This is a genomic window from Tateyamaria sp. LSS28, from assembly GCF_059611725.1.
In genome coordinates this window covers 1-54,908 of the sequence record NZ_JCAPFI010000009.1, presented here as the reverse complement: position 1 = coordinate 54,908, position 54,908 = coordinate 1, and the positions used below count along the sequence as shown (strand labels likewise).

Here is a 54,908-nt window from a genome sequence, read left to right as displayed (position 1 = left end):
CGTATGGTCGCGTACATCCGTCATCGCGGTGGTATCGTTCATGCGCTCCAGGTTGATGGCGAGTTGAAATTTCATGATTTCACCTTGGCTTGAAAGGATTTGCGATGGGTGCGTCCGACAGGTTCATCCAAACCGTTTTGGGGCGGGTGTAGTCATAGACGGCTTGCAAGCCCGCCTCGCGCCCATAGCCGCTGGATTTCAGGCCACCGAAAGCTGCAATCGGACTGATGGCGCGGTAGGTGTTGACCCAGATGATGCCCGCCTTGACGCGCTTGGACATGCGTAAGGATCGCGCAGCGTCACGGGTGAAAATGCCCGCGGCAAGGCCGTGTTTGGTGTCGTTGGCAAGCGCGACAACTTCGTCCTCGGTTCGGAAGTGTTGCACGGCGAGGACGGGGCCAAAAAGCTCTGTATCGACAATTGTCATGTCCTGACGCGGGCATTCGATAATGGTGGGCTGGTAATACAGCCCGTCCAGGTCCGCCCGCTTGCCACCGGCCAGCACTGTGCCGCCTTCTTCTGTTGCGAGGGCGACTTGCGCTTCGATGTGTTGCAATTGTCCCGGGGTGCAGAGGGGGCCCATTTCGGTCTCGTCTGCTTGCGGGTCACCAATGCGAATATTCTTGGCAATCGCGACCATCCTTTCCAGAAAGGCGTCTGCGATGTCCTCGTGCAGATAGAGCCGCGAGCCTGCGACGCAGCTTTGCCCGGTGGCGGCGAAAATCCCGGCAACAGAACCATTGACCGCGCTTTCGAGATCCGCGTCGTCAAAGACGATGAACGGGGACTTCCCGCCAAGTTCAAGCGAGACCTCGGCGAAGTTTTCAGCCGAGTTGCGCACGATGTGGCGGGCTGCGTCTGGGCCACCGGTGAAGGCGATCTTGGCAACCAGGGGATGCGTGGTGAGTGCGGTGCCACACACCGGGCCGCCGGTGACGATGTTGACGACGCCGTCGGGGATACCGGCCTGTGCCACCAGCTTGCCGAATTCCAGCAGGGGGGCTGGTGCGTGTTCAGACGCCTTGAGCACGATGGTGTTGCCTGCGGCGAGGGCCGGGCCGATCTTGACCGCGCTCAGGAACATCTGGCTGTTCCAGGGGACAACGGCGGCCACCACGCCAATCGGTTCACGGTCGGTGAAGACAAACATGTCCGGTTTGTCGATGGGCAGGGTTTCCCCTTGTATCTTGTCCGCAGCCCCTGCGTAGAAATGCAGGTATTCGGCGATATATGTCGCCTGCCACGCGGTTTCCTTGAACATCTTGCCTGTGTCCGTGGTTTCGATCCGGCCAATGGCTTCTGAATTCGCAGCCAGTAGATCAGCGAGCTTTGTCAGACACTTACCGCGCGCTGTTGGCGTCATCTGCCCCCATGGACCTGACATGGCATCCGCTGCTGCCCGTACCGCGCGATCCACGTCCTGCGGGGTGGCCTCTGGCACCGTGGCCCAGACATGGCCCGTTGCCGGGCAGAGGCTGTCAAACCGGGCGCCGTCCGATGCATCGACCCAGGCACCATTGATCAGCATCTGATACCGTTCTGCAGTCATCGGCATATCCTCCCTTGCGGCAGGCTAGCGCGAAGCTTAAAAGCAGGATATTGAATAATATTGCATGTTAAATTCGAGATAGTCGAACTTATCCATGAACCTTCAAGCGCTCCGTACATTCCTTGCAATTGTCGAAACAGGCAGCCTTGTGCGGGCCTCGGAGAGGCTGAACGTCACGCAGTCCACCGTGACCGCCCGTTTGAAAACGCTGGAGGATGACCTTGGGCAGACCCTGCTTATCCGCAACAAGTCTGGCGCGACGCTGACGGCGGCAGGGCTCAGTCTGCATCGCTATGCCGACACCATCGTGAAGCTTTGGCAGCAGGTGCGGCAAGAGACGGCGCTGCCCGACGGGATGTCGGGTGTGTGCAACCTGGCCTGCGAATTCGATCTGTGGCTTGGGTTGGGGGATCGCCGCGCCCAGACCTTGATGGATCAGTTTCCGGATCTGGGCATTTCAGTCTGGCTGGGCAGCCAGTCGGATGTGATGAAATGGCTTGATGAGGGGAAGTCTGACCTTGCGTTTACCTACAGGTCGGCGTGCCCGTCGGCGCATGAGCAGATGACCCTGAAGCCTGACGAATTGGTGTTGGTGTCAACTGATCCGAATGGTCCTGTCCGGTTTGATCCCAAATACGTCCTTGTTGATGCCGGGGAGGCCTTTGGCCGGGAGCATGCAATCCACTATGCTGATGCGGACACTGCACGCATCAGCTTCGGCAACGCGTCGATTGCGCAAGAGCACATTTTGCGAAATGGCGGCAGTGCATATTTGCCGTGGAGATCGGTTGAGGGGCTGGTGGAGGAGGGGCGTCTTTTCCGATTGCCGGACGCTCCGGCGTTCAGCCGTGCCGTGTTTCTGACCTACAACAGACGATTGAAGGACAGTACAACATGGTTTGATCTGGCATTGGGAGCGTTGCTGGGCCTCTCATCTTAACCACCTGCACTGCCGTATCACGTGTCTGGAATGGCTGAGGGACCCCGAGAAAAACCTTGCCGGTGAAAAAGTGGCTGTCTACCATGAAAGGGCTTTTGGGAAAGCGTCCAGGTCCGCGGAAAGCTGTCATCGGCACCCCAGTACAGAGCCGACACATTCATCTCGGTATGTCTCATGCTCGTGCCCAGCGGACCGTCGAGCCAAAAGTGAGAACTCCGATGACAAAATCCCTTGAACAATTGCGCCGTGATGCCAAGGCGCTTCGCACAGCTCACGAGGCCGGTGAGATACGCGCCGGTCAGCGCATTGCAAACTATCCTCCGCGCCCCGAAGGTGTTGCCCTCAAACATGCGGACTACCTGCATGTGATTGCCCGCGAAAACGGCTTTCTGTCATGGCCCGCACTCAAATTTGCCGCCGATATGGTTGGGATGGAGACAGCGGCCAAGCGGCAGCGTCTGAAGGCGGCGCTTTACAATGGTCAGTTCAGCGTGGCGGACCAGTTGCTTGCGGATACGCCAACCCTTGCGGAAGGCGATTTTAGCCTTTGCCTGGGCCTGTATCGCAAGGCGGATGTGCTGGCGTTTTTGCAAGAAAGCCCGGACCTGGCGACGCAGTTGATTGGCAACATCGCGCCCCCTTTGACCGTTTTGGCGCGGTCGAAATGGATTCATCATGCGCCCGAACTGGCGGATGACATGCTGGACATCGCGCGCGCACTTCTTGCCAATGGCGCGGACATTGATCTTGGGTCGCCGATGTATGACGGCAATCCCCATAAGCTGTCGCCGCTCTATTTTGCGATTGGGCATGCAAATAACATGCCGCTTGGCCGCTGGTTGCTTGAAAATGGTGCCAACCCCAACGATGACGAGAGCCTGTATCATGCGACCGAGCTGGGCCATCACGAAGGTTTGCGGATGCTGCTTGAGCATGGGGCCGATCCGAAGGGGACCAATGCGCTGCTGCGCGCGATGGATTTTCACGACACGACGGCTGTTCAAATGCTGCTTGATCATGGTGCAAAGGTGGATGAGTTCAACGGCGCACATGTTGGCGGCGAAGCGCCCTGGGTCGTGCCAGCCCTGCACCAGGCCGCGCGACGGATGGCAGATCCGGACATGATCGACCTGATCGTGAGGAATGGTGCCGATCTGAACCGCCGCTTTGAGGGCGCGACACCGTATGCCTATGCCCGTGTGTTCGGGAATGAGCGATTGGCCCACTTGCTTGCCGACCGCGGTGCCGATACGAGGTTGAGCGCGATTGAGCGAGGTCTGGCGGCAGCTGCGGATGCAGCGCCAAATGCCGGCGTTCTGGACCCGGATGAGGTTCCGGTCGCCTACCGCAACATCATTCGCATGATCATCCATATCCCGGGCAAGCTGGATCATGTCAAAAGGCTGGTTTCGGTTGGTGTTGCCTATGACCTTCCTGACACGGAGGGGTTGACCCCGGTTCATGTCGCGGGATGGGAGGGATTGCCGGACGTGTTGGAGTACCTGCTGTCCTTGAAACCGGACCTGACCCATGTGAACGGCTATGGCGGCACGCTTCTGTCCACGATCCTGCATGGATCGGAAAACTGCCCGCAGCGGGAAGAACGTGATTACGTGACCTGCTTGCGCCTCGCGTTGAACGAGGGCGTGGCGTTGCCCCGCCGCGCCATCGAGTTGGCGGGGCCGGATGAGATCGTGGAGTTCCTGCTGGACTGGTCAGAGCAGCACCCTGAACAGGTGGTTGACGGTGGTGTCGGATAGTCCGGTTTGAAGGCTGTGCCGGGTCAGGTCAGGCCGCGTGTTCTGGGCGGCCTGACCACAGGTTCAGCGCTTCAGGCGCATTTTGGCGTTTTCAAATGGCATGCCCTCGTCATCCGTTGCGCGCCTTGAAAGCTCTTTGAACCCAAGGGCTTCGTAGAAGGTCAGTGCTTGAACGTTTTGAGTATACACCTCTAGCGACAGTTCCCCTTTCAGGTCCAAGGCATGCGCAATCAATTGGCGACCGACCCCTTGCCCCTGATGATGTGGGGCGACAAACAGCCCGCCGATGAACGTGTCGAGCAAGCTGATGAAGCCAACCGGCAGTTCGTCTTGCCCGGCCACCCAGGTTTCCGCATTGGGCAGGTATTGCGTTTCGATCAGGGTGCGCTGTGCGTGCAGATGCTCGCGGCCGACAAAGTCATGAGCGAGACTGGATGCGTCAAACCAGATGGTCGACAGCGTGCTGAGGTCCGTTGCCGCTTGGTAGGCACGGATGCGTGTGTCCATGTTTTTCATGATGGTTCCAGAGATATTTATGCATAGAAAGACAGCGCCAGATTGACGCTGCGGTTTACCGCGTCATGCGGTTCAACTGAGGCTTCTGTGCATAAATCTCCTTCTGCAGTGCGTTCTTGGGTATCGGGTCGTACCGACGACCACAAGAGCGGGCATGGGCACAGATATGTGCGTGATTGTCTTCGGCGTGCAAACCTTCAATTTGATCGAGCGGGTCTTAAGTATTTCGCTATGGCGGCCAGATCCAGGATACTCCTTTTCACTTACGGAACGCGCGGAGACGTTGAGCCCTTTCTCGCTCTTGCACATGGCCTGATGGCGCGCGGGTATACCGTGACCCTGTGCACAGCACGGCGCTTTGAAGACTGGATCAAGGAATTTGGCATTCCGTTTGCGCCTATTTCGGATGTCTCCCTTGACCAGATGGACACGAAAGACGGCAAGACCTTGCTGGAGGGAAGCTCTGGCAGGTTGGCGCGTATCGTGGCTGGGATGCGGTTGGCGCGCAAATCGGGTTCGATCAATGCGCTGCTATGCCGTGACGCGTGGGAGGCGGCAAAGGCCGCCAAACCGGACCTTGTTGTCTACCATCCCAAAGTCATGGCCGCGCCACACATCGCCGAAGCCCTTGGCGTTCCTGCGATCATGGGGTTGTTGCAGCCCATGATCGTTCCAACCAAGGCTTTCCCGCCGACCGGCCTGCCCAAGCTGCCGATACCGGGCTACACTAGGATTGCCTATTGGTTGATCACTGTTTCCTATGGTGCGTTCAGACGATCCATCAACCGTTTTCGAGTTGATCAGCTTGGCTTGAGACCGGTGCGAGGCGGCCGCGAGGTGCTGACGCCACCCGGCGCAAGGATCGTCCGTATCCTTCATGCAATCAGCCCAACGGTTTTGCCGCGACCGGAGGACTGGCCGCCGGAAGCCAGTGTGACCGGCTATTGGTTCCTTCCGCCAAGGGATGACTACGAGCCACCGGACCGTCTTGCGCGGTTTCTTGATGCCGGTCCGGCGCCCATATACATCGGCTTTGGCAGCATGATGTCAGAAGATCCCGCTTTGCTGTTGCGTATCATCAGCGGGGCTTTGGACGACACTGGTCTGCGCTGTGTTGTTGGGTCGGGCTGGGCAGGTCTGGAAGCGGCGGAGTCTGACGCGCTTATCACTATCCCGCCGGTGCCGCATGAATGGTTGTTCCCAAGGATGGCGGCTGTGGTCCATCACGGAGGGGCAGGGACCACGGCGCAAGGGTTTCGTGCGGGCGTGCCTTGCGTGATTTGCCCATTCTTCGGGGATCAGCCCGGTTGGGCGGAAAAAAGCGTCGCGCTGGGCGTTGGCGCGCCGCCTGTTCCGAGACGAAAACTGACCTCTGATGCGCTCGCGTCTTCGTTGCGTTTGGCCGTCGGTGATCCCACCTTGCGGGAGAATGCCCGTGCTCTGGGTCAAACGCTCAGGGGGGAGGATGGCGTTTCCGTTGCGGTTGCCGCGATTGAAGACGTTTTGCAATCCAGCGCAGCGGAGGCTGACTGAAACAGGCGAATTGGACAATCGGCATCGCCTGTCCGGTATGACTTGGATCGCCGCCATACCGCTGCGGGCCGCATCAGGAGTGTTGAGAAACGCGTGCGGGTTCCATACCTTCGGCCCGGTATGATGCATCCGGAAACAACAGACAGACCGCCCAAGGACGTCGCCCTGTGGTGGCGCGCCATAACCCATGTGGCACGGTTGAACGATGAAAAGCATCTGGGCCTGATCGCGGCGGGCGTTGCGTTCTATGCCATCCTTGCGGTGTTTCCGGGCATTGCGGCGACCATTGCCTTGTGGGGGATGATCGGCGATCCGGCCCTTGCGCTGGAGCAGATTGAAGAATTTCGGGCGCTGATTCCGTCGGATGTTTATGTCCTGCTCACGGCCCAATTGACCAAACTGGCAACGACGGATGGTCTGACCCTTGGGTGGGCGTCGCTGTTGTCCTTTGGGTTTGCCCTGTGGTCGGCGCGTGCAGGGGTTGCCGCGCTCATGCAGGGATTGAACGCTATTTACGATGCGCCGAACCGGTCGGGGCTGTCGCAGTATCTACGGGCTTTTCTGCTGACGCTGAGCCTGATCGGCGTTGTCCTTATCGCGATGGCATGCATCGTGGTGGTGCCGGTTGTCCTTGCGTTTCTGCCCTTGGGGCCTTGGGCCAACCTTGGGGTTGAGCTGTTGCGCTGGGGCGTGGGTATCGGGGTTCTTCTGGTGGGGTTTGCCGTGATCTATCGGCTGGGTCCGAACTTGGAGGGGAGGCGCCCGCGCCTGATTTCACCCGGTGTTGTCTTTGCCGTCATCTGTTGGATTGCCGCGTCGAGCGGATTTTCCATCTATTTGCAGAACTTTGGCCGGTACAATGAAATCTATGGTTCGATCGGGGCGGTGATCGTGATGCTGATGTGGTTGTTCATCAGCGCCTATCTGGTGCTGCTCGGGGGGGCTTTGAATGCAGAGCTGGCCCGGGCGCGTCGTGCCAAGCTGGCTATCCCAGAGCCACCAGCCACATCCACGCTGTCAGGATCGTGAGCGCCGTTGCCACCAGAACGGAGGTGGCGGCCACGCGCTTGGCCCGTCCGTACATATTGGCGAAGATATAGCCGTTGACCCCCGGGGCCATCGCGGCTGTGAGGACGGCAGCCTTGTAGGCGTCTGTCGGCACTGAAAGGGCGCTGCCCAGCGTGAAGGTGATGGCGGGATGGATGAGCAGTGAGATCGCGCAGACCATCGCGATCACCCGTGCGTCGCCCTCGGGCTTGTACTGGATCAGCACTCCGCCAAGGGCAAAGAGCGCGGTGGGCAGGGCTGCCCGGATCACGAGGTCTAGCCCGTCGCTGAGCACGCTGGGCAGGGTGATCCCGCTGAGGTTCACGATGAACCCTGCCATGATCGCCAGCACCAGCACATTGCGGAACATTGCACGGACCACGCCGCGTGCCATGATCAGCGGGCTTTGACCGCGGTTGCGCGCAATCTCCATCGCGGTGATGCCCAGCCCGTAGCAAAAGGGTGAGTGGAAGGCGATGATCGCGTAGGCTCCGGCGAGGGCATCCGCACCATAGGCCCGTTCGTTGATGGCCAGCCCCAAGAGGACCGAGTTGGAGAAAAGGCAGCAGAAGCCAATGGCGATGCTGTCCTCGATATCTCGTTTGAAGATAAAGTACGCCCCGGCTGTGCCGAGCGCAAAGCCTGTCGCTGCACCGGCGTAGAAACTGCCGAGCAGGCGGATGTCGAGGCTGGTGGACAGGTCGAGCGTGGCGATGGCCGAGAAGAGCAGGCAGGGGATGGCGAAGTTCTGGCTGAACTTCATCAGCGCGTCGACGCCTTGCGGGCTGAACACCCCGCGCCAGACCGCGACATAGCCGAACCCGATCACCAGGAAGACTGGCAGGATGACGTCGAGAAGCGCTTGCATGTTCGGGCCTTTGCGGCGGTGTCAGAGGGCGGGAGCCTCCGGCGGGGATTTTTTGAAACAGGGAAGGTCAGGACACGGGGCGCGTCACCGTCAGCCCGTCATAGGCGGGTTCGATGTGGTGGGGCGTTTCGGACAGGACCGTGTCGTAATCGAGGTCAATATGCATGTTCGTGAGGATGGCGCGGCGGGGTTTGACCCGGTCGATCCATTCAAGCGTGTTCGCGAGGTGGCTGTGTGTCGGGTGCGGGTCGCGGCGCAGCGCGTCGACAATCCAGGTGTCGAGGTCGTCGAGCTGGTCCCATACCGCATCCGGGATCTGTGCCACGTCGGGCAGATAGGCCACGTCGCCGATGCGGAAGCCAAGCGCGTCGATGCTGCCGTGGTTCACCTTGAACGGGGTAAAGGTGATCGGCCCGCCGGCGCCGTCGATCACCGTGTCGCCATTGATCGTGTTGAGTTCGAGGATCGGGGGGTAGGGTGAGCCTTTGGGCTGTACGAAGGCGTATCCGAAGCGGCTGATCAGGTCATGTTGCGTGTCGCCATCCGCCCAGACCTGCAGCCGTTCGCGCATGTTGAAAACGATCATGCGCAGGTCGTCTATCCCGTGGACATGGTCCGCATGGGCGTGGGTGTAGATCACGCCATCGAGCCTGCCGGTGTTGGTGTTCAGCAGTTGGTTGCGCAGGTCAGGGGATGTGTCGACGAGGACGGTTGTGGTGCCTGCATCGCTTTTTCGTTCGACGAGCAGCGAGCAGCGCTGCCTTCTGTTCTTGGGGTTTTCGGGGTCGCAGGCTCCCCAGTGGCCGCCCAGCCGGGGCACGCCGCCGGAGGAGCCGCAGCCCAGGATCGTGAAGGTTATAGTGTCGCTCATGCGGGCACTGTGTAGGCCGCCGCCTTGGAGAACAAGCGGTCGAAGTTCTTTTGTGTTTGCGCGGCGAAGTCGGCGTAGTCGAGGCCCATGGTTTCAGCCCCTTTGCGCGCGGTATGCGCGGTGTAGGCCGGTTCATTGCGCTTGCCGCGGTGGGGTGGCGGCGCGAGGTATGGGGCGTCTGTTTCCACCAGGATGCGGTCCATCGGCGCTTCGGCAAAGATGTCCCGCAGCTCTTGCGATTTGGGGAAGGCCGTGATGCCGGACATGCTGAGATAAAAGCCCAGATCGAGTGCTGCGTGGGCCAGTGTCTTCGATGATGAAAAGCAGTGCATGACGCAGGTATAGGCGCCTTGCCTGTATTCCTCGGTCAGGATTTGGGCCATGTCGTCATCCGCTGCGCGGGCGTGGATGATCAGGGGTAGGCCGGTTTGCCGTGCGGCATCGATATGGACGCGCAGGGAGGTTTTCTGGATGTCGGCGGATTCAGATGTGTAGTGATAGTCGAGGCCAGATTCACCGATGCCGACGAATTTGGGGTGGTCTGCCAGCGCGATCAGCTGATCTGTGGTGGCCAGCGGCTCGTCCGCTGCGCTCATCGGGTGGGTGCCTGCCGCGTAGAAGACCGGCGCATGTGCTTCGGCAATGGCGCGCACCTGCGGTTCAAGCCGCAGCTTGGTGCAGATCGTGACCATGCGGGTGACGCCCGCGTCGGCGGCGTTCTGGATGATCTGGGGCAGCTGTCCGTCGAAATCAGGGAAGTCGAGGTGGCAGTGGCTGTCGGTGATTTCTGGCGTCATCGGGCAGGGGCCGTGTCGGTAAGCTTGAACAGCGTATCTAGGACGAGCGCGGCAGGGTCAAGGTTGACCGCCCGACCATGGCGTGCGCGGGCGAGAGCCTGTTGCGCGGTGTCGGCCCAGGCGCGGGCTTGGGCCGCGTTCGGGGCCAGCCGGGTGAGGATCGCCGCCTCGTCCGGGGCGGCCTCGACCTGCGGGGGCTGGCCGAGGGCGCCGGTGCGGGCGAGGCGGCCAAGGGCCACGTCGATCAGTGTGTAGAGCAGGTCGAGCTTTTCTTCGGCCCCACGGCCTGCCGCGGCTTCGGCAAGGGCCAGCGCGCGGGCGCGGTCGAGATTTGGAAGGGTGCCCAGCAGGTGGATGACTTCGCGGTAGAGCTTGAGCCCGTCGAGCAGGGACAGGCGCAGCGCGTCGCCCACCGATCCGGCGCTGAGTTCGGCAAGTGCGGCGGCATCAGCGCCCGGGTCAATGCCCGCTTGCGCCATCGCCTGTTCCATCTGGGTGGAGCTGAGCGTGCCGAGCCTGAGTGTACGGCAGCGCGACCGGATTGTCGGCAAAAGGCGGCTGGGTTGGTGGCAGATCAGCAGGAGCGTGGTGCGGGCTGGCGGCTCTTCCAGCATCTTCAGGAGCGCGTTGGCTGCGTTCACGTTCATGTCGTCAGCGGCGTCGATGATGACCACCCGGCGTCCGCCATCGGTCGAGGACAGTTGGAAGAACGAGCCGAGTGCGCGGATATCGTCGATGGTGATCTGGTCGCGCAGCCGCTTGGTCTTTTCGTTTTCGGTCCGGTGTACGGATTTGAGGCCCGGGTCTGCGCCTGCCGCGATGCGGTGTGCGACAGGGTGATCAGGAGAGACGTCGAGCGTTGCGGGCACGGGGGCGCCGAACATGTCGTCGGGGTCCGGGTCGGGTGTGGCGAGCAGAAAGCGGGCGATGCGCCATGCCAGTGTGGCCTTGCCCACGCCGCGCGGGCCGGTGAGCAGCCACGCATGGTGCAGGCGGCCGGTGTTGAACGCGTCCAGGAATGCCTGTTGTGCCGCGTCCTGGCCAATCAGCGTCTGCGTCTCGCGCGGGTGCGGTGCGCCGGGAACGCGGGTTGGGTCTTGGGTCTCGTCAGCCATGGGATTGCTCTAGCATCGGAGCGGGGAGGGGGGCCAGCCCCCCGGCGCATCCGCGCCGTCCCCCGTCGTGTTTTCAGTCAGAAGAAGCCAGATAGGTCATGGTCGTGGCATGCACGTCGGTGGCCACGTTGTTGATGGCGCGCGCGCCATCAATGGTGCGGAAGCGATCCGAAAACTCGGTGGCGAGGGCGAGAAAGCCAGCGCGCATTTTCTTTTGCAGGTCGGCGCCGAAATCCTCGAACCGTTCCTCTACTCCCTGACGCCCCTTTGCGCGGGCCAGCCCCTGTGCGGGGTCCATGTCGATCAGGATGGTCAGGTCGGGTTCGCGCGCAATCATCAGGTCGTGCAGCACATCGACTTTTGAGCGCAGATCGCCCCGGCTGAGGCCTTGATACATGCGTGTGCTGTCGGCAAAGCGGTCGCAGATGACGATCTGACCGGCGTCGATCGCAGGTTGGATCAACCGTTCCATGTGGTCCCGGCGGGCTGCCGTGAACAGCAAAAGCTCGGTTTCGGCGGACCAGCGGTCGGGGTCCCCTTGCAGGACAAGCGCGCGGATTTCCTCTGCCCCTGGGCTGCCGCCGGGTTCGCGTGTCAGAACAACATCGTGGCCTTCGTCTCGCAAACGATCCGCCAGCATCCGCGCTTGCGTGGATTTGCCGGAACCATCAATGCCTTCGAAGGTGATAAAGTGCCCTTTGGACGTCACACGTCACCTTCGGCTGTGTTGCCTGAATTCATCCGTTCAATCAGCGACAGGGCTGCGGTAGAAAGCTTGGCCAGGAAGCCGCCATGGGCGATGTCGGCTTCGGCCACCAAGGGAATACGTACTTCGGGCAAACCTTCGGGTTGGATGACCAGCTCGGCCAGTTCTGTCCCTTCGGAAATGGGGGCCTGGATCGGGCCGGTATAGACCACTTCAGCATCCACGGTTTTGCCAGCAAGAATGGGCAGGAGGATGGTCACGTCCTCTTGCGGGACAAGCCCGACTTCGGGTTCAGCCCCTTCCCAGACCCGTGCGGTGGCAACGCGGGACTCGCTTTCGACGACGGTGCGTTCGGCAAATTGACGGAAGGCCCAGTTTACGATGGCTTCGGATTCCTGGGCCCGTCCTGCGGCCGTATCGAGGCCCGAGATCACGAACACAACGCGGCGGTCCCCTTGCTTGGCCGAGCCGGTGAGGCCGTAGCCAGCCTCTTGCGTATGGCCGGTTTTCAGGCCGTCCGCGCCGATGCCAAGCGTGAGCAGTGGGTTCCGGTTGTACCGGTTCGAGCTTTCTTCTTCGTCAAACAGGAACTCGGTTTCCGAAAACATAGGGTAGTATTCGGGATAGTCCGCAATCAGACGCTGCGACAGAAGGCCCAGGTCCCGCATGGACATAAGGTGGCCTGCGGCAGGCCAGCCGCTTGAATTGGCGAAGGTCGAGTTCGTCATCCCCATCTCTTGCGCGCGGCGGGTCATCAGGCGGGCAAAGCCCGCTTCGGTCCCGTCCGGGCTGAGGGCTTCGGCGATCACGACGCAGGCATCATTGCCCGACAGGACGATGATGCCGCGGATCAAATCCTCGACCGTGACCCGTTCGCCCTGTTTCAAAAACAGGGTTGAGCCGCCAAAGCTGTTGGCATGTGCCGACACGACCAATTCGTCCGTCATGGACATTTGCCCACGTTCGATCGCCTCGAATGCCATATAGAGCGTCATCAGCTTGGACATGGACGCAGGCGGCAGCGGATCATCCGCGTTCTTGTTCAGCAGCACCGTGCCGGTCGTATGATCGATGACATAGGCCGCTGACGCTCGCGTCTCAAACGCGGTGACAGGCAGCGCGGTGGTTGCAATCAAAAGGGCGGCGGCAGCAAGAGGGCGGATCACGGGGGGTATGCTCCTGGTCAGTTGGTGACGGCGTATGCGTCCGTGAACCCTTCGTCCTTGATCTTGGTCAGCAGCTGGCTGCGTTCCGAGGATGTGCCGGCGGGGCCAACAACAACGCGCCAGAACGATTTGCCGTCGCGCTCAAAGGTTTTCACGGTGGGGATGACCCCTGCATTGCGCATTTGCGTGGCGGTCCGGTCGGCATTGGCCTGAACCGAGAAGATGCCGATCTGGATGAGCGGCTTGTCCAGTTTGGAAGCGGTGGGCCGCGTTGTTGCAGCCGCAGGGATCGCGGTGGGTGTCGGAGCGGGCTGGATGCCCTGCGCGGCTGTGGGCGCCGCAGCAGGTGTGACTTCGGCCTGGGCAGGCGCATCAAGGACAGCAGCCGCACTTTCGATTGGGTCGAGGGTCGTTTCGGTGATATCCGCAGGGGCCGCCACGGTGGCTTCGGCTTCGGTCAATTCGGGTTCTACTGCAACTTCTTCCTTGCGCAGGGCTGTCACGTTCAGCTGTGAGGGGGCACCGGCCAGCATGCTCAGCGCTTCGGCCGCGTCCGAGCTGATCTGCAGGCGCGGGCCGGGAATATCGCGTTCCCGGCGGAACAGTGCGCCGACGACAAACTTGTCGTTTTCGGTGTTGCGGATGATGACGCGCTCAGGCTCGGTCACGTCCGGGTGTGCGACCCAGACACCGCCCAGTGACGGGCGTCCGTCCCACAGGCCGGCCTCAGTTGCAGAGAAGACGTCGGGCGCTTCCACGTCCCGTTCGACGGTCTTGATCGACGTGGCGTCCTGTGCCGTGCCCTCGACCGAGGTGTTGGAGCGTTTGAACGCGTCCATCGCCACAAACTGACCGCTTTCGTCGCATCCGGCCAACAGGCCAATGGCGAGGAGGAGGGCGGTGCTGCTGCGAAATGTGAAACGGGAAGAATATCTGCTCATGGACCAAGTCCTTGCCTGCTGTTGCCTGTATGCCCATTTTTGGGCTCTATTGGTGTCGCGTCCGACACAGCGATTTGCCCCACTATGGCAGGGTTCTGACGCAACCATAGCCTGATCCGCCCGATCTGAAAAGCATGTGATTCGTTTGTCGGCGATTTTTCCCTTGGATGTGGGGTTTGCCGAATCACGTGTGCCCGCATAAAGCGGGTCCACCGGAGGTTTGGCAGAGTGGTCGAATGCGGCGGTCTTGAAAACCGTTGGGCGTGAGAGCGTCCCGTGGGTTCGAATCCCACAGCCTCCGCCACTGGTCCCACTGCAAGAGTTCAGACGCGTTTGCCGCTTGCGTCAGTGACTGACCGAGAGGGCCTGTGGCGCGATGGGCACCAATGACCCGTTTGAAGCCAAGGCAGCCACAAGCCTTGAAAAGTGTTGTTTTGGACTGCTGCGGACTAGGTTGCGGTTTCGTCGTGTAGGCCGGCTGCATCGTTCAACAAAAAGTCGGCAACGCATGAACCGAGTTCGTCCCAGTCCGTGAACTCGTAATCACGTGCCGAGGGATCGAACGTCTGATCCGACAAAACAACGTGGTGCAAGACCTGCGACGCGTAAAAGTCGTAGCTGTCCGAGCGAATGGCTCCGGCCACCAAAAGTTCACGGGTGGTGGTGAGACCGGTGCGAAGCTTCATTTCATCCACGTAGTCCTGCGCTTCTTCCCGACCGTCCGGGAATGCGGCTTTCAAGCTAATAGACAAAAGCAGTGTTGGTCGTTTGGCCAGATCCTGGCGACTGCTCGCGACGAAGATCTCAAACGGCTTTGGATGGCGTCTCTCATGGACTGATGCCGCAAGTATGACCTTGTCGACGCCATCAAACGCCAACCCTTCGGTCCTTTCGTCCGTATCAAACAGGACCGTTTCCTGTCCGGCTTTGCGAAGCCGTTCGTCCACAAATTGCGCGATTTTGCGCGTTTGTCCTTCGACAGTTCCAAATGCGATCAAAATGGTCATGGCTTTACCTCTCGTTGGAGATACTAGGCCACTCGACGCCACGTTGACTTGTCCCATGTCAAATAGGGCGGGCTTTATCAGCGCGAGTGCCTTTGGGCTGTGAATACTGGGTGGTTGGACTTCAACGGCGTGGCTGCTGATGGGGCCGGATGTTGAAAACCGGTTGCATCACATCGGTCGCGTTCGGGGCTTTCCGTCATGTGCTGCTATGGACATCGCCGCGTGCCTGAACATTATCGTGCGGGGGAGACACGCAATGACCGGCAATGACGAACACCATGGTGCCAAGCTCGATTTCAAAGGCGACATGTCTTACGGCGATTATCTTGAGCTGGATGCGCTGCTGACTGCCCAGCATCCGCGTTCGGACGCCCATGACGAGATGCTGTTCATCATCCAGCACCAGACATCCGAGCTGTGGATGCGGTTGGCCATCCATGAGTTGAACTCGGCCCGGGACGCAATTGCGGGCGGTGAACTGGCCCCGGCCTTCAAGATGCTGACGCGGGTGGCGCGCATATTTGAGCAACTCAATGGGGCGTGGGACGTGCTGCGCACCATGACTCCCAGTGAATACACGACTTTTCGACCCAGCCTTGGCAATTCATCGGGCTTTCAGTCGCATCAGTATCGGTTGATCGAGTACGTGTTAGGCAACCGGCAGCTTGCCGTGTCCAAGGTGCATGAACATCGGCCCGAGGCGTTCGCCATCTTGTCCGCGGAGTTGGCGCGCCCGAGCCTGTATCAGGTGGCATTGGCCCGATTGGGCAGTCATTTTGACGCGACCGATCTGGCGGGGGAGGCGCACACCGGGCCGTGGGCTGCGAGCGATCTCGTGCAGGATTTGTGGCGAAAAGTTTATGAAGATCCAGCAACCCATTGGGAGCTTTATGAACTTGCTGAGAAGCTGGTGGATCTTGAGGACTATTTCCGTCGCTGGCGATTCAACCATGTCACCACGGTCGAGCGCATTATCGGTTTCAAGCGGGGCACTGGCGGAACCGCCGGGGTCAGCTATTTGCGCAAGATGCTGGACGTTGTTCTGTTTCCTGAGCTTTGGAATGTGAGAGGGGCCCTGTAGATGGTTCTGAGAAAAGAGTTTTTCGATCTGCCTGAGGGTGTCATCTATCTTGATGGCAACTCTCTTGGCCCGCTGCCGCGGAATGCCAAGGCGCGCGTGGCCGAGATGATGCAGGATGAATGGGGCGCGCAGCTGATCAAGGGGTGGAACAGTGCCGGTTGGATGGCACAACCGAGCCGGGTCGGAGATATGGTGGGTCGGTTGATCGGTGCGCCCGCAGGCTCGGTCGTGATGGGCGATACGCTGTCGATCAAGGTTTATCAGGCACTGGCTGCCGCTCTTAAGATGCGGCCGGATCGCAAGGTTATTCTGAGTGATTCCGGTAACTTCCCTACCGATCTTTACATGGCGCAAGGCCTGATCCAGATGCTGGATGGTGGGTACGAGCTGCGCGTGGTCGAGCCCGAGGCGGTTGCGGAAGCTATTGACGACACTATTGCGGCGGTGATGCTGACACACGTCGATTATCGTACAGGTCGGGTACATGACATGGGGGCCATTACCGAACTGGCGCACAGTTCGGGGGCCGTGATGATCTGGGATCTGGCGCACAGCGCGGGTGCGCTGCCCGTTGATCTGGCTGCCTGTGCTTGCGAATTCGCGGTGGGCTGTACCTACAAGTATCTGAACGGTGGGCCGGGCGCGCCTGCATTTATCTATGTGCGGCCTGACTTGGCTGACAGCGTTGATCCGGCGCTGGCCGGGTGGCTGGGGCATGACGCGCCCTTTGCTTTCGACCTCGATTATCGCCCGGCGCCGGGTATCGAGCGGATGCGGGTCGGCACACCGCCGGTGATCCAATTGACCGCGTTGGAGGCGGCCCTGGAGGTGTGGGAAGGCATCGACATGCAGGATTTACGCGTCGCATCAGTGGCTTTGCAGGAGGTGTTCATTCGCGAGGTTGAGGCGCGCGTGCCCGAGCTGACTCTTGCCAGCCCGCGCGATGCAGCGCAGCGCGGCAGCCAGGTATCGTTCGGCTTCGAGAATGGCTATGCGGCGATGCAGGCACTGATTGCGCGGGGCGTGATCGGGGATTTCCGCGCGCCGGACATCATGCGGTTCGGCTTCACTCCGCTGTATCTGGATGAGGCAGATGTTTTGGCGGCTGTGGACCACATCGAAACCGTCATGAGAGACCGGTTGTGGGACGATCCGACCTTTATGACCCGCCAAAGGGTGACCTAGGGCTTGACAGAACGGGTGCGTATAAGCGCCTGATAGTTGCGAAAGACGGGCCGTCAGAGCCCGGCAAACAAGGGAGAGATTTCAATGACATTCAAACAGCTTCTGGCTGCGACCTGCGTCGCGGCCCTGGGTGCGGGCGCGCAAGCCGATGGGGTGAAGGTTGGCATGATCACAACGCTTTCGGGCGGTGGCGCGGGCCTTGGCATCGACGTACGCGACGGGTTCCTGCTGGCAGTGAAGGGCAATGACGACATCGAGCTGGTGATCGAGGATGACCAACGCAAACCGGACATTGCGGTGCAACTGGCTGACAAGATGATCCAGTCCGAAAAGGTCGACGTGATGACCGGGATCATCTGGTCGAACCTGGCCATGGCGGTGGTGCCTGCCGCGACGGCGCAGGGCAAGTTCTACCTGTCGCCCAACGCTGGCCCGTCCGCATTGGCGGGCAAGGGATGCCACCAGAACTATTTCAATGTCAGCTGGCAGAACGACGCGTTCTCCGAAGCCGCGGGCACGGCGCTGAGTGGTGAGGCAGGCAAAGTGTTCCTGATGGCCCCGAATTATCCTGCGGGGCAGGACATCATGGCCGGTTTCAAGCGCACCTTCCAAGGCGAGATTGCGGCCGAGGTCTATACCAAGCTGGGTCAGACCGACTATGCCGCCGAGATTGCGCAGATGCGGGCGAGCGATGCCGACCAGATCTATTTCTTCCTGCCGGGAGGCATGGGGATTTCGTTCATGAAGCAGTATGCGGGATCGGGCGTGGACAAGCCCGTGTCCGGCCCTGCCTTCAGCTTTGATCAGGGCATTCTGGGCGCCATTGGCGATGCCGCCGTGGGGGCCAAGAACACGGCGCACTGGTCCAAGGATCTGGATGTCCCCGGCAACGCCGAGTTTGTTGCGGCATTCGAGGCAGAGTATGGCCGTCTGCCGTCGATCTACGCGGCGCAGGGCTTTGATACCGGTCTGTTGCTGGCCTCGGCTGCGGCCAAGGCAGATGTGGATGATGCCGATGCCTTCCGTGCTTCGTTGAAAGAGGCGGATTTTCAGTCTGTGCGCGGCAAATTCTCGTTCGGGGCAAACAACCACCCCGTACAGGACATCTACATGCGCGAAGTGATCAAGGAAGGTGATCTGGTCACCAACCGGATCGTCGGCACGGCTGCGACGGATCACAGCGATCCTTATGCGGTGGATTGCAAGCTTTGATCTGATTGGCCTCGGTTATACCCGAGGCCATACCTTCCATAAAAATGAGAGGCTTGCGAGGCAAAGGTGATCTCGCAAGACGGGGCGAATGACGACGCTTCTGTTGATCGAGCAGGTGCTGAACGGGCTGCAATCGGGGATCATGCTGTTCCTGATGGCGGCTGGTTTGACTCTGATTTTTGGCGTCATGGGACTGATCAATCTGGCGCACGGCTCGCTGTACATGATCGGGGCCTTTGCGGCGGCTGCGGTTGCTGGGGCCACCGGGTCCTTTGTGCTGGCCTTGGGCGCAAGCCTGATTGCAGCTGCTGCGGCGGGGGCGATCATTGAAATCGGAGTGATCCGCCGCCTCTATGATCGCGATCATCTGGATCAGGTATTGGCCACCTTTGCGCTGATCCTGATCTTGTCCGAAGGGACACGTTGGGCGTTTGGGTCCTTTCCGCTCTATCTGGACGTACCTGCGGCACTGGCGGGGCCGGTTACATTGCCCGGCGGGATTCAATACCCCGCATACCGATTGCTGATCATCGGTGTCGGACTGGCGATTGCGGTAGGGTTATTCCTGTTGATCGCACGGACCCGCATCGGCATCCAAATCCGCGCGGGTGAGAGTGATCGTGAGATGATCGCGGCCCTTGGTGTCGATATTTCAAAGCTTTACACGTTGATCTTCGCTTTGGGCGCGGCGCTGGCTGGGCTGGCCGGAGCCTTGGTTGGAGCGATTCAATCGGTACAGGTCGGCATGGGGGAGCCTGTCCTGATCCTTGCCTTTGTCGTGATCGTCATTGGTGGCATCGGGTCGATCAAGGGCGCATTGGTTGGCGCGCTTCTGGTCGGTTTGACCGATACGTTGGGCGGCGTTCTGTTGCCCCTTGCACTGAGTGGCGTGATGAACGCGTCCGCTGCAACCTCTGTCGGGTCGGCGTTGGCGTCGATGTCGATTTACATCCTGATGGCGTTGGTTCTGATCTTTCGCCCAACTGGCCTGTACGGGACGGCATGATGCAGCGCGAGGCGGTTCTGAACACCCTTGTCTTTCTGGCGCTGCCTGCGGTCGCTGTCATTGCGCTTGTGTTGGACGAGCCGTTTACGATCACGCTTGCGACGCGTGCGGCGATCCTTGCCCTTGCGGCTGTGGGTCTGAACCTTGCCCTTGGTCTGGGCGGGCTGGTGAGCCTTGGACACGCGGTGTTCTTCGGGCTGGGCGGCTATGCCATGGGCATTCTGGCGAGCCACGCGCAAAGCTATGCGCCGCTGGACCTTGGATTGTTCGTGATTGAGGGCACCAAGTCCATGCCGGTGATCTGGCTGACGGCTGTTTTTGTCAGTGCGTTGGCGGCGTTGCTGATTGGTTTGCTGGCGCTGCGCACGGCGGGTGTTTACTTTATCATGATCACGCTCGCCTTCGGGCAGATGTTTTACTACTTCACTATTTCATGGCCCGCTTATGGGGGCGAGGACGGGTTGAGCATCTATGTGCGCAACAGCTTTCCCGGTCTCAATACGCTTGATCCCATCCAGTTCTTTGGCCTCGTGTTCGCGGTTCTGGCCGTTGTGCTGTTCATCATGGGGCGCATCGAACGGTCCCCTTTTGGTCTGGCACTTGGCACCGCGCGGCAGAATGCGGCGCGGGTTGAGACCGTGGGCCTCAGCCCGTTCCACCTGCGCCTTGTGGCCTTTGTCATCTCGGGTGCCGTCACGGGCCTCGCAGGGGCGCTGTTTGCAGACCTCAACCGTTTTGTGTCGCCAACCATGTTCAGCTGGCAGATGTCGGGCGAGTTCATTGTCTTCATTGTGCTGGGAGGTATTGGCCGCCTGTTTGGGCCGGTGGTGGGGGCATGCCTGTTTGTGCTGCTGGAGCATCTGCTGAGCGGTGTCAGTGAGTTCTGGTTGATCTATCTTGGCGCGATCCTGTTATTTGTGGTGCTCTTTGCACGGGGCGGCGTCATTGGCGCCTTGGCTGGGCGAGGGGGGCTGCATGGCTGATCCACTTCTGGATATTCAGGCGGTGTCCAAATCCTTTGGCGCGCTGCGTGCGACGGATGATGTATCGTTGACCCTTTTGCCGGGAGAGATTCACGCGCTGATCGGGCCAAATGGCGCAGGCAAGTCCACCTTGATCCAGCAGGTTGCTGGTGGCCTTGTCCCTGACGCGGGCCGCATCCTGTTTGATGGGCGTGACATGACCGTCCTTGGCACGGCAGAGCGCGCCCGCGCGGGTCTTGGTCGCACCTTTCAGATCAGTGCGCTCGCCATGGAGAACACGGTGTTGCAGAACACTGTTCTGGGTGCCGTTGGAGCGTCGCGCAGCGTCTGGCGCTTTGTGCGGTCGGTGATGCGGGATGGCAATGCGCGCGCGCAGGCCGAGGCAGCGCTGGAGCGTGTTGGCCTGTCCGACGTGGCACACATGCGCGTGGGGGAGTTGAGCCACGGGCAGCGCCGCCTGCTTGAAGTGGCTGTCGCGCTGACGCTGCGCCCCAGGGTGTTCCTGATGGATGAACCGATGGCGGGGCTGGGGTCGGAGGGATCCGCACGCATGACGGGGTTCCTGGATGGTTTGCGCAGTGAAGCGCCCATTCTGCTGGTTGAGCACGACATGGACGCGGTCTTTGCTCTCGCGGATCGTATTTCGGTGTTGGTGTCCGGCAAGGTGATCGCAACCGGAACACCGGCTGACATCCGCAGCAACGCGGACGTGCGCACCGCCTATCTGGGCGAGGAACACGTGCCATGAGCCTGTTGCGTCTGGAGGGGATCGAAGCGGCCTATGGCGCGGCGCAAGCGCTGTTTGGCGTTGATCTGGCCGTGGAGGAGGGCGAGGTGCTGGCTCTCATGGGCCGCAACGGCATGGGCAAGTCCACGACGATCCGGGTGATCTGTCGGATGATGAAGCAATCACGAGGTTCCGTGCAATTTGATGGGCGGGACATGGCCCGCATTCCATCGCATTTGGCCGCGCGTGCCGGGTTGGGGCTGGTGCCTGAAGGGCGGCGCGTGTTTGCCCGACTGACGGTCCGTGAGAACCTGATCGCTGCGGCCCGTCCGGGGGCATGGGATCTGCGCAAGGTGACGGGTCTGTTTCCCCGGTTGGCGGAACGGTCAGGCCAAATAGCGGGGCATTTGTCGGGTGGAGAGCAGCAGATGCTGGCCATCGGTCGCGCGCTGATGACCAATCCGCGCCTGATGCTTCTGGACGAAGCGACCGAAGGGCTGGCCCCGGTTGTGCGTCAAGAGATCTGGGCGGCGCTGGATGCCGTGCGCCTGGACGCCGGGCTTTCGCTGCTGGTGGTGGACAAGTCGCTGGCCGAATTGGGCCGGATTGCGGATCATGCTGTGATCCTAGAACGTGGCCGCTCGGTCTGGCACGGGGCGATGGCCGACGTGTCCGGCGACGTTGCAAACACCTATCTGGGTGTTTGATCGTTGCGTCACCGAAGGGTGCGTGCGCCAAACAAGGTCGTGATGATGAACAGCCCGGCTGCGACGCAGACGATTGTTGGTCCGGTCGGGGTATCGAACTGGTAGGCCGCGCCCAAACCACCAAGCGCCGACAAGCTGCCGATACCCGCTGTCAGCAGTGCCATAACCTCGGGCGTGCGCGCGAGAGGGCGTGCTACGGCGGGAGGAATGACCAGAAGGGCGCCGATCAGAAGCGCTCCGACCACCTTGATTGCCACTGCGACGGTCACGGCAAGGGCAACCGTCAGGACCAGTTGTTCGGTCTTGGCCGAGATTCCGCTGGCTTGTGCGAGATCTGGATTCAGCGTGGCTGTGAGCAGTTTTTGCCAGCGCCACAGGATCAGGCCGACCACGGCGGCGGCGCCGGTCCAGATTAGAGCCAGGTCGGTCTTCGACACGGCAAGGATGTCGCCGAACAGGTAGCTCATCAGGTCCACCCGTACGCCCGACAACAGGGATACGGCGACGAGGCCGACCGCCAGCGCTGCATGTGCCATCACGCCCAGCAGCGTGTCTTCGGCCAATCCGCGGCCCGACAGGGATTGCACCAGCGTCGCCATGATGAGGGCCGTTGCCAGCACGCCGATCATGATCGGCCCCTGGAAGGCGAGGGACAATGCGACACCCAACAGGGCAGCATGGGCCGTTGCATCGCCGAAATATGCCATGCGGCGCCACACGACAAAGCAACCAAGAGGGGCGGCGGCGAGGGCCGTGCCCACACCGGCAAGACCCGCGCGCACAAGGAAATCGTCAAGCATCTTCGTGGTCGTGCCCGTGGTCTTGGTCGTGATGATGATGGTGGTGATCGTGCTGGTGACGATAAAGGGCAAAGGCCCCTTGCGTCCCGGTTCCGAACAGGGCGCGATACTCCGGTGCGTCCTGCACAACGTCCGGCGTGCCCTGACAGCACACGTGGCCGTTCAGGCAAAGTACCCGGTCGGAAGCGGCCATGACCACGTGCAGATCGTGGCTGACCATCAGCACTGCGCAACCTAACTGGTCACGCACATCTGCGATCTGGCGATAAAATGCAGCGGCCCCGGGTTGATCGAGGCCTTGGGTGGCCTCATCCAGGATTAATATGTCAGGTTCCATTAGAAGGGCCCGTGCCAGCAAAACACGCTGGAACTGCCCGCCGGACAGGTCGCGCATCTGACGTTTGGCCAGATCGGGCACGCCCGCCTCTTGCAAGGCGCGCGCCATGGCGTCGTCCGAATGTCTGTGTGGCAGGCATAGGAAACGCGAGACGGTCAGCGGAAGAAACCCGTCCATTTGAAGGCTCTGCGGCACGTAGCCGACGCGCAGGCCGCGGACCTGATCCACTCGGCCTTTGATGGGGCGGATCGCACCGATCAGCCCTTTGACCAGTGTGGATTTGCCCGATCCGTTGGGGCCGACCAATGTGACGATCTCTCCCCGGTCGATGTGAAAATCGACATCGCGGAGCACTGGCGTGGTGCCATGCCCCAGGGTCAGCCCATCGGCGGTCATCAGGCGCATGGGGCGTCCTCCACACAGGCGGGGCAGATGCCCATGGCCTCGATCACTGTCTTTTCAATCTGGAACCCGGTTGCGGCGGCAGCCTGTCCCAGACGGCCCTTGTCGGCGGCGGTATCGGCCTCGGCCACGGTCTTGCAGCGGGTACAGACGAGAAACGCGGGTGCGTGATCCTCGCCCAGATGCGCGCAGGCGATATAGGCGTTCAGCCCTTCGATCTTGTGGGCAAAACCGGCGCCGGTCAGAAAGTCCAATGCGCGATAGGCGACGGGGGGCGCCGTTCCCAACCCTTCTTTCGACAGCATAGCCAGTAAGTCATAGGCGCCGAGTGCCCGGTGTTCGGCCAGCAGGATTTCCAATGTGCGCTTTCGGACAGGCGTGAACTTGAGATTGTGGGCAACACAATGCGCCTCGGCCCGTTCAAGGGTCGAGCTGATGCAACTTGCATGGTCGTGTTTGTGAAAACCAAGGGTGGGCATGGGGCCTCGGGGCTGCGCCGTCAGATTTGGGGGTTGATATGTTATACCATGACGTATAGCAACCCTGATTGAATGTTATAACATATCAACCTAGGGACAATGATGCGCACTCTTCTTCCGACAACTTTGGCCGTTCTGCTTGGCACAACAGCACTGGCCGATGCGCCCCGCGTGGCGGTGGACATTGCACCCGTGCACAGCATCGTAGCGGCTGTCATGGACGGAGTTGGCACGCCTGATCTGATCGTGCCCACTGGGGCCTCGCCGCACGACCACAGCCTGCGACCCTCTGAGGCGCGTGCGCTGGATGAAGCGGAATTGATTGTGTGGGTTGGGCATGGCCTTACGCCTTGGTTGGAAGGGCCGTTGGACAGCCTTGGTGAGGGGGCTGAAAAGATCGAACTGCTGAAACTGCCTGCAACCCGGCTCATGGAATTGCGGGAAGGTGCGACCTTCGCTGCGCATGATCACGGGCATGGTGAAGAAGAGCATGATGATCATGATCATGAAGATCACGACGATGATAATCACGACGATCATGGTGATGAGCACGCCAGCCACGATGAGCACGCAGATCACGATGAGCACGCAGATCACGATGAACATGCCCACGACGACCACGCGCATGAAGATGAGCATGCGCACGATGAACACAAGCACGATGATCATGAAGAGGCATCGCATGACGAAGCAGGCCATGATGGTCACGGCCATGCACATGCTGACGGTGTGGACCCGCATGCTTGGCTCGATCCGCAAAACGCAGTGATCTGGGCGGCCGCGATTGCCGAAGAGCTTGGGCATCTCGACCCCGACAATGCGCAGGCTTACGCAAATAACGCCGCAGCTTTCGGAAGCGAAATCAAAGCGCTGACCGCAGAACTTGAACAAGAGTTGCAACCTGTTTCTGACAAACCGTTCATCGTGTTCCACGACGCCTATCAGTACTTTGAAGCGCGCTTTGGGGTCGCTGCAGTTGGGGCGGTTTCTGCTTCGGATGCCGAGGACCCAAGCCCCCGGCGCCTTGCCGAGCTGGGCGAAGAGATCAAGGCGCTCGACGCTGTCTGCGCGTTGACTGAGCCACAATTCAATCCGGGCATCATCAACGCGCTGGGCGATGTGCGCGTGGGCGAGATCGACCCCATCGGTGTGTCGGTTGAACCTGGTCCCGACCTTTATGCAACCCTGATCCGCAACATGGCGACGTCACTGGCAGCCTGCCTGAAATAGATCATTCTGCCGCTCGCACCCCTCGAAGATCCCCCAGCAATTGGGGGATCTTGTCCTTGAATCGAAAGAACCCGTGGATCGCATGAGGCCAGGCAGAACTATCATATGCGCGCCGCACCGTGCGTAGGGGCGGCGTGTCCTCCGTCGCAGTCAATCGGGACAGAATATCTGCAGTCGGTCCTACCGGCGCGTATGCCGTCACGATCTGATCCAAACCAGCGTCCTTTGCCCAAGAAGCGAGCGCAACCGCCGTAGGCGCGGGGTGCGAAACAGCACCAAGACGCGCGTCAAAACGATTTGCAGTATCTTGTGCAGCACTGTGCGCAAACGCGGTGACATGATCCGCTACCGACAATGGGGACAGGCCGGACCGCGTGGAAATGACAGCTGTCGCAACCGGCGCGATGCCAGCATCCAGAATAAAGCCCGGGCTCAGATCGTCGTCATGGAGGATCAGGCCGGTTCGTGCTGTCGAGGTTGGTAGATCGTCATCAGACAGGGGCATGATGTCAGGTTTGGGTGGTCCGGAGAGGGCAGGTGCTTCGCCAGCCAATTGCCATTTCGGGGCAAAACGACCTTCGGTATATTTTGAGATGTTCGAGGTGCGGGCCAGATATGTCTTGCCGGGCGTCTGGATACCCGCCACCCACCGCCAGCTGAGCGTGTTGGCCGCCGGATCACCATCAAGCAGATGCCGGAGAAAGAAGTCGGCACCCAATTCCCATGGCAAACGCAGGGTGAATATCCAGATGGATGCGAACCACATCCGTGCGTGATTGTGCAGATATCCTGTTTCAGCAAGCTCTTGTGCCCAGGTATTGAAGCAATCGATGTCCGTTTCACCTTTGCATGCGGCTTCCCACCTGTCGCGTAAGCCGGCCTGCGTCTGCACGTTGTCGAGCGCCCCTTTGAGAGCCGTCTTGTACTGTGTCCAAACGGCGGGCCGCAGCTCCAGCCACCCTTTCCAATAGCTGCGCCAGTACACTTCCTGAATGAACTTTTCCGCGGATTTTGCGCTGTGGCGGGCCAGTGTCGCTTCCAACACGTCCGCCTCGGTCACAAGGCGCGCACGGATGTAGGGCGACAGGGTCGACACAGCGTCGTGCCCATTGCGGCCCAGATCATAGTTTCGGCGCGCTGCATAATCACGTCCTGCGTGGGGCAGGAACCTGTTCAAGCGCTCAAGTGCCGCGGTGCGTGTCGGGGGGAATCGTGTCAGAGCCTCGGTCATGCAAGCCCAGCTAGGCGGCAGTGCGACAGCTTCAAGCGTCCGCGTGCCCTTGCAGCCCCCGAACGCCGATACTAAGACTCGGGTAACTTCTCTGCGGGTATGGTCTCGCGGAAGTCTGACGAGGCAGAATACTATGCGCGATCCCATCGACCAATATGCACATTTCACCAACAACCTGGTGCCCATGGTGGTTGAACAGACCAGCCGGGGCGAGCGGGCCTATGACATCTTTTCGCGCCTCCTGAAGGAGCGGATCGTATTCATCAACGGTCCGATCCACAGCGGCATGAGCCATCTCATCGTGGCCCAGCTGTTGCACCTTGAAGCGGAAAACCCGTCCAAGGAAATCAGCATGTACATCAACTCGCCCGGCGGCGAGGTGACGGCCGGTTTTTCGATCTATGACACGATGCAATACATCAAGCCGAAGGTATCGACACTGATCTGTGGCATGGCGGCGTCCATGGGGTCGGCCATTGCCATCGGTGGCGAGCCGGGCATGCGCTTTGCTCTGCCAAATTCGGAAGTGATGGTGCACCAGCCATCGGGCGGATCGCAGGGCATGGCGGCTGATATCCTGATCTCGGCCCGCCACATCGAACGCACTCGCGAGCGTATGTACCAGATGTATGTGAAGCATTCCGGTCAGGACTATGAAACGGTGCAGCAGGCGCTGGACCGTGATACATGGATGACACCGGAAGAAGCCAAGGATTGGGGCCACATCGACGAGATCGTCGAAGAGCGGGCCAAGTCTGGTGGTGACGAGTAATTGATCAACTGATCGCGCACCTCACGGGGTGCGTGATTTGGCCGCGAGGTCAGGTAAAAAGACGATTGTGGACCCCGCGGGCCTGTCCTAAGCTGACGGTCAACGCGGGGCGCGCCGGAGATTTCCGGCACCTGGATTGGCGGCATCTGCCGGGAAGGACGCGACATGGCCACGAACTCGGGCGGCGACAGCAAGAATACCCTCTACTGCAGCTTCTGCGGCAAGAGCCAGCATGAGGTCCGCAAGCTGATTGCGGGACCAACAGTTTTCATTTGCGACGAATGTGTCGAACTTTGCATGGATATCATTCGGGAAGAGACGAAGGCTTCGGGTCTGAAGTCCACCGATGGCGTACCCACGCCCAAGGACATCTGCGAAGTTCTCGACGACTACGTGATTGGTCAGGCCATGGCCAAGCGCGTGTTGTCGGTGGCCGTGCACAACCACTACAAACGCCTGAATCACGCTCAGAAGGGCGGTGATATCGAACTGGCGAAATCCAACATCCTGCTGATCGGTCCCACTGGCTGCGGCAAGACCTTGTTGGCCCAGACTCTTGCGCGCATTCTGGACGTACCGTTCACAATGGCAGACGCAACCACGCTGACCGAGGCTGGATATGTGGGTGAGGATGTCGAGAACATCATTCTCAAGCTGCTGCAGTCATCTGAATATAACGTCGAACGCGCGCAGCGCGGCATCGTCTATATCGACGAGGTCGACAAAATCACGCGCAAGTCCGAAAACCCTTCGATCACCCGCGACGTGTCGGGCGAAGGTGTGCAGCAGGCGCTTCTGAAATTGATGGAAGGCACCGTGGCTTCGGTCCCGCCGCAAGGTGGGCGCAAACACCCGCAGCAGGAGTTCCTGCAGGTCGATACCACGAACATCCTGTTCATCTGCGGTGGCGCGTTTGCGGGCCTTGACAAGATCATCGCGCAGCGCGGCAAGGGCTCGGCCATGGGCTTTGGGGCTGACGTGCGCGGCAATGATGAACGCGGCGTGGGTGAAATCTTTACCGATCTTGAACCCGAAGACTTGCTGAAATTCGGCCTGATCCCGGAATTCGTCGGTCGTTTGCCTGTTCTGGCCACGCTCGAAGATTTGGACGAGGACGCGCTTGTCACTATCCTGACGCAACCCAAGAACGCGCTGGTCAAGCAATACCAGCGGCTGTTCGAGCTGGAAGACACGACGCTGACTTTCACCGAAGATGCGTTGAGCGCGATTGCCAAACGTGCAATCGAACGCAAGACAGGTGCGCGGGGACTGCGTTCGATCCTTGAAGACATTTTGCTCGATACCATGTTTGAATTGCCGGGCCTTGAGTCCGTCACGGAAGTTGTTGTGAATGAGGAAGCGGCAATGTCCGACGCGGCGCCCCTCATGATCCATGCCGAGGCAGAGAAAGAACCAGCTTCAGCAAGCTGATTTTTACATGGCGAGACAAAGAGTAAGGCGGGTTTCAAACCCGCCTTTTTTTGAACGTCGTTCGGAGACACTCGACTGAAACGGTAAGGCGCACTTGTGCGTGCGCCATTGAAGGGGAGCGCAATGATGATTTCACGTATTCATTCTGGCGGTGCGTTTGAACCAAAGATCGGGTATTGCCGCGCAGTTGTTGCCGGCGGATGGATTCATGTTGCAGGCACGGTGGGGCCGGGTGACTCCGTGACTGAGCAGTGCAAGAACGCGCTGGACATAATACACACTGCTTTGACCGAGGCCGGTGCGGATTGGAAAGACGTTGTACGCGTGACTTACATGCTGCCGGACCGACATGAGTTCGAACCATGTTGGCCCATCTTGAAAGACACCTTTGGTGCGCATCCCCCTGCGACCACAATGATTGAATGCGGTTTGATCGATCCAAAATACAGGATCGAAATTGAAGTCACCGCGTTGGCACCAAATCAGAGCTAAGCTACGCTCTTGAAACGCTTGTTCAAAGCGGCTTGAACGTCATCGGGATCAAGCTCGGGCCACGGCGTGCCCGAGGTGATAAAGCCGGCCTCGACGAGAGCTGTCTGGATTTGCCCCATCTCCGGTTCTCCCATGGCCAAACGTCCGCGCGGTGTGTCAGGACGTTCCCATATGGACTTCAGGTGGGAGATGACCAACGCCTTGTTGCCCGAGAAAGCTTCAATATGCCGCGTGATCATACCTGTTGCGCTGGATTTCCGACGCGCGATCACGGCAACCCGTTGGTCTGTCACACCGCAGAACGCCGTCAAATGCAATGCGGAACCTTCGCAGGCAATCACCTGTTTTGCGGCCTTGTAGCGGGCAATCTGGTCGCGGACCGAGTGATATTGCGGATGGAAAATCTCGTATCCTTGGGCGCTTAGATGCTCTTCAATCTGCTTTTCGCCAAGCAAACCACCCTTTTCGAGAGACAGCTTTGACCGCGAGATATAGAGTTTTTCACCGCCGTCCGGAGCAATGTCCTTGGCAAAGTTGTTTTCGTGGTACCGTCGAAACGATGGTGTACCCGTGACAATGGCCCCCAGACCAAAACCCTGGCCCGGGACGATTAATTGCTCCACACGCCGCGGTTTGCCAAGCACCTTGATCGGGAAGTTGACGCCCATGGCGGCGAACATATCACTCTGAAATGACTTCAGTGAAAGCGGACTGTCGGGGCGTCTGGGTGTAAACAATATCCCGTCGATATCGCCCTGAACGGCATCCAGCGCCCATAAGCGACCAAGCGATTCAGCCACGAAATGGGCGAAGTTGCGATACAGCACACCCCCCCAGATCCAACGCCCGGCCAAGGGCTTGGGCGTGTCGTTCAGAGGACCGAACGGCAAGGTCGTGCGACCTCGATTTCTCCAATGGGCGGCCATCGGAACATCATGGCCTTGCGCCGTCTGCACGCCGGACAAGCTGATGAACCCACTTGTCTCACTCGGTTTGACTATCGCATTTTCGCAGGTCTGCATCCGCTCCGACCAGCCTCCGGCGGGGTCGGGCCAGCTGGCATCGGGGTGTGACCAAACCTCATCCCGGGTGCAGGTCCAGACAAAGCGTGTCGAAAGCTCTTCGTTCTTCGTGAACTTCGACTTCCGAAGGATGGCCTTGCACTCGCGTGTGCCGGCTTTGCCATATGCGTCGGGGTGGAATTCCAGCACGATGGCACGAATACCGCGCAGGTTCGCATGCCGCAGCAACTCCAACTCTCCCCCTTCGATGTCTATGATCAATACGTCTGGACGAAAGCTCTTGATGATTGTGTCGTATGAAACCGTTTCGACTTCGACCGGCGTCGTGCGGCGGCGCTCATTCTGAATCAGAGACGACCCAAGGAAGGACGTCCGCAAATGAAAGGTGACATGATCCGGCTGATCTGCCCCGACCGTGACAACCTGGTGGCGGACCTCCATCATCTCCTCGAGCCCGTTCATGCGGTGCAACGCCCTGATGTGTGGGATCAGGTTCGGATTTGCCTCAAAGGAAAGAACCGCATCCGGCTGCGCGTTCTTGGCTATAACCGCCCCCACGACGCCCAGACCTGCACCCAGCTCCAACACACGATCACCGGGCTGGACGACATCCAATGCTCCCTTGATTTCCTCACCCTCGTACCGCCCTTCATTCATCCGGCGGATGCGGGTCTCATTCAGGAACGGGGATGTAGGTACATTCACGCCGAAACATGTGGCCGCGATTTCTGAAGGTATTTCACTCGCGTTTATGTCGTCCCGCATAACATGCCCCTGGTTACGAACTGTTAACATTCAGATACACGTTGAAGTAGCGGTTTCCCACTCAAATGTAAGCGAGATTTTAGGTGCCCAAAACCTGCGGCGCCGGTGCCACTGGACCTCTGTGCGGTATTGCGGCATAGACTCGTCCAAACGTCGGAGGCGAAACATGGGCATTCTCAATACGCTGTTGCGCGCGGTGACTTGGTGGAACGGCCAAACGCTCAACACACAGTTTTTTACGGCCCGGAAGGGCGTGAAAGTCGGTGAAGACAGTCAGGGCAACGTCTTTTACAAAACACAGGACGATAGCCGTCGCTGGGTGATCTACAATGGTGAGGCCGAGGCAAGCCGCGTTGACCCCGAATGGCACGGCTGGCTGCACCGCACATGGGATGAGCCGCCCACCGACAAACCACTCAAGCGCAAGGACTGGGAAAAACCGCATCAACCGAACCTGACAGGTACGGCATTGGCCTATGCCCCGGCAGGTTCAATTCGGCGTACTGAGCCTGCTGACCGTTCCGACTACGAAGCGTGGACTCCCGAGTAAATGGCTGAGAATACGACCGAGGTTCTGGTTGGTGGTGTTGTGCTGGCAGCGGCCATTGGGTTTGCTGTCTATGGTGCGCAGGTTGCCGGTCTTGGCAGCAACAATGGATCCGCCTATCCACTAACCGCCAGTTTCCGCAGTCTTGAAGGCGTGAATGTCGGCACCGATGTGCGTCTTGCTGGCGTTAAGGTGGGGACCGTCACGGATGTTGCCCTGAACCCCGAAACATATCGTGCCGACACGGTTGTATCCCTGCGCGCCGACACGCAGATCCCGGATGACAGTGCCATAATCATTAGCTCCGAAGGGTTGCTGGGCGGAAACTTCGTTGAAATCATGCCGGGCGGGTCACCCTTTTTCTTCGAAGCCGGTGATGAAATCATAGACACCCAAGGGTCAGTGAGCCTGATTTCATTGCTGCTCAAATTCGTCTCCGGGGGTGAGGGCGAATGATCCGGCGCGCCGCACAGGTTGCGGCGCTGACGGTTGTGGTGCTCGGCACCGGGATCGCAGCGCAGGAAGAAACGGAGGCCGCTCAGGGTGCCGTCTTGCGCGGTCTGGACAAATTCAGCGGTCAGGTCGTCGACATTCAGATGCTGGCCGGCCGTACGGTTCAATTTGAGCGGCTCAGCATCACCCTGACCGAATGCCGGTATCCTGCAGGTAATCCATCTGGCAACGCCTATGCCGGTTTGCAAATCACGGAAGCTGGGCGCGATGGAGTGGTCTTTTCTGGCTGGATGATTGCGTCGGCTCCAGCGTTAAATGCGATGGAGCATGCACGCTACGACGTCTGGGTCATGCGCTGCACAACGTCATAGAGCGTGCCAACGGGTGCTGAATTAAACTCTGCATCATGTACACCAAGCGCCCGTTCAAGGCGGGCATGATAGGTGGCGCGTGTGATTTCGATTGCACCCAGGCTGGCCAGATGGGTTGTCAAAAACTGGGTGTCGAACAGCACAAACCCTGTGCGGCGCAGGTGGTCGACTGCGGCGGCGAGGGCCATCTTGGAGGCGTTCGTGCGACGCGAAAACATGCTTTCCCCAAAGAAGGCGCCCTTCAGGACAACGCCATACACCCCGCCGACCAAAAGCGAACCGTCCCAGATCTCAATCGAATGGGCCTGATTTCGATTGTACAATGCTTTGTAAAGATCTCTGATCTCCGGGTTGATCCACGTGTCGATCCGGTCCGCGCACCCATCCACCACGCCTTCGAAATCGGTATCAAGGCGCAATATCCAGTCGCTTCGACGCATCGCACGAGCCAGCGAGCGTGACATGTGAAACCCATCCAGCGGCAGCACCCCGCGCATCCGCGGATCAACCCAGAACACTTCCGGGTCATCTCGCGACTCTGCCATGGGAAAAATGCCCGAGGCATAGCCCTGCAACAACAGGTTGGGGGTTAGTCGAATGTCGTCTTTCATATGCGGGTCCGCTGGGAATGACCCCAGACTAGCCCTTGCACCGGATGAAAAAAAGGAATCGCGTGCAGCGATCCCCTCTGTTTCAATTGATATGCTTTACTCAGATTGCGCTTCCAGCCATTTTTCCAGCCAGTGGATGTTGTACTCACCGGTATGGATGTCCTTTTCCGCCAGCAACGCATGAAACAGCGGCACGGTTGTATCGATCCCGTCGATAATCAACTCGCCAAGCGCGCGGTTTAGACGCGCGAGTGCTTCGGCCCGGTCGCGGCCATGCACGATCAGTTTCCCAATCAGGCTGTCGTAGTAGGGCGGGATCGAATAGCCGTCATAAAGCGCTGAATCAATGCGCACCCCAAGACCGCCCGGCGCATGATACTGCGTGATGCGACCCGGTGAGGGCGTAAAGTCCGGCAGCTTTTCGGCATTCAGACGCACTTCGATCGAGTGACCGTTGATCTGCAGATCGTCTTGTTGGAAGGACATGTCCATGCCGGACGCCACGCGAATTTGCTCGCGGACCAGATCGACACCAAAGATGGCCTCCGTCACAGGGTGTTCCACCTGCAGGCGGGTGTTCATTTCGATGAAATAGAACTCGCCGTTTTCATAGAGGAACTCGATAGTACCCGCGCCGATGTAATTGATCTTTGCCACGGCATCAGCACAGACGCGTCCGATTTCGGCGCGCTCTGCCGAACTGATCGCGGGGCCGGGGGCCTCTTCAAACACCTTTTGGTGACGGCGTTGCAGGGAACAATCCCGCTCACCCAGATGCACGGCACGGCCCTTGCCATCGCCAAAGACCTGAATCTCGATATGGCGCGGAGTGGTCAGGTATTTTTCAATATAGACTTCGTCATTGCCAAAGGCAGCTTTGCCCTCGGCCCGGGCGGTCATGAACGCGCTTTCCATGTCAGCGGCTGTCTGCGCCACTTTCATGCCGCGTCCGCCACCACCAGCCGTGGCCTTGATGATGACCGGATAACCGAATTCTTCACCGATGGCTTTTGCTTCGTCCAGCGTGGCGACGCCACCGTCAGAACCCGGCACGCAGGGTACGCCAAGGTCCTTCATCGTGTCCTTGGCAGTGATCTTGTCGCCCATGACTCGGATATGTTCGGCAGTTGGGCCGATAAAGGTCAGGCCATGATCTTCGACGATCTGCACGAATTGCGCATTTTCAGACAGGAAGCCGTAGCCGGGGTGGATCGCCTCGGCTCCGGTGATCTCGCAAGCCGAAATGATGGCTGGAAAGCTCAGATAGGATTGCGGTGATGCGGGCGGGCCAATGCAAACGGATTCGTCGGCCATGCGCACATGCATCGCGTCGGCGTCCGCCGTGGAGTGCACGGCCACGGTGGCAATGCCCATCTCGCGCGCGGCGCGGATGACGCGCAGGGCAATCTCTCCGCGGTTGGCAATCAGGATTTTGTTGAACATGCGCCGACCCTTATTCGAGGATCACAAGCGGAGCGCCAAATTCAACAGCGGCGCCGTCATCAACCAGGATACGTTTGATCGTGCCTGCGCGTGGGGCAGGGATGTGGTTCATGGTTTTCATCGCTTCGACGATGAGCAGGGTGTCGCCTTCGCTGACCTGCTGTCCGACTTTGATGAAGGACGGCGCACCCGGTTCTGCCTGCATGTACACGGTACCGACCATGGGGGATGTGACGGCGCCCGGATCATTTGCTGGATCGGCCGCCGGTTCCGATGCCGGCGCGGCAGCTGCCGCTGCGGGCGTTGCCGCGGCGACAGGCGCGGGGGCCGCAACTTGGGCGACAACCTGTTGCGCCATTTGGCGCGACACACGCACGTTCAGGCTGTCATCTTCGCCATATTCCCGTTTGACCTGCAGTTCCGTCAGATCATTTTCGCGCAGCAGTTCGGCCAGTGCCTGGATAAAGGCCACATCCGCGTCATGGTTGCTCTTTGTCATTCTTGTCCTCAACCGTTTGGTCGTTGCCGCGCAGTCCAATACGCGACCCGTAGTGCTCTTCGCCGCTTATAGCCTTGCAATGACGCAGAGGAAAGCGCTGTGACATTTCGGTGATGCCGGTGCCGCAGACTTGTGGACCGGACGCGGCCTTCAACGAAAAAACCGGCCCCACGAGGGGACCGGTTGTGACATCCGACCTTCCCAGGTTCAGTCAGATGGCGAGGTATTCCGCCCGCAACTCTTCGTTTTCAAGCACCTCGGATGCGGTGCCATCGAACACGATCCCGCCAGTATCAAGGATCACGGCCCTGTCAGCCAGCTGCAGGGCACGCACCGCGTTCTGTTCCACAATCACTGTCGTGATTCCCTGTTCTTTGATCACGGTCAGGGTCTTTTCGATTTCGTCCACGATCACCGGCGCCAGCCCTTCATAGGGCTCATCCAGAAGCAAAACCTTGATGTCCCGGGCCAGCGCACGTGCGATGGCCAGCATCTGTTGTTCACCGCCTGAAAGGGTCGTGCCCTCTTGGGTGCGCCGTTCGCCGAGGCGGGGGAACAGGTCATAGAGCCGTTCGATTGACCACCCGATCGGCGGTGCAATCTGGGCAAGCTTCAGGTTCTCTTCGACCGTGAGGCCAGGGATGATGCGCCGATCTTCGGGCACCAGGCCCAGTCCGGCCTGGCTGGCCTCGTGGCTCGACATCTTGTGCAGCGGCTGGTGGTCCAGCCAGATCTCGCCATGGGTGACCTGCGGGTCGCCGATCCGGGCGATGGACCGCAGGGTCGATGTCTTGCCTGCGCCGTTGCGGCCCAGAAGGGCGAGGATTTCCCCCTCGTGCACGTTAAAGCTGATGCCCTGCACGATGTAGCTTTCGCCGTAGTAGCTGTGCATATCCCAGATGCTCAGGAACGCCGGGGCGGTCGCGGCATGGTTCGCGTGTTTCGAAAAGTCGGGTTTGACGTTCATGTCCGTATCCTCGCTTTTGGCGGGGTAGGGCGGAGGACACCTCCGCCTTACTTTTGTCTTGTAAGGCGGACGTGCCGTCCGCCCCGCGCGTCAGGCTGCAGCCGCTTCGCCCAGATAGGCTTCGCGCACCTTGGGGTGGCCCTTGATGTTGTCTGGCGTGTCTTCGACCAGCGGCGTGCCTTGGGCCAGAACGGTGATCCGCTCAGCAAGGCTGAACACCACATGCATGTCGTGTTCGATGATCGAAATCGTGATGTCTCGCTCGTCCTTGATCTGCTTGAGCAGGTCGATTGTGTTGTTGGTGTCAGCCCGCGCCATACCGGCGGTGGGTTCGTCCAACAACAGCAGGCGTGGTTCTTGTGACAGGCACATGCCAATCTCTAACCGCCGCTTGTCCCCACGCGACATTGAGGCCGCGTTCATGTGCCGCTTGTCGGCCATGTTCATGTCCTCAAGGACGTGTTCGGCCCGTTCGATGATTTCCTTGTCCTTCATCATCGCGGCATAAGCGTTGGCTGTGAACGCCCCGTCGCGCTTGGCAAAGCAGGGGATCATCATGTTTTCCATGACGCTCAGATCACCAAAGATCTCTGGTGTCTGGAACACGCGGGAAATGCCCATCTGGTTGATCTCGAACGGCTTGCGCCCCAGCACGGACTGCCCGTCGAACATGACCGACCCGGTGTCGGGGATCAGCTTGCCCACCAGACAGTTCAGCAGGGTGGACTTGCCCGCACCGTTTGGCCCGATGATGGCGTGCACCGTGTTCTCGGCCACGCTCAGGTTCACGTCCCCCAGCGCTTGCAGACCACCGAACCGTTTGCCCACGTTTTTGACTTCAAGAATACCCATTGGTTTCTCTCCTTATTCCGCAGGCGTGGTTTTGCCGTCAGGCCTGTCGGTGGTCGGCTTCTTGCGCTTGAAGAGGCGCGCAATACGTTGGCCGCCTTCGACAAGACCGCCGGGCAGGAAGATCACGACCAGCATGAAGATGATGCCCAGCGTCAGGTGCCAGCCCTTGCCGATGAACGGGTAGACGAGGCTGACGAGGATGTCCTCAATCCCGTCGGGCATAAAGGCGAACCACTGGTGTAGGATCTCCTTGTTGATCTTGGACAGGATGTTTTCCATGTACTTGATCGCGCCAGCACCCAGCACAGGGCCGATCAGCGTGCCGACACCTCCGAGGATCGACATGAGGACAACCTCACCAGAGGCCGTCCAGAACATGCGTTCTGCGCCCACTTGCGTGTCCATGGCCACCATAAGACCACCGGCCAGACCGGCATACATGCCTGAAATGACAAATGCAGCGAGGGTGTAGGGTTTGGCGTTCAGGCCTGTATAGTTCAGGCGCTGTTGGTTCGATTTCACCGCCCGCAGCATCATGCCGAAAGGTGAGCGGAAGATGCGGATCGACAGGTAGAAGGCCAGCAGCATTACGATGCCTGCGAGGTAGTACCCAACGTTGAAAGTAAAGACCCATGCCCCGACATCCAAGTTGAAGCTTGATCCCATCTCAAGCCCGAACAGATTGGCCTTTGGCGTGCCACCATTGGCCAATGCGCCGTCCAGAATGCGGGGGTCGTTGACCTTGGGCTGCAGGCCCGTTTCACCGCCCGTGATCGGAGTCAGAACCGAATAGGCGAGCGAGTAGGACATCTGTGCAAAGGCCAGCGTCAGGATCGAGAAGTAGATGCCCGAGCGACGCAGGCTGATCCACCCAACAGCAAGGCTGAAGATGCCTGCTACGATGACCGACACCATGATGGCCGGGATCACGTTCATGGTCAGCAGCTTCATCATCCAGATCGCGGCGTAGGAGCCGACCCCCAGGAACGCCGCGTGTCCAAAGGACAGGTAGCCGGTGAGGCCGAAGAGAATGTTGAAGCCGATAGCGAAGATGCCAAAGATCACGAACCGCTGCATCAGGTCAGGATAACCTGCGTTGAACTGCGCCATTCCGGACCCTTCAGGGAAGGGGTTCAGGATGAAGGGGGCCAGTGCGACCAGCACGGCGACCAGCAGGAGCAGGCGAAAGTCTTTTTTGTCCAGTCCAAACATGGATCAGTCCTCCATCACGCCCTTGCGGCCCATAAGGCCCCGAGGACGGGTCAACAGAATGATGATGGCCACCAGGTAAATGATGATCTGGTTCAGGCCGGGCAGCACCGCGAGGACCTCGCGCATGGAGGCAAAGCTTTCGAGGATGCCAAGCAAGAAGCCCGCAGCGACAGCACCGGGCAGGGAGCCCATGCCGCCCACCACGACCACCACGAAGCTAAGGACAAGGAAGTCCATGCCCATGTGGTAGTTTGGTGAGTTGATCGGCGTGTACATCACTCCGGCAAGCCCCGCGACGGCGGCGGCGATACCGAACATCAGTGTAAAGCGGCGGTCGATGTTGATGCCAAGCAGCTGCACCGTCTCGCGGTCGGCCATACCTGCCCGCACAACCATCCCGAAGGTGGTGAACTGGAGGAAGGCAAACACCGCACCTATGATGACGGCGGCAAAGGCGAAATAGATGATGCGCCAGTAGGGATAGATGATCGTGTTGGGATCAAAGCCCATCATGGCGCCGAAATCGAACGACCCTTTGAAGGCGGCAGGGGCAGGGGTCGGGATCGGGTTGGCGCCGTAGTAGTACTTGATGATCTCTTGAAGAACGATGGCAAGACCGAAGGTCACGAGGATCTGGTCCGCGTGCGGGCGCTTGTAGAAATGCTTGATCAGGCCGCGTTCCATGATGACCCCGATGGCGATCATCACCGGGATGGCAAACAGTATCGAGAGCGGGACGGCCCAGTCGATGATCGTGTTGCCTGCAGCCTCTCCGAACCAATCGTAGACATAAGGAACATCCACCTTGAGGGGATTGCCCAGAAAGTCCTTTTGGGTTTCGTCTACGACCGTGTGGCTGATGGTCAGGATCCGGCTCAGTGTGACGGCGCAGAACGCGCCGATCATGAACAGGGCGCCGTGGGCAAAGTTCACCACGCCCAGGGTGCCGAAAATCAGCGTGAGACCCAGCGCGATCAGCGCATAGGCCGAGCCCTTGTCGAGCCCGTTTAGAATTTGAAGGATGATCGCTTCCATCGGCCGAACCTCTGGTTGGGGGGCATCTGTCCCATGATGGGACACATTATGTTAAATATCGGGATGCCTGGGATCAGGTGCCAGGGAAGGGTGGGCCACGGCGGGCCCACCCAACGTCTTGTGGCTTAGGCGCCGGGGTTGCAGGACCCCAGTTCGCCACCGAAGATCGACGCGTCGTAGGTGACCTGGCTTGTCGGCGTGACTTCCACGATCTCGAGAAGGTCGAACTCGGATGTCGGGTTCTCTTTCCCTTTCACGACCAGCACGTCCTTGAAGCACTGGTGGTCTTCGGCGCGGTACAGCGTCTTGCCGTTGCCCATGCCGTCGAATTCGAAGCCTTCGAGAGCTTCGGCAACAGCACATGGGTTGAACGACCCAGCACGTTCCACAGCGTCTGCATAGAGCAGGGCCTGAACGTAGCAGGTGTGTGCGGCCTGGCTGGGCGGGAAGCCGTATTTGGTGCCGAAGGATTTGACGAATGCTTTGGAGCCTTCGTCCTGCAGCGACCAGTGCCAGTTGGTAGAGCCGAAGATGCCCTTCACGTTGGCACCCGCACCCTTCGCCATCAGGCGGGAGTAGAGCGGAACAACGATCTCGAAGTTCTTGTTGTTCACCAGCTTGTCACGCAGGCCGAACTGAACCGCATTGGTCAGCGAGTTCACCATGTTGCCGCCGTAGTGGTTCAGAACCAGAACGTCGGCGCCCGATTGCAGAACCGGCGCGATGTAGGACGAGAAGTCGGTCTGTGTCAGCGGTGTTTTCACGGCTGCGACAGTTTCCCAGCCCATGGCTTCGGTCGAGGTGCGCACGGCTTCTTCGGTCGTGTAGCCCCAGTTGTAGTCGGCTGTCAGGTGGTACGCTTTACGATCCGTGCCGTAGTTGTTGGCCAGGATCGGCGCGAGGGCCGCACCGGACATGTAGGAGTTGAAGAAGTGGCGGAAGCCATTGGCCTTCTTGTCCTTGCCGGTTGTGTCGTTCGAGTGGGTCAGGCCGGCCATGAAGATCACGCCTGCCTCTTGGCAAAGCGCCTGCACGGCCACGGCCACGCCCGAGGACGAACCGCCGGTGATCATCACGGCACCGTCTTTTTCGATCATCGACCGGGCCGATGCACGGGCCGCGTCAGATTTGGTCTGCGTATCGCCGGTGACGTATTCGACCTTCTTGCCCATGATGCCGTTGCCTTGCAGGGCTTTGGACGAGAACGTGTTCATCAGGCCGCCGTCGCCGCCACCATTCAGGTGCTCGACAGCAAGTTCGTAGGCGCGCAGTTCGTCTGCACCTTCGTCAGCGTAGGGACCGGTTTGCGGCACGTTGAAGCCAAGCGTCACGCTGGACCCTGTGGGTTCGTTCGTGAAAGCAGCGGCCGACTGCGCCGTAAAGATCGTTGGCGCAGCAACGCCGGCGCCTGCGATGGCACCGGTCTTGAGCACGCCACGACGCGTCAGATTCATTTTGGACATGAATATCCTCCCAATTGTTGAAAAGCGCGATCCTGCTCCTCAACCGGATCGCGCATGCACTTTTCGTGCAAAGGTACTATCGCGCATGGTTGGAAAATTGCGCAATAAACCCTTTGTTTTGCAGAATTATTTTGTAAACATTTGCACAATACGACGGTATGCTTTGTAAACTTTGTTATGTCGCAGCGCAGAAACGCGTTGAAATGACTTGCAAACGGGCGGGAATGGTCATGGCGCGAGACGCACTCACAGGAACACGGATACGCGAGCGCAGGACAATGGGAAGGCTCAAGCAGTCTGATTTGGCACGTCAGATCGGCATCTCGGCGTCTTATCTGAACCTGATTGAACACAATCGTCGCAGAATCGGTGGCAAGCTGCTGCTGGATATTGCGGCGGCTTTGGGTGTTGAACCTACCGTGTTGAGCGAGGGCGCCGAGGCTGCCCTGATCGCCTCGCTGCAAGAAGCTGCCCAACGCGCGAACATGTCTGATTCCGAAAGCGGGCGGGCGGAGGAATTCGCTGGTCGTTTTCCCGGCTGGGCCGATGCGCTGGCGGCGGCCCACCGCAAGATTGCAGATCTGGAGCGCACAGTTGAAACCCTGAGTGACCGCCTCGCGCATGACCCGGAGCTGGCGGCTTCGGTCCATGAAGTTCTGTCGACGGCGGCGTCGATCCGGTCAACGGCCTCCATCCTGGCTGAAGACAAGACGATCACGGAGGAGTGGCGCAACAGGTTCCACACCAATATCGATGCCGACAGCCGCCGCCTTGCCGACAGCTCGAAGGCGCTGGTGGGCTTTCTGGATGCGGAAACCGGTGAGGCCGCGCCCTCTGGATCCCCCCAAGAAGAGGTGGCGCAGTTTCTGGCGGCGCATGACTACGGCTTTGTATCCCTTGAGGACGGGTCGGGGAGCGTTGACAACCTTGTGTCGGGGGCGCCCGAATTGGTGTCGGTCCAATCCCGTCATCTTGCCCGCACGGTGCTTAACCGTGTGGTTCAGGACAGTGCGCAGGTCGGGATGACCGACTTGCAGGCAGCACTTGCCGAAGATGGTGTGGATGTGATTGCCCTGTCCAGCCGCTTTGGCGTTTCTGTCCCGCATATGATGCGCCGCCTTGCTGCTGTCCCGGGACTTGATGTTGGGTTGGTCGTATCCGACCGCGCGGGCAGTCTGCTGTTTCGCAAGGATATCGAAGGTTTCACCATCCCGCGCCACGGGGCAGCTTGTCCGTTGTGGCCGCTGTTTCAGGTGATGGGGCAACCGGGGCAAGTGATCCGTGCGCGGGTTCAGATGCCGTCACGCGACGGTGTCGTATTTGATTGCTTTGCGGCAGCCGAACCCGTCGGTCCGGTGGTTTTCAACGCCCCGCGGCTTTTGGAAGCTGCAATGCTTATTCTGCCGGTGCCGGATAGTCCCACGGCAGACGACGTTCCGGTCCAAGATATCGGTCCCGCATGTCGCATCTGTCCGCGCGGTGGTTGTGCAGGACGGCGCGAGCCGTCGATCCTGAGTGATGGGTTCGGAGGTTTTTGACAGCCTGACCAAATACGCACATAGTTGGGCGCGCCGACCAAGAGGTGAAACTGCCGCGGGTTGGTGCGATTTTGGGGAGGAGTCGCAGACATGGGTAAGCATGTTCTGCTCGTTGAAGACGAGATCAACATCATAGAGGCAATCCAGTTCCTACTTAGCCGTGAGGGTTGGCAGGTCGACACGCATTCGGACGGGGCCACGGCCGTCGACAAGGTGCGCAATATGCGCCCCGATCTGGTCGTGCTGGATTACATGTTGCCGGGCAAGAATGGCATCGACATTCTGACCGAGTTGCGGGCCGATCCGGACTTTGAACGGTTGCCGGTTCTGATGCTGACCGCACGTGGTCAAAGCAGGGATCGGGATCTGGCCGAACGGGCAGGGGTCAGCCGGTTCATGACCAAGCCGTTTTCCAATACAGAGGTGGTGACGGCTGTTCGCGATCTTGTGCAATTGGCGCAATGACGGACCACAACACAAACACGACACTGTTTCTGGAACGGCGCAGTTATCGCCGTCGCCGGTTGATGGACGCATTGCGCCTTTTGCCGATTGTGGGACTGTTGTTGTGGTTGTTCCCGGTGTTCTGGCCAAATGCCAAGGACGGCCCTGATGCACCCGCATCCGTGTCCATGTCTGGTGCAGTTACATACGTGTTTTTGGTCTGGGGGGTGTTGATCCTGTCGGCCTTGGCGCTTTGGTGGGGTTTGTCCAAAAGAGCCGGTGAGGGGACTGAGCCGCCGGAGCAGGGCCGATGATATCCGTCAACCAGCTGGTTGCCGTCAGTCTGGTCTATGTGGCGTTCCTGTTTGCCATTGCCTTCTTTGCCGAGCGCGCCTCGGTTCGCGGGCGCAGCGGCTGGCTGCGGTCGCCGCTGGTCTATACCTTGTCTTTGTCCATCTATTGCACGGCGTGGACTTTCTATGGGGCGGTGGGCTATGCGGCGCGGTCCGGGATGGAGTTTGTCACCATCTATCTGGGTCCAAGTCTTGTGATGATCGGCTGGTGGTGGGTGTTGCGCAAGCTGGTCCGCATCGGACGCGCGCAACGGGCCACTTCGGTGGCTGACCTGATTTCAGCGAGGTACGGTAAATCCAATCTTTTGGCCATCGTTGTGACGCTGATGGCCGTGGTGGGTGTGACGCCCTACATCGCGCTGCAGCTGCAATCGGTGACACTGTCTGTGTCCATCTTTTCCGATCCGGTCCAGACCGATGGCCTGAGCCAGTCCACGGCCACGTTCTGGGTGGCATGTGGTCTTGCCATCTTCACCGTCCTGTTCGGGACGCGGAACCTGAATGCCAACGAACGCCATGACGGGGTGGTGATTGCCATTGCGGTCGAGGCGGTGGTGAAGCTGATTGCCCTGCTGGCTGTTGGCATCTTTGTCGTTTGGGGGATCGCAGGCGGTATCGGTCCGATGCTGGAGCGCATCGATTCATCGCCCATCGGAGAGTGGAGCATGGATCGTAGCCGCTGGGTTGCCCTGACGGCTTTGTCCGCGGCGGCCTTTCTGGCGCTGCCCCGCATGTTCCAGGTCATGGTGGTCGAGAACGATGACGAGCGCCATTTGCAGATCGCAAGTTGGGCATTTCCGCTATATCTTATGCTCATGAGCCTGTTCGTGGTGCCGATTGCCGTGATCGGCCTCGACATCTTGCCGCCGGGCAGCAACCCGGATCTGTTTGTCCTGACAGTTCCATTGGCCGAGGGGCAGGGTGGCCTCGCGACACTGTCCTTCCTTGGTGGGTTTTCGTCGGCCACATCCATGGTGATCGTTGCGACGCTCGCCCTTTCCACAATGGTGTCGAACCATATCGTGATGCCCATCTGGCTGAGTACTCAAGCCGAAGGGGCACAGGTGTCGGGAGATGTTCGGAATGTCGTGATACTGGCGCGGCGCGCCTCGATACTTCTGATCATTTTCTTCGGATACCTGTATTATCGGTTGTCCGGGGGCGGCGCTGCGCTGGCGGCGATTGGCCTTATCTCTTTTGTCGGGGTGGCGCAGTTTCTGCCCGCCATGCTGGGCGGTATCTTTTGGCGGGGGGCCACGCGGTGGGGTGCGCTTGCAGGTCTGGTCGTGGGTTTTACTGTCTGGGTCTTTTGCTCGCTTCTGCCGAGCTTTGGGCCGGACGCCGTGCTGAGTGCATCTGTCTTTGACCATGGCATCGCCGGAATGGGCTGGCTGAGACCGCAAGCGCTGTTTGGAGTTGAAGGGATCGACCCGACCGTGCATGCGATCGTGTGGTCCATAACCCTGAACATGGTTGCCTTCCTTGGCGTGTCGATTGTCACCTTTCCACAGCCTCTTGAACGCTTGCAGGGTGCTCAATTCGTAAACGTCTTCGATCATTCCGCACAGGCGCGCGGCTGGGACGCTGCCCCTGCGACGTCCGAGGACCTCATGGTCATGGCGCAGCGTATCCTTGGACCGGATGATGCATTGGCGTTGTTTCGGGCGGAAGCGCAGCGGCAAGGGGTGACCGGCCATTTGCCTGAACCGACACAAGGGTTCCTGCAGGCGCTTGAACGGGAACTGGCGGGGTCCGTGGGATCGGCAACGGCGCATGCCATGATCAGCCAGTTGGTTGGCGGAGCTTCTGTATCGGTCGAAGATCTTATGGCTGTGGCCGACGAGTCTGCGCAGATCCTTGAATACTCCAACCGGCTTGAGGCGAAATCGGCTGAACTGAGTCGCACCGCTCGCAAGTTGCGGGAAGCCAACGAAAAGCTGACGGCGCTGTCGGTGCAGAAGGATGCGTTTCTGGGGCAAATCAGTCACGAGTTGCGGACGCCGATGACATCGATCCGGTCTTTCTCAGAAATTTTGCGCGACACCGATGAATTGGAGCAGTCGGAAAAGACCAAATACGCGTCGATTATTCATGGGGAAACGATCCGGTTGACGCGCCTGCTGGATGACCTTCTTGATCTGAGCGTGCTTGAAAACGGGCAGGTGAGCCTGAACTTGGATACCGGCAACCTGAACGACGTGATCGCGCAGGCAGTGCTATCTGCCGGGGGGGATCGGAGCACGCGACTGACGGTCAGGCATGAGCAAGCGGGGGTCGATCGGCCGCTGACAACCGACCTTGACCGGTTGCGGCAAGTGTTCATCAACCTGATCACCAACGCCCAGAAGTATTGCGATGCGCCAGAACCCGAGTTGCGCATCGATGTGATGGACCGCGGCGATGGGTTGCAGGTTGTTTTTTACGACAACGGCACGCCTATACCCTCCGAAGCGCGGTCGCTGATCTTTGAAAAATTCTCTCGTATCAATGACAAGGATGGATCAGGTGCTGGTCTGGGCCTTGCCATATGTCGCGAGATCATGGCGCGTCTTGGTGGCGATATCACCCACGAGCCGCGCGCTGACGGCAATGCGTTTGTTGTGCACTTGCCTGTCCGGGCTGCGCTGGCGGCGCAATAGTGCCAAAAGCTTTGTCTTCATAAAGCGGTTGGTAACCTATCTTCCTTAGACCCGACGTGCATGTTCAGGCCGTAGAAACGGCGGAGTTTATGAGCGAAACCGCAAAAAACAGTATCTTGGGACGGATGGCGACCGCGGGCCGGGAAGAGCGTCAGGCGCGTGTTATGACGCTGGCAAAAGCCTTGCGTCTTACATTGGCCAAGGTGGCCGATGCACTCATGGAACTGCCCATTGCTGTCATCGGTGCCGTGATCGACAAGGTTGACGGCGAAGCAGTTGAGCCACAGCTGAACGACGACGCCTTGCTGATGCTGCTTGATGGACCGGATGGTCGTGCCGGGGCAGCCGTGTTTGACCCCATTGTTGTGGGTGGCCTGATCCAACAGCAAACCATGGGTGTTGTGCTTGCCGATGGCGGCGTGGCACGGGCGATGACCCGCACGGATGCTGCCATTTGTGCGCCGTTGATCGACATGTTGCTCGAGAAAACGTGCCCGGTACTGGAGGACCCAGAGGATGCCGCGCTGCTTGATGGCTTTCGATTTGGGGCAAAAGCGGAAGACGCGCGCACGCTTGCAATGGCGCTGGATGCTCAGGATTACACTTTGATACGCCTGACGGTCGACATCGCGCGTGGCGCCCGGCAGGGTGAAATCACATTGGTTCTTCCACCGTCAGATACGCGCGATGCCGACCTGGATGAAGGTGAGACAGAGGACGAAAGCGGTGATGCACCCACTATGACCGATACGGTCATGGGCCTGAACACTGATCTGAACATGATTGTCTGCAGCCTGCATCTGCCGTTGAACGCTTTGCAAGCATTGGCCGTTGGGGACGAGTTGCCACTGACGCCTGCCGCGTTTCCAAACGTTCAAATCACGACCAATACAGGCCGCGTGGTCGGCCGCGGCGTTGTCGGTCATGTGGACGGGGTGCGCGCTGTCAAACCTCAACGCGCGCCGTCACACGCAACGCAACCACTGCGCCGCGAGTCGGACGAGCCCCTTGTCGAGATGCCCCAGGTTGAGGAAATCTCTGGCGCAGCACGGCGGGAAGAAGATGCGCCCAATGTGCCAACGATAGGGGTGGATGCAAGCCTGCCCGCATTGCCACCTGCTGATGCATCGGACGGCATAGCGGTTGATACGGGCCCGCTTGAGGATGCGAAGGCCGGAGATGCAAACCTGCCGGCTCTTGACGATTTGCCTGATCTTGATGCGCTGCCCGATCTCTCAGACCTTCCAGACCTGTCCGAATTGCCTGATTTGGCGGCTGTTTAGTCTGGTCACCCACCCGATTGCGAAGCAATCGCGTCCAGGGTCGGACGCAAGGCATCCAGATCGTAGCCACCCTCGCGCGCGGTGCGTAGGATGTCATCGGTTGGCATGCGCCCGGCTTGGCCCAAACACCACACCACCGTCGATCGCGTGCCGGATGCGCAATATGCCAGAACCGGAGTTTCCGTTTCCTCGGCCAGCGCCATGTGCTTGGCAACAATGTCAGGCGTCATTGTCTGATGCGTCAGTGGCAACCGGTGAAAGGTCAGCCCTGCCGCGAGAGTCGCAGTTTCGATTGCGTCCGCCTGAAAGGCCGGTGGGATTTCGCCATCAGGGCGATTGCAGATTACAGTCTTGATCCCGGCCGCCGCAATATCGGGCAGATCGGCTGGATCCAGTTGTGGTGCCACAAAATAGGTCGGTGTGATCTGTCGAATATCCATGCCACCGATTTATGTCGTGGACATCAGTCTGTCCAGACCACGCCGCAGTGGTGGAACCGCCCACATGCCAGCCAGCATGGCAACGAGGAACAGCACACCCTGCCAACCGCCATAGGTGATGGATGCGAGTGCCGGGCCCGGACAGAGACCGACCAGCCCCCACCCGATACCAAACAGGATGGATCCCGCGATCAGGGGGTGGGTGATTTCGGAACGCGGCGGGGCAGGATAGCTGCCGCCCGTCAGCGGTGTGCGGCCACGGGTCAACCGCCAGGCAAAGACCATGGGCAGCATGGCGCCTCCCATGACAAAAGCCAGTGTTGGGTCCCAGGCACCGACAAAATCAAGAAAGCCGCGCACTTTGGCAGTATCGGTCATACCCGATATATGCAGGCCCGCGCCGAACAGAGCGCCACTCAGCAGGGCGATGAAACCCCGCATCACAGGCCCAACCCCACGCGCGCGAGTGTGACGGTTGCAGCGCCTGCGCCAATATAGGCGAGCGTTGCCACGAACCCGCGCACCGAAAGGCGTGACATCCCACACACGCCGTGCCCGGACGTGCATCCGTTGGCAAAGCGTGTTCCAATCCCGACACACAATCCGCCTATGATCAAAAGCCATGGCAAGGACGTGGCATGTGTGTCTGCCGCCCAGCCGTCAAGTGTCATCAACGCGGGCATCCCGATCAAACCGATCAGGAAGGCAAATGTGGTTGAACGATCTTGACCTGTTCCGTCAATCAACCCGCCAACGATCCCGCTGGCTCCCATGATGCGACCAGTCCCCAGAAGCAGAACTGCCGCCGCTGTCCCGATCATTACGCCGCCGACGAGGCCCCAAATCCAGTCAATAGGCATAGGTTGCTCCTTGATCAGCTGAGGAAGATGCCAACGATGACAAGCATCAGGCCAATGACCGACACGAACAGTGCTCCCAAATTCAGTGGCAGCACCCGTGCCATGACCGCGCGCATGTCAGAATCGTTCAGGCCTGCAGCACGCGCCCGCCATACTTTGATGATGCACCAGACAAGGCCGATCAGGCCGACGACCGACAATGCGGCCCCGCCCCAGATCAAGCCATCCAACAGGGTGAAAGCTGTCTCTTGTTCCATGCCTTCCGGCTATCCGAGCATTGCCGTCATGGCAAGGTGCCAACGCCTCTTGCAGCACCGCGCGCGCCCCGCTATCCAGCGGGCTGATCTGATCCTAAGGAGCGCGCAATGACCGAGACTGCCACCAATGCCGAAAGCTACCGTGTCACGGCGGATGAGTTGCGTCAGTTCGTCGAACGGTTTGAACGGCTTGAGATGGAGAAGAAGGACATCGCCGACCAGCAAAAAGAGGTGATGGCCGAGGCCAAGGCGCGCGGGTACGACACCAGGGTGATGCGCAAGGTGATTGCACTGCGCAAGCGAGACAGCGATGACATCGCCGAAGAGGAAGCCGTTCTGGAGATGTATAAGGAAGCGCTTGGTATGAGCTGAGCGGTTAGCCTCAGCTCTTGCCTTCGTTGTCTTGACGCGCTGGCGCAAAGTGTAGCCAGCGCAGTGGCAACGCGCCGCCCTTAGGCACAATCCCGATTTTTACGGGGTTCCCTGAGCGTTTATCTGTCAATTCAAGCGCGGATTCGCCATTCTTGATATGCTTGTCACCCCATTGCATCAGCGCGAGGATCACGGGCGCAAGTTCGCGACCTTTTTGGGTCAGCACATAGGCATGGCGTGTACGCGACGACCCATCGCGATACGCTTTTTTCTTGGCCAACCCATTTTCAACGATCTGAGCCAGCCGCCCGGACAACACGGATTTCGGTATTCCGATGTCCGCCTGAATGTCCGCAAAACGGCTTACCCCGTACAACATTTCCCGCAATATCAACCATGTCCAGCGATCTGGGACTTGTTCGATGGCAAGGGCCGCACCGCATTCTGACATCGGCACAGGGCTTTCACGCACAGGTGAATCTTCTGGGTTTGACATTTGAACTCTGCTCTGCCAGTGTTTTATTGTTGCAGCCAGGATATACCGAAATGACGTCGCAAGCCACTGAAAACGCAGTGAACGCAGGTGGTTGCTATTGCGGTGCGGTCAGGTACGTCGTCTCGCAGCCGCCGTTGGTCAAGGGGCAATGTCATTGCCGACCATGCCAGCGAATGTCTGGCGGTGCGCCCCAATACTTCATTCTTGTACCGCCAAATGGGTTTGCGTGGACAGCGGGAAAGCCAACACATTTCACACACCCAGATTTGAAAAACGCGGTCACCAGATACTTTTGCAAGACATGCGGAACGCAGCTTGTGACCACACGGCAGGACACACCGGGATACATCGTCAAGATCGGCACCCTGGATAACCCAGGCGGATTTGTCCCGCGTGTTGCGATTTGCCACGCGGATGCCTTGGGTTTTCACACAGTGCCTGAGGGGGTTCAGGTGTTCGACGGACTGCCCGGCGTCTAAGGCGCAATAACGGTGACACCGGGAATACGGGCCACGCGTTCCATGTCTTCTTCGTAGATTTCGGTCATTGTGTCGACCGTTTCATCGGTCCAGCCGGGCGCGTTTAGCTCTTCTTCGATCTGATCTTCGATCGCGAACTTATCAAGGAAGGCAGCAATCACCCGGCGCTTTTGCATTTCTGTCATCGTGGGGTGCGATTTCAGATAGGCACGAAACCGTTGCATCCCTTCTTTTGACATGATGTCCGCGAGCAGATCGAAACCACCGATGATCTTTTCACCATGTTCCAGACCAGCAAGCTCTCGGACGATCTGCGCCCACAGCATCGGCATGTCCTCAAAGCACCAGGTGGTAATGGTCACGTCAGGCGCGGCTGTTCGTATGGCCGATAGGGTATCGGACCAGCGAATGCTGTAGGGATCGACGCCCCGTAGAAACGCGTTCATGTCCTTTTGTGGTGCATTGTCGAAGAGGGCCGGCAGGAACGTGGCAGGGTTCCGGATGGCAAGAAAAAGCTCAACCTCGTCATGGGCGAACAGGGCAGACAGCTGGGCCATCCGTTCCGGCGCCGAGCGATAGATTGTGCCATCGCGCACACAACCCCGAGGAGCTCCAAACAGGAACATGTGACTCAGGATCATGCGATCCGCGGTTTCTTCATCGAGGATCAGGTCCATCAGGACATCGCGTGCATCCGCGGCAGGTGGGGCGTCTTGCAGTGCCGCAACCGTGTCTTTCAGAAGTGCCCGGTACTTGCCTGGACCGGGCACGGCGACACCGCGTTTTGAAAAATCTTCCTTGTTTCGCAACAGGCAGCGCATAAGCCTATCTTCTTCGGTGAAATGCGCGCCAGCGTGAAGGACAATTTGCATGTAGTTCGACCTGATGGGCGTGAGTTACAGTGGCTCAGATATACCTGTTTTGCGTCCGGATAAAACCTCTGACGCGGAACGAAAAACAAGCTTGCCACCGCGCGACTCTCAGAGTACATGCTGCGCCCACGGCCCCTATAGCTCAGCTGGTAGAGCAACTGATTTGTAATCAGTAGGTCCGCGGTTCGAGTCCGTGTGGGGGCACCATTTTTTTATTAGAAATACCTATATTACAGTAACTTACGTGTATTTCCTGAATAAGTATCCCCCAATGCATCCCCCAGCCGAAGCCTGTTTTACGTTCTTCGACAGGTCGATTGAGTCATAAGTGCTTTGGTCCGCACTTGAGATAGTGATCGGTTAATGGTCTCGATGATAGGCGCTCAGGGCGGAAAGCGGACCTTCGCCGCAAGCGCAAAGCCAAAGCTTCAAGTCGAAGAAAGCGGACCTTGAGCTTGGATGGTCACTGGCCATGTCGCTTCACCGCCGGCCAATGTCGGCGATGCGCAGGAAGCGGACTTTGCGAAGTCGGCCAGGGGACCCTCAAACTCCGACACGTGATGGACATCAGGTATGATTGAGAGGACTTGCTGTCCGAACTAAACGAGTGTGTGCACCTGATCGACGGCGAGCATTGCGAACGCAATAACTGCAATCGCGGCTAAACGTGTCGACTTACTCTTTCTTCTACGCTGACACGTGTTCAACTTTTAAAAAAAATTTCCAATAGTTATCTCTCTCAAGATACTGGTCCTGACATAAGCAACGGGCGTGGTGTTGCCACGCCAGTTTCGCCGGATGCGGCGACATACGGACTTGTTTTTTTTGAAAAATTATATTTGCATACTGCAGCATGAAACCAAAGCTTTTTGTCCATGCTGGCCTGCATAAGACGGGCACCAGCTACATTCAGAAGTTCTGCACGCTAAACAGGCGCAAACTTTTAAACGACAACGTGCTCTATCCTCGCCTCAATCGTACTAACCACACGGCATTTGTTGCCTGGTCCAGAAAATCATTAGGGAAGGGGCTCTCAGAACAACGCAATTGGCTTGAAAGCCTTGGCAGTGATTTAGATTTCCAAAACGCTCACAAGGGCGTATTGCTCAGCTCCGAAGAGTTTTCCACCGACCTTCGAAGCGTGGTTCGATCTCAACACTTTTAAGAAGTGTTTGATTGGTTTGACGTGAAGATCGTGTATTACCTGCGGCGGCAAGATCATCTTTTGGAAAGTGTGTACGCTCAGAAAAGCAAGTCGCACTTTAGCGGAGAGTTTTCGGACGTTTCCTTTCCCTTAGGACTGGTCCCAACGCTAAAAGCGGCAACCGATGCTTTCGGACCGGAAAACGTGGTCATTCGTCCATACGAAAAAGCTTCTTGGCGCAAGGGCGATATTGCAGCTGACATTCTTCATCATTTGTTCGGTATCGACACCGAAGACTACACAAGCGTGGCCTGCGAAAACGTGAGTTTGCACAGGCGCATGACAATGTTTCTCGCCAGCCTGGACGTCGAAAGAGCAATCAAGCTCAAGGTAGTTGCTGCAATCGCCAAGTCAGATTCCATCGTAGACGACGGGCAAAGATATTGTTCAAGCCCAGCATATCGCAAACAGGTGTATGATGGGCTACGTGAGTCAAACAGCGATTTTCTGAGGCCATTTGGAATAAACGATGCGGATGCTTTCTTGGGATATTCGGAAGATCAAGATGGCGAAGGATGGTTTGCACCGGAACCATTGTCGAAGACAGAGCAGGACGAAATTCGTGAATGCCTAGCGCGAGCTGGGTTGGATGCGGATGCCATCCTGAGCGCGCGCCGGCGCAGTGTTTTCTAAGCCTCTTCCTTACCCGCCGCTGCGGGATTGGGCTCGGGAAATGGTCAACCTGCCGCAACCTTCGACCAACGTTTCCGAACCCCAAGTACCGAATACAGCCGAAGATCTTTGTTTTGTGTTCACTCAGGCTTCAAAAAATAAAGCTAAATGCGGAGAAAAGCTCAATCGCAAGCAAGGCAAAACCTGCAATGATGAGCAAAACGTGCTTAAGCTTTGGAGCTGGCCACCGATTGTCGCTTGTAGCAGGCGGTGCTGCATCTAATTTCGTACGGTGGGGAGTATTACTTCTTTGCATGAGCTTTGCTTCTGCGGCTTGCGAGCTTTGAAGGCTCTAGTGGAATGAGTGGAGTTGACAAGTCGTCGAAGTCGCGTAGCCCCTTCCGTCTCTAGAATGGCTACTTCCAATGCGTATTCAGCCGCTGATGTTACGTTTCTCAGATTGTTCTTCTCGGCGTAAGCACAAAGATCTTGGCATACTCCGATGAGCCAATCGACGTCCTGCATAGCTGTCCCCAATCAAGGCATTTGTATGCTCAACGAATGGGGCCAAATGGTTAACCGAACCTAAACTCCGCCACGCTCGTGGAGGATTCAGTGAAAAACCTTTTCGCGGACTCCTCCTAGTAAGGCAGTCACTGGGAGTGGCGGATGATCTGAAGTGTCCACTAATGCCTCCAGCACGTCTAGCAATGCACGGTATGTGTGCGTGTACCCTTGTCTTCGGGCTTCATCCGCAGCGACCAATACTTGCCACTTCATATCTTTGTTATTGTTCATCGTTAACTCCCATCAAGGATGCGTCACGTGTGGAGCGCAAAACTTAACAACGAATTAATGAAAGTTGGTTTCAACTCTTGGTGGGCAGCTTCCGGCCACTACGGCCGATTTGGTGGGCCAATATCCGCCACAACGCTACATTTGGGGTAACGGATGTTCAAGATTGCGGTAGAGGCGTTAACTTTTTGTCACGCTTTAATGACACTCCAAAGCCGATGCTGTCCTGTCAACTGGACAGAATGTTAACACTTTTAAACGTCAGGCAGGTTGGTCGCTAATTGAGGCATAGGATCGAATCGAAAATTTGATGACTGGGCAAGAAACCGTGTTTCCCGACCGAAGCCTTACCAGAGATTCTTGAGCGTCAACGTCTGCTTCTCTAATTGGGCGATTGGGTCAAGCTCGTTTTCCTTCTTTGTTTGGGACCGTCGTCGCTCATCCGGGTCACGCTTCTCTCCGCAGTCTGGGTGATGCCTAGTGGGACATCGCTGCATGCATGTGTCGGATTGGCAGTGGAGAGCCTCGCTTTGGGACGCGCTTGATGGCGCAGCAGACATTTTCGGCTTTGTCCACGAACCTCGTCCGGTGAGGACGATCCCGTTCAGATTGGTGCTGGGCGTTTAGATCATGCCGTGCCCTCCTCCTTCTCTGAACGGAACTCCGTGCCATCCGCCCACATACGGTGCAGCAGGACGGCCAGCTTGCGCGCAACAGCCACAACGGCGCGGCGACGCCCTTTGGTACGCATCAAGCGCATGCCCCATGACTTGATCTGAGAGCCCGCCATCGTCCGCATGAGCAAGGCGTTCGCGGCGGCATAGAGCGTCGACCGTACGTCTCGATCCCCGGCTTTCGATATGCGACCTGGGTTGTCCTGTTCACCAGACTGGTATCTTCTAGGTGTAAGGCCAAAGTGGGCTGCCACGGTGCGAGACCTTTTGAACCGCGCGGGATCGTCCACGGCAGCCTTGAAGGTCAAAGCAGCAATCGGGCCCACGCCGGGGACTGTCATCATGCGCATGCAGACATCGTCCTGACGGGCAGCGTGCTTGACCCGCCGATCGAGCTCAAGAAAGTGCTTGTACACAACCAACCGGGCGTCGAGCAGCGGTAGCATGGCATGTGCGAGAACCTCGTCGATCTCAATCATCGGTCGGACGACGTCATCAAAGCTGCCATGCTGCACTGTCTTCGGCAGCCGTATGCCAAATATCTTCAACAGGCCACGCACTTCGTTGGCCAAATCAATGGTTTTGCTCAGCAAAGCCTTCCGTGTGCTCAAAAGAGCTCTGACTCCATGCGCTTCACGGCTCTTCATATGCACCGGGCTGAACCAACCCGTTCGAAGGATCTGCGCAATTCCTCGTGCATCGTTGCGGTCCGTTTTATTGCGCATCGCTGACAAGGCAGCATTGACCTGGCGCGCTTCCATGCAAACCACGTCGAAGCCTTCGGCCTTCAAGCCGTAGAACAAATGCTGGCTTAACGTGCCGGACTCAAAACCAATGCGCTCAATCGGAACGCGAAGTGCAATCAGATACCCGGCGATCTCCTCAATCTCACAAGGCAGTTCTCGCTCCTGCAAAAACGGTGCCCTTGCCATCAACAATACAGATCGCACAAGACCGCAGCGATACATCCAAGCCCGCAAAATACTCCATTCGAAATCTCCCATGTTCACAGATCTCCTGTGATCCTATCGGGAGCTCGACCTCTGATCAGGGTCAGCCCAATTACGCATGCTTGGGGCTGGCAAGTGCCATCGGCGCTGGTCGCAGCGATCAGATCGCCAAACAAGCGGAGTTTTTCAACATCATCGGCTCAAACCAGACTTTCGACTCTACACTATTGCTGCACCGAGGCGGTCATTTGTGCCAGTTGCGGCGAAAACTGACGGCCAGAGACCCGCAAGCGACTGCTTCGACAAACGGTTCATCTTGATGAGCAATCTTCGGACAGCCTGCACAGTCAGGAATGGCGCTAGGCAAGAAAAATTCCCCTTAGGCGGGTGGGGTTGGCTGGATAAGCCAAGCCACCAGTTAATTTGGCAATGTGGGCGATACATATGAACACCAATCGATGGATATTGAGTGCCATCCAGGACTTGCGAGATATGGCCAGGGGGAACTC

General features: G+C 59.0%; 57 protein-coding genes, 2 tRNA genes and 1 pseudogene (1 of these 60 running past the window's edge). 29 read left to right on the top strand and 31 right to left on the bottom strand.

Annotation, left to right across the window (positions count from 1 at the left end; genetic code table 11):
- Positions 1-75: the start of an LLM class flavin-dependent oxidoreductase gene (locus AC53L6_RS22135; RefSeq protein WP_496909406.1), read on the bottom strand. Its footprint begins 957 nt before the window's first position; only the first 75 of its 1,032 coding nucleotides appear in the window; its start codon is at positions 73-75; the stop codon falls past the left edge of the window.
- A 4-nt stretch (positions 76-79) separates the two neighbouring features.
- Positions 80-1,549 (bottom strand): aldehyde dehydrogenase, encoded by a 1,470-nt coding sequence (locus tag AC53L6_RS22130; protein WP_496909405.1) that lies wholly within the window; start codon positions 1,547-1,549, stop codon positions 80-82.
- Positions 1,550-1,643: 94 nt separating this feature from the next.
- Between AC53L6_RS22130 and AC53L6_RS22125 the strand changes: the two genes are divergently transcribed.
- Positions 1,644-2,489, top strand: a complete 846-nt coding sequence (locus AC53L6_RS22125; RefSeq protein ID WP_496909404.1) for a LysR family transcriptional regulator — start codon at positions 1,644-1,646, stop codon at positions 2,487-2,489.
- Positions 2,490-2,707: 218 nt separating this feature from the next.
- On the top strand, positions 2,708-4,249 hold the full coding sequence (locus AC53L6_RS22120; RefSeq protein ID WP_496909403.1) for an ankyrin repeat domain-containing protein: 1,542 nt from the start codon (positions 2,708-2,710) through the stop codon (positions 4,247-4,249).
- A gap of 63 nt (positions 4,250-4,312) precedes the next feature.
- Here the strand turns inward: AC53L6_RS22120 and AC53L6_RS22115 are convergent, their stop codons facing one another.
- The gene (locus AC53L6_RS22115) at positions 4,313-4,765 is read right to left on the bottom strand and encodes a GNAT family N-acetyltransferase (RefSeq protein ID WP_496909402.1); all 453 of its coding nucleotides are present in this window, start codon (positions 4,763-4,765) and stop codon (positions 4,313-4,315) included.
- A 231-nt stretch (positions 4,766-4,996) separates the two neighbouring features.
- On the opposite strand from AC53L6_RS22115, the gene AC53L6_RS22110 reads away from it, so the two are divergent.
- Both AC53L6_RS22110 and AC53L6_RS22105 read left to right on the top strand, forming a co-directional pair.
- Positions 4,997-6,298 (top strand): glycosyltransferase, encoded by a 1,302-nt coding sequence (locus AC53L6_RS22110; protein ID WP_496909401.1) that lies wholly within the window; start codon positions 4,997-4,999, stop codon positions 6,296-6,298.
- A gap of 120 nt (positions 6,299-6,418) precedes the next feature.
- Entirely contained in the window at positions 6,419-7,327 is a 909-nt protein-coding gene (locus tag AC53L6_RS22105; RefSeq protein ID WP_496909400.1) for a YihY/virulence factor BrkB family protein, read from the top strand.
- Here AC53L6_RS22105 and AC53L6_RS22100 read toward each other — a convergent pair.
- The 7 genes from AC53L6_RS22100 to AC53L6_RS22070 form a co-directional block, all read right to left on the bottom strand.
- The gene (locus AC53L6_RS22100) at positions 7,284-8,213 is read right to left on the bottom strand and encodes an AEC family transporter (RefSeq protein ID WP_496909399.1); all 930 of its coding nucleotides are present in this window, start codon (positions 8,211-8,213) and stop codon (positions 7,284-7,286) included. The genes AC53L6_RS22105 and AC53L6_RS22100 overlap by 44 nt on opposite strands.
- 67 nt (positions 8,214-8,280) lie before the next feature.
- On the bottom strand, positions 8,281-9,084 hold the full coding sequence (locus AC53L6_RS22095; RefSeq protein ID WP_496909398.1) for an MBL fold metallo-hydrolase: 804 nt from the start codon (positions 9,082-9,084) through the stop codon (positions 8,281-8,283).
- The gene (locus AC53L6_RS22090; RefSeq protein WP_496909397.1) at positions 9,081-9,881 is read right to left on the bottom strand and encodes a TatD family hydrolase; all 801 of its coding nucleotides are present in this window, start codon (positions 9,879-9,881) and stop codon (positions 9,081-9,083) included. Before AC53L6_RS22090 ends, AC53L6_RS22095 begins: the two co-directional genes overlap by 4 nt.
- A complete protein-coding gene (locus AC53L6_RS22085) occupies positions 9,878-10,996 on the bottom strand; it encodes a DNA polymerase III subunit delta' (protein WP_496909396.1) in 1,119 nt (372 codons plus the stop codon). The genes AC53L6_RS22090 and AC53L6_RS22085 overlap by 4 nt, the downstream gene beginning before the upstream one ends.
- A 73-nt stretch (positions 10,997-11,069) precedes the next feature.
- A complete protein-coding gene (tmk, locus tag AC53L6_RS22080) occupies positions 11,070-11,705 on the bottom strand; it encodes a dTMP kinase (protein ID WP_299771960.1) in 636 nt (211 codons plus the stop codon).
- Positions 11,702-12,868 carry a D-alanyl-D-alanine carboxypeptidase family protein gene (locus AC53L6_RS22075; protein ID WP_496909395.1) on the bottom strand — a complete coding sequence of 389 codons (1,167 nt, stop codon included), beginning with the start codon at positions 12,866-12,868 and terminating at the stop codon, positions 11,702-11,704. Before AC53L6_RS22075 ends, tmk begins: the two co-directional genes overlap by 4 nt.
- Positions 12,869-12,885: 17 nt before the next feature.
- Positions 12,886-13,809 carry an SPOR domain-containing protein gene (locus AC53L6_RS22070; protein ID WP_496909394.1) on the bottom strand — a complete coding sequence of 308 codons (924 nt, stop codon included), beginning with the start codon at positions 13,807-13,809 and terminating at the stop codon, positions 12,886-12,888.
- Between the two features lie 214 nt (positions 13,810-14,023).
- On the opposite strand from AC53L6_RS22070, the gene AC53L6_RS22065 reads away from it, so the two are divergent.
- Positions 14,024-14,113 (top strand) — tRNA-Ser (locus AC53L6_RS22065).
- Between the two features lie 145 nt (positions 14,114-14,258).
- On the opposite strand, the gene AC53L6_RS22060 is transcribed toward AC53L6_RS22065, so the two are convergent.
- The gene (locus AC53L6_RS22060) at positions 14,259-14,873 is read right to left on the bottom strand and encodes a flavodoxin domain-containing protein (protein WP_496909393.1); all 615 of its coding nucleotides are present in this window, start codon (positions 14,871-14,873) and stop codon (positions 14,259-14,261) included.
- Positions 14,874-15,072: 199 nt separating this feature from the next.
- On the opposite strand from AC53L6_RS22060, the gene AC53L6_RS22055 reads away from it, so the two are divergent.
- The 7 genes from AC53L6_RS22055 (at position 15,073) to AC53L6_RS22025 (ending at position 21,717) form a co-directional block, all read left to right on the top strand.
- A complete protein-coding gene (locus AC53L6_RS22055; RefSeq protein WP_496909392.1) occupies positions 15,073-15,897 on the top strand; it encodes a tryptophan 2,3-dioxygenase in 825 nt (274 codons plus the stop codon).
- A complete protein-coding gene (gene kynU / locus AC53L6_RS22050) occupies positions 15,898-17,082 on the top strand; it encodes a kynureninase (protein ID WP_496909391.1) in 1,185 nt (394 codons plus the stop codon).
- 84 nt (positions 17,083-17,166) lie between these two features.
- Positions 17,167-18,294 carry an ABC transporter substrate-binding protein gene (locus AC53L6_RS22045; RefSeq protein WP_496909390.1) on the top strand — a complete coding sequence of 376 codons (1,128 nt, stop codon included), beginning with the start codon at positions 17,167-17,169 and terminating at the stop codon, positions 18,292-18,294.
- Between the two features lie 88 nt (positions 18,295-18,382).
- A complete protein-coding gene (locus AC53L6_RS22040; protein ID WP_496909389.1) occupies positions 18,383-19,300 on the top strand; it encodes a branched-chain amino acid ABC transporter permease in 918 nt (305 codons plus the stop codon).
- Complete coding sequence (locus tag AC53L6_RS22035; RefSeq protein ID WP_496909438.1) at positions 19,300-20,283, top strand: branched-chain amino acid ABC transporter permease; 984 nt, start codon at positions 19,300-19,302, stop codon at positions 20,281-20,283. Before AC53L6_RS22040 ends, AC53L6_RS22035 begins: the two co-directional genes overlap by 1 nt.
- Entirely contained in the window at positions 20,276-21,031 is a 756-nt protein-coding gene (locus AC53L6_RS22030; protein ID WP_496909388.1) for an ABC transporter ATP-binding protein, read from the top strand. Before AC53L6_RS22035 ends, AC53L6_RS22030 begins: the two co-directional genes overlap by 8 nt.
- Complete coding sequence (locus AC53L6_RS22025) at positions 21,028-21,717, top strand: ABC transporter ATP-binding protein (RefSeq protein WP_496909387.1); 690 nt, start codon at positions 21,028-21,030, stop codon at positions 21,715-21,717. The genes AC53L6_RS22030 and AC53L6_RS22025 overlap by 4 nt, the downstream gene beginning before the upstream one ends.
- Before the next feature lie 8 nt (positions 21,718-21,725).
- On the opposite strand, the gene AC53L6_RS22020 is transcribed toward AC53L6_RS22025, so the two are convergent.
- The 3 genes from AC53L6_RS22020 to AC53L6_RS22010 are packed head-to-tail and all read right to left on the bottom strand — an operon-like array spanning position 21,726 to position 23,735.
- Entirely contained in the window at positions 21,726-22,517 is a 792-nt protein-coding gene (locus AC53L6_RS22020) for a metal ABC transporter permease (RefSeq protein ID WP_496909437.1), read from the bottom strand.
- Positions 22,510-23,259 (bottom strand): metal ABC transporter ATP-binding protein, encoded by a 750-nt coding sequence (locus tag AC53L6_RS22015; RefSeq protein WP_299209343.1) that lies wholly within the window; start codon positions 23,257-23,259, stop codon positions 22,510-22,512. Before AC53L6_RS22015 ends, AC53L6_RS22020 begins: the two co-directional genes overlap by 8 nt.
- Positions 23,250-23,735: a transcriptional repressor gene (locus AC53L6_RS22010; protein ID WP_299771982.1), complete on the bottom strand. Its 486-nt coding sequence runs from the start codon at positions 23,733-23,735 to the stop codon at positions 23,250-23,252. The genes AC53L6_RS22015 and AC53L6_RS22010 overlap by 10 nt, the downstream gene beginning before the upstream one ends.
- A gap of 102 nt (positions 23,736-23,837) precedes the next feature.
- On the opposite strand from AC53L6_RS22010, the gene AC53L6_RS22005 reads away from it, so the two are divergent.
- Positions 23,838-24,965, top strand: coding sequence for a zinc ABC transporter substrate-binding protein (locus AC53L6_RS22005; RefSeq protein ID WP_496909386.1), 1,128 nt, complete (start codon positions 23,838-23,840; stop codon positions 24,963-24,965).
- A 1-nt stretch (position 24,966) separates the two neighbouring features.
- On the opposite strand, the gene AC53L6_RS22000 is transcribed toward AC53L6_RS22005, so the two are convergent.
- Positions 24,967-26,196 carry an FAD-binding domain-containing protein gene (locus AC53L6_RS22000; RefSeq protein WP_496909385.1) on the bottom strand — a complete coding sequence of 410 codons (1,230 nt, stop codon included), beginning with the start codon at positions 26,194-26,196 and terminating at the stop codon, positions 24,967-24,969.
- 133 nt (positions 26,197-26,329) lie between these two features.
- On the opposite strand from AC53L6_RS22000, the gene AC53L6_RS21995 reads away from it, so the two are divergent.
- The 3 genes from AC53L6_RS21995 (at position 26,330) to AC53L6_RS21985 (ending at position 28,891) form a co-directional block, all read left to right on the top strand.
- A complete protein-coding gene (locus AC53L6_RS21995; RefSeq protein WP_496909384.1) occupies positions 26,330-26,968 on the top strand; it encodes an ATP-dependent Clp protease proteolytic subunit in 639 nt (212 codons plus the stop codon).
- 165 nt (positions 26,969-27,133) lie between these two features.
- Entirely contained in the window at positions 27,134-28,399 is a 1,266-nt protein-coding gene (gene clpX, locus AC53L6_RS21990) for an ATP-dependent Clp protease ATP-binding subunit ClpX (RefSeq protein ID WP_299209328.1), read from the top strand.
- A gap of 126 nt (positions 28,400-28,525) precedes the next feature.
- Positions 28,526-28,891 carry a RidA family protein gene (locus AC53L6_RS21985; protein ID WP_299750501.1) on the top strand — a complete coding sequence of 122 codons (366 nt, stop codon included), beginning with the start codon at positions 28,526-28,528 and terminating at the stop codon, positions 28,889-28,891.
- Here the strand turns inward: AC53L6_RS21985 and AC53L6_RS21980 are convergent.
- The gene (locus AC53L6_RS21980) at positions 28,888-30,678 is read right to left on the bottom strand and encodes an FkbM family methyltransferase (RefSeq protein ID WP_496909383.1); all 1,791 of its coding nucleotides are present in this window, start codon (positions 30,676-30,678) and stop codon (positions 28,888-28,890) included. The genes AC53L6_RS21985 and AC53L6_RS21980 overlap by 4 nt on opposite strands.
- A 166-nt stretch (positions 30,679-30,844) precedes the next feature.
- On the opposite strand from AC53L6_RS21980, the gene AC53L6_RS21975 reads away from it, so the two are divergent.
- The 3 genes from AC53L6_RS21975 to AC53L6_RS21965 are packed head-to-tail and all read left to right on the top strand — an operon-like array spanning position 30,845 to position 32,049.
- Positions 30,845-31,228, top strand: coding sequence for an NADH:ubiquinone oxidoreductase subunit NDUFA12 (locus AC53L6_RS21975; protein ID WP_496909382.1), 384 nt, complete (start codon positions 30,845-30,847; stop codon positions 31,226-31,228).
- Positions 31,229-31,681: an outer membrane lipid asymmetry maintenance protein MlaD gene (gene mlaD / locus AC53L6_RS21970; RefSeq protein ID WP_496909381.1), complete on the top strand. Its 453-nt coding sequence runs from the start codon at positions 31,229-31,231 to the stop codon at positions 31,679-31,681.
- Positions 31,678-32,049: a DUF2155 domain-containing protein gene (locus AC53L6_RS21965; RefSeq protein ID WP_496909380.1), complete on the top strand. Its 372-nt coding sequence runs from the start codon at positions 31,678-31,680 to the stop codon at positions 32,047-32,049. The genes mlaD and AC53L6_RS21965 overlap by 4 nt, the downstream gene beginning before the upstream one ends.
- On the opposite strand, the gene aat is transcribed toward AC53L6_RS21965, so the two are convergent.
- The 8 genes from aat to AC53L6_RS21925 all read right to left on the bottom strand — a co-directional run bounded on the left by aat (position 32,013) and on the right by AC53L6_RS21925 (position 40,131).
- Entirely contained in the window at positions 32,013-32,648 is a 636-nt protein-coding gene (gene aat, locus AC53L6_RS21960; RefSeq protein WP_496909436.1) for a leucyl/phenylalanyl-tRNA--protein transferase, read from the bottom strand. The genes AC53L6_RS21965 and aat overlap by 37 nt on opposite strands.
- A 108-nt stretch (positions 32,649-32,756) precedes the next feature.
- The gene (accC, locus tag AC53L6_RS21955; protein WP_496909379.1) at positions 32,757-34,103 is read right to left on the bottom strand and encodes an acetyl-CoA carboxylase biotin carboxylase subunit; all 1,347 of its coding nucleotides are present in this window, start codon (positions 34,101-34,103) and stop codon (positions 32,757-32,759) included.
- A 10-nt stretch (positions 34,104-34,113) separates the two neighbouring features.
- Positions 34,114-34,602, bottom strand: coding sequence for an acetyl-CoA carboxylase biotin carboxyl carrier protein (gene accB / locus AC53L6_RS21950; RefSeq protein WP_299603789.1), 489 nt, complete (start codon positions 34,600-34,602; stop codon positions 34,114-34,116).
- 211 nt (positions 34,603-34,813) lie between these two features.
- Positions 34,814-35,569: an ABC transporter ATP-binding protein gene (locus AC53L6_RS21945; protein ID WP_299209304.1), complete on the bottom strand. Its 756-nt coding sequence runs from the start codon at positions 35,567-35,569 to the stop codon at positions 34,814-34,816.
- 90 nt (positions 35,570-35,659) lie between these two features.
- A complete protein-coding gene (locus AC53L6_RS21940; RefSeq protein WP_299209301.1) occupies positions 35,660-36,421 on the bottom strand; it encodes an ABC transporter ATP-binding protein in 762 nt (253 codons plus the stop codon).
- A 12-nt stretch (positions 36,422-36,433) separates the two neighbouring features.
- The gene (locus AC53L6_RS21935; protein ID WP_299209298.1) at positions 36,434-37,633 is read right to left on the bottom strand and encodes a branched-chain amino acid ABC transporter permease; all 1,200 of its coding nucleotides are present in this window, start codon (positions 37,631-37,633) and stop codon (positions 36,434-36,436) included.
- A gap of 3 nt (positions 37,634-37,636) precedes the next feature.
- Complete coding sequence (locus AC53L6_RS21930; protein WP_299209296.1) at positions 37,637-38,668, bottom strand: branched-chain amino acid ABC transporter permease; 1,032 nt, start codon at positions 38,666-38,668, stop codon at positions 37,637-37,639.
- Positions 38,669-38,793: 125 nt separating this feature from the next.
- Positions 38,794-40,131 carry a substrate-binding protein gene (locus AC53L6_RS21925; protein ID WP_299209293.1) on the bottom strand — a complete coding sequence of 446 codons (1,338 nt, stop codon included), beginning with the start codon at positions 40,129-40,131 and terminating at the stop codon, positions 38,794-38,796.
- A 230-nt stretch (positions 40,132-40,361) separates the two neighbouring features.
- Between AC53L6_RS21925 and AC53L6_RS21920 the strand changes: the two genes are divergently transcribed.
- The 5 genes from AC53L6_RS21920 (at position 40,362) to AC53L6_RS21900 (ending at position 46,388) form a co-directional block, all read left to right on the top strand.
- A complete protein-coding gene (locus AC53L6_RS21920; protein ID WP_496909378.1) occupies positions 40,362-41,669 on the top strand; it encodes a short-chain fatty acyl-CoA regulator family protein in 1,308 nt (435 codons plus the stop codon).
- Positions 41,670-41,759: 90 nt separating this feature from the next.
- Positions 41,760-42,134: a response regulator transcription factor gene (locus tag AC53L6_RS21915; RefSeq protein WP_299772004.1), complete on the top strand. Its 375-nt coding sequence runs from the start codon at positions 41,760-41,762 to the stop codon at positions 42,132-42,134.
- Entirely contained in the window at positions 42,131-42,427 is a 297-nt protein-coding gene (locus AC53L6_RS21910; RefSeq protein ID WP_299603771.1) for a hypothetical protein, read from the top strand. Before AC53L6_RS21915 ends, AC53L6_RS21910 begins: the two co-directional genes overlap by 4 nt.
- Positions 42,424-45,105: an ATP-binding protein gene (locus AC53L6_RS21905; protein WP_496909377.1), complete on the top strand. Its 2,682-nt coding sequence runs from the start codon at positions 42,424-42,426 to the stop codon at positions 45,103-45,105. The genes AC53L6_RS21910 and AC53L6_RS21905 overlap by 4 nt, the downstream gene beginning before the upstream one ends.
- Before the next feature lie 89 nt (positions 45,106-45,194).
- A complete protein-coding gene (locus tag AC53L6_RS21900; RefSeq protein WP_496909376.1) occupies positions 45,195-46,388 on the top strand; it encodes a hypothetical protein in 1,194 nt (397 codons plus the stop codon).
- 5 nt (positions 46,389-46,393) lie between these two features.
- Here AC53L6_RS21900 and AC53L6_RS21895 read toward each other — a convergent pair whose 3' ends face one another.
- Genes AC53L6_RS21895 through AC53L6_RS21880 form a run of 4 tightly spaced genes read right to left on the bottom strand, consistent with a single transcriptional unit; the run spans position 46,394 to position 47,945 of the window.
- Positions 46,394-46,828, bottom strand: coding sequence for a protein tyrosine phosphatase family protein (locus AC53L6_RS21895; RefSeq protein WP_299750528.1), 435 nt, complete (start codon positions 46,826-46,828; stop codon positions 46,394-46,396).
- Between the two features lie 9 nt (positions 46,829-46,837).
- Entirely contained in the window at positions 46,838-47,269 is a 432-nt protein-coding gene (locus AC53L6_RS21890; protein WP_496909375.1) for a DUF6691 family protein, read from the bottom strand.
- The gene (locus AC53L6_RS21885) at positions 47,269-47,688 is read right to left on the bottom strand and encodes a YeeE/YedE family protein (protein WP_299703545.1); all 420 of its coding nucleotides are present in this window, start codon (positions 47,686-47,688) and stop codon (positions 47,269-47,271) included. The genes AC53L6_RS21890 and AC53L6_RS21885 overlap by 1 nt, the downstream gene beginning before the upstream one ends.
- Positions 47,689-47,702: 14 nt before the next feature.
- Positions 47,703-47,945 (bottom strand): hypothetical protein, encoded by a 243-nt coding sequence (locus AC53L6_RS21880; RefSeq protein WP_496909374.1) that lies wholly within the window; start codon positions 47,943-47,945, stop codon positions 47,703-47,705.
- Between the two features lie 108 nt (positions 47,946-48,053).
- On the opposite strand from AC53L6_RS21880, the gene AC53L6_RS21875 reads away from it, so the two are divergent.
- A complete protein-coding gene (locus tag AC53L6_RS21875; RefSeq protein WP_299603750.1) occupies positions 48,054-48,317 on the top strand; it encodes a DUF2312 domain-containing protein in 264 nt (87 codons plus the stop codon).
- 10 nt (positions 48,318-48,327) lie between these two features.
- Here AC53L6_RS21875 and AC53L6_RS21870 read toward each other — a convergent pair whose 3' ends face one another.
- On the bottom strand, positions 48,328-48,813 hold the full coding sequence (locus AC53L6_RS21870; RefSeq protein WP_299603747.1) for a winged helix-turn-helix transcriptional regulator: 486 nt from the start codon (positions 48,811-48,813) through the stop codon (positions 48,328-48,330).
- Here AC53L6_RS21870 and AC53L6_RS21865 point away from each other — a divergent pair.
- Complete coding sequence (locus AC53L6_RS21865; RefSeq protein WP_496909373.1) at positions 48,714-49,292, top strand: GFA family protein; 579 nt, start codon at positions 48,714-48,716, stop codon at positions 49,290-49,292. The genes AC53L6_RS21870 and AC53L6_RS21865 overlap by 100 nt on opposite strands.
- Here AC53L6_RS21865 and AC53L6_RS21860 read toward each other — a convergent pair.
- The gene (locus tag AC53L6_RS21860; protein WP_496909372.1) at positions 49,289-50,164 is read right to left on the bottom strand and encodes a hypothetical protein; all 876 of its coding nucleotides are present in this window, start codon (positions 50,162-50,164) and stop codon (positions 49,289-49,291) included. The two genes, AC53L6_RS21865 and AC53L6_RS21860, sit on opposite strands and share 4 nt — an antisense overlap.
- Before the next feature lie 131 nt (positions 50,165-50,295).
- On the opposite strand from AC53L6_RS21860, the gene AC53L6_RS21855 reads away from it, so the two are divergent.
- The 3 genes from AC53L6_RS21855 to AC53L6_RS21845 all read left to right on the top strand — a co-directional run bounded on the left by AC53L6_RS21855 (position 50,296) and on the right by AC53L6_RS21845 (position 52,001).
- A tRNA-Thr gene (locus AC53L6_RS21855) sits at positions 50,296-50,371 on the top strand.
- 646 nt (positions 50,372-51,017) lie between these two features.
- Positions 51,018-51,329 carry a hypothetical protein gene (locus tag AC53L6_RS21850; RefSeq protein ID WP_496909371.1) on the top strand — a complete coding sequence of 104 codons (312 nt, stop codon included), beginning with the start codon at positions 51,018-51,020 and terminating at the stop codon, positions 51,327-51,329.
- A 3-nt stretch (positions 51,330-51,332) separates the two neighbouring features.
- On the top strand, positions 51,333-52,001 hold the full coding sequence (locus AC53L6_RS21845; protein WP_496909370.1) for a hypothetical protein: 669 nt from the start codon (positions 51,333-51,335) through the stop codon (positions 51,999-52,001).
- A 1,402-nt stretch (positions 52,002-53,403) separates the two neighbouring features.
- On the opposite strand, the pseudogene AC53L6_RS21840 reads toward AC53L6_RS21845, so the two are convergent.
- Positions 53,404-54,439, bottom strand: a pseudogene (locus tag AC53L6_RS21840) (IS110 family RNA-guided transposase).
- Between the last annotated feature and the right edge of the window lie 469 nt (positions 54,440-54,908).

Excerpts from the sequence above, each read along its gene's own strand:
- AC53L6_RS22130 (WP_496909405.1), bottom strand. The coding sequence starts at position 1,549 with ATGACTGCAGAACGGTATCAGATGCTGATCAATGGTGCCTGGGTCGAT.
- AC53L6_RS22125 (WP_496909404.1), top strand. The coding sequence starts at position 1,644 with ATGAACCTTCAAGCGCTCCGTACATTCCTTGCAATTGTCGAAACAGGC.
- AC53L6_RS22120 (WP_496909403.1), top strand. The coding sequence starts at position 2,708 with ATGACAAAATCCCTTGAACAATTGCGCCGTGATGCCAAGGCGCTTCGC.
- AC53L6_RS22115 (WP_496909402.1), bottom strand. The coding sequence starts at position 4,765 with ATGAAAAACATGGACACACGCATCCGTGCCTACCAAGCGGCAACGGAC.
- AC53L6_RS22110 (WP_496909401.1), top strand. The coding sequence starts at position 4,997 with ATGGCGGCCAGATCCAGGATACTCCTTTTCACTTACGGAACGCGCGGA.
- AC53L6_RS22105 (WP_496909400.1), top strand. The coding sequence starts at position 6,419 with ATGATGCATCCGGAAACAACAGACAGACCGCCCAAGGACGTCGCCCTG.
- AC53L6_RS22100 (WP_496909399.1), bottom strand. The coding sequence starts at position 8,213 with ATGCAAGCGCTTCTCGACGTCATCCTGCCAGTCTTCCTGGTGATCGGG.
- AC53L6_RS22095 (WP_496909398.1), bottom strand. The coding sequence starts at position 9,084 with ATGAGCGACACTATAACCTTCACGATCCTGGGCTGCGGCTCCTCCGGC.
- AC53L6_RS22090 (WP_496909397.1), bottom strand. The coding sequence starts at position 9,881 with ATGACGCCAGAAATCACCGACAGCCACTGCCACCTCGACTTCCCTGAT.
- AC53L6_RS22085 (WP_496909396.1), bottom strand. The coding sequence starts at position 10,996 with ATGGCTGACGAGACCCAAGACCCAACCCGCGTTCCCGGCGCACCGCAC.
- AC53L6_RS22070 (WP_496909394.1), bottom strand. The coding sequence starts at position 13,809 with ATGAGCAGATATTCTTCCCGTTTCACATTTCGCAGCAGCACCGCCCTC.
- AC53L6_RS22060 (WP_496909393.1), bottom strand. The coding sequence starts at position 14,873 with ATGGGACAAGTCAACGTGGCGTCGAGTGGCCTAGTATCTCCAACGAGA.
- AC53L6_RS22055 (WP_496909392.1), top strand. The coding sequence starts at position 15,073 with ATGACCGGCAATGACGAACACCATGGTGCCAAGCTCGATTTCAAAGGC.
- kynU (WP_496909391.1), top strand. The coding sequence starts at position 15,898 with ATGGTTCTGAGAAAAGAGTTTTTCGATCTGCCTGAGGGTGTCATCTAT.
- AC53L6_RS22045 (WP_496909390.1), top strand. The coding sequence starts at position 17,167 with ATGACATTCAAACAGCTTCTGGCTGCGACCTGCGTCGCGGCCCTGGGT.
- AC53L6_RS22040 (WP_496909389.1), top strand. The coding sequence starts at position 18,383 with ATGACGACGCTTCTGTTGATCGAGCAGGTGCTGAACGGGCTGCAATCG.
- AC53L6_RS22035 (WP_496909438.1), top strand. The coding sequence starts at position 19,300 with ATGCAGCGCGAGGCGGTTCTGAACACCCTTGTCTTTCTGGCGCTGCCT.
- AC53L6_RS22030 (WP_496909388.1), top strand. The coding sequence starts at position 20,276 with ATGGCTGATCCACTTCTGGATATTCAGGCGGTGTCCAAATCCTTTGGC.
- AC53L6_RS22025 (WP_496909387.1), top strand. The coding sequence starts at position 21,028 with ATGAGCCTGTTGCGTCTGGAGGGGATCGAAGCGGCCTATGGCGCGGCG.
- AC53L6_RS22020 (WP_496909437.1), bottom strand. The coding sequence starts at position 22,517 with ATGCTTGACGATTTCCTTGTGCGCGCGGGTCTTGCCGGTGTGGGCACG.
- AC53L6_RS22015 (WP_299209343.1), bottom strand. The coding sequence starts at position 23,259 with ATGCGCCTGATGACCGCCGATGGGCTGACCCTGGGGCATGGCACCACG.
- AC53L6_RS22010 (WP_299771982.1), bottom strand. The coding sequence starts at position 23,735 with ATGCCCACCCTTGGTTTTCACAAACACGACCATGCAAGTTGCATCAGC.
- AC53L6_RS22005 (WP_496909386.1), top strand. The coding sequence starts at position 23,838 with ATGCGCACTCTTCTTCCGACAACTTTGGCCGTTCTGCTTGGCACAACA.
- AC53L6_RS22000 (WP_496909385.1), bottom strand. The coding sequence starts at position 26,196 with ATGACCGAGGCTCTGACACGATTCCCCCCGACACGCACCGCGGCACTT.
- AC53L6_RS21995 (WP_496909384.1), top strand. The coding sequence starts at position 26,330 with ATGCGCGATCCCATCGACCAATATGCACATTTCACCAACAACCTGGTG.
- clpX (WP_299209328.1), top strand. The coding sequence starts at position 27,134 with ATGGCCACGAACTCGGGCGGCGACAGCAAGAATACCCTCTACTGCAGC.
- AC53L6_RS21985 (WP_299750501.1), top strand. The coding sequence starts at position 28,526 with ATGATTTCACGTATTCATTCTGGCGGTGCGTTTGAACCAAAGATCGGG.
- AC53L6_RS21980 (WP_496909383.1), bottom strand. The coding sequence starts at position 30,678 with ATGCGGGACGACATAAACGCGAGTGAAATACCTTCAGAAATCGCGGCC.
- AC53L6_RS21975 (WP_496909382.1), top strand. The coding sequence starts at position 30,845 with ATGGGCATTCTCAATACGCTGTTGCGCGCGGTGACTTGGTGGAACGGC.
- mlaD (WP_496909381.1), top strand. The coding sequence starts at position 31,229 with ATGGCTGAGAATACGACCGAGGTTCTGGTTGGTGGTGTTGTGCTGGCA.
- AC53L6_RS21965 (WP_496909380.1), top strand. The coding sequence starts at position 31,678 with ATGATCCGGCGCGCCGCACAGGTTGCGGCGCTGACGGTTGTGGTGCTC.
- accC (WP_496909379.1), bottom strand. The coding sequence starts at position 34,103 with ATGTTCAACAAAATCCTGATTGCCAACCGCGGAGAGATTGCCCTGCGC.
- accB (WP_299603789.1), bottom strand. The coding sequence starts at position 34,602 with ATGACAAAGAGCAACCATGACGCGGATGTGGCCTTTATCCAGGCACTG.
- AC53L6_RS21945 (WP_299209304.1), bottom strand. The coding sequence starts at position 35,569 with ATGAACGTCAAACCCGACTTTTCGAAACACGCGAACCATGCCGCGACC.
- AC53L6_RS21940 (WP_299209301.1), bottom strand. The coding sequence starts at position 36,421 with ATGGGTATTCTTGAAGTCAAAAACGTGGGCAAACGGTTCGGTGGTCTG.
- AC53L6_RS21935 (WP_299209298.1), bottom strand. The coding sequence starts at position 37,633 with ATGTTTGGACTGGACAAAAAAGACTTTCGCCTGCTCCTGCTGGTCGCC.
- AC53L6_RS21930 (WP_299209296.1), bottom strand. The coding sequence starts at position 38,668 with ATGGAAGCGATCATCCTTCAAATTCTAAACGGGCTCGACAAGGGCTCG.
- AC53L6_RS21925 (WP_299209293.1), bottom strand. The coding sequence starts at position 40,131 with ATGTCCAAAATGAATCTGACGCGTCGTGGCGTGCTCAAGACCGGTGCC.
- AC53L6_RS21920 (WP_496909378.1), top strand. The coding sequence starts at position 40,362 with ATGGCGCGAGACGCACTCACAGGAACACGGATACGCGAGCGCAGGACA.
- AC53L6_RS21915 (WP_299772004.1), top strand. The coding sequence starts at position 41,760 with ATGGGTAAGCATGTTCTGCTCGTTGAAGACGAGATCAACATCATAGAG.
- AC53L6_RS21910 (WP_299603771.1), top strand. The coding sequence starts at position 42,131 with ATGACGGACCACAACACAAACACGACACTGTTTCTGGAACGGCGCAGT.
- AC53L6_RS21905 (WP_496909377.1), top strand. The coding sequence starts at position 42,424 with ATGATATCCGTCAACCAGCTGGTTGCCGTCAGTCTGGTCTATGTGGCG.
- AC53L6_RS21900 (WP_496909376.1), top strand. The coding sequence starts at position 45,195 with ATGAGCGAAACCGCAAAAAACAGTATCTTGGGACGGATGGCGACCGCG.
- AC53L6_RS21895 (WP_299750528.1), bottom strand. The coding sequence starts at position 46,828 with ATGGATATTCGACAGATCACACCGACCTATTTTGTGGCACCACAACTG.
- AC53L6_RS21890 (WP_496909375.1), bottom strand. The coding sequence starts at position 47,269 with ATGCGGGGTTTCATCGCCCTGCTGAGTGGCGCTCTGTTCGGCGCGGGC.
- AC53L6_RS21885 (WP_299703545.1), bottom strand. The coding sequence starts at position 47,688 with ATGCCTATTGACTGGATTTGGGGCCTCGTCGGCGGCGTAATGATCGGG.
- AC53L6_RS21880 (WP_496909374.1), bottom strand. The coding sequence starts at position 47,945 with ATGGAACAAGAGACAGCTTTCACCCTGTTGGATGGCTTGATCTGGGGC.
- AC53L6_RS21875 (WP_299603750.1), top strand. The coding sequence starts at position 48,054 with ATGACCGAGACTGCCACCAATGCCGAAAGCTACCGTGTCACGGCGGAT.
- AC53L6_RS21865 (WP_496909373.1), top strand. The coding sequence starts at position 48,714 with ATGTCCAGCGATCTGGGACTTGTTCGATGGCAAGGGCCGCACCGCATT.
- AC53L6_RS21870 (WP_299603747.1), bottom strand. The coding sequence starts at position 48,813 with ATGTCAAACCCAGAAGATTCACCTGTGCGTGAAAGCCCTGTGCCGATG.
- AC53L6_RS21860 (WP_496909372.1), bottom strand. The coding sequence starts at position 50,164 with ATGCAAATTGTCCTTCACGCTGGCGCGCATTTCACCGAAGAAGATAGG.
- AC53L6_RS21850 (WP_496909371.1), top strand. The coding sequence starts at position 51,018 with ATGAAACCAAAGCTTTTTGTCCATGCTGGCCTGCATAAGACGGGCACC.